The organism is Pseudomonas hydrolytica (assembly GCF_021495345.1).
GTDB classification, from domain to species: domain Bacteria; phylum Pseudomonadota; class Gammaproteobacteria; order Pseudomonadales; family Pseudomonadaceae; genus Aquipseudomonas; species Aquipseudomonas hydrolytica.
The window spans coordinates 2383868-2441302 of record NZ_CP099397.1 but is presented as its reverse complement, the minus strand read 5'-3'; the positions used below and the strand labels follow the sequence as shown (position 1 = coordinate 2441302).

The window sequence follows — 57435 nt, the reverse complement described above, 5'->3', positions numbered from 1 at the left end:
TGCCTGCCGCGCGCAGGCACCCGCCTGGTGAGGATCAGGCTGCCTTGGCCTCGCCCTGCTTGAGCGATTTGCGCAGGGTTTCCATGGCCTGGCCGAGGTCCTCCAGTTCGCGCTTGCCGAGGAGCTTTCTGGCCTGCGGGAACATGTCGTTTTCCTCTTCCTCGATATGGTGCTCGAGCAGCTCCTTGAGCACCTTGACGCGGCCGGCGAACTCCAGGGTCGAGGGCGAGGTCTGCTTGATGTCCGGCAGCACCAGCGCCTCGACGGCGCGGTGTTCTTCCTTCGCCTCGATGGCCAGCACCGCATCGTCCTTGCTGCCGGCCTGGCGGAACGCGGGATAGAAAATCTGCTCTTCCAGCGCGGTATGAATCTTCAGTTCCTGCTCGATCTTGCTGATCAGTTTCTTGCGCGTCTGCACCGCGCGCTCGGTGGTTTCCTCGAGCCGGCTCAGCAGCTCCTTGACGGTTTCATGGTCCTTCTTCAGCAGTTCGATGGCGTTCATCGTCATGCACTCCTCAGGTCTTGTAATCACGCAGGCTGGAACGTCAGGGCCCGCTAGAAGCGGGCCCTGACGAAGCGGTCACGAGTTACGACCGCCGTGGCTGTTCTGGCCACCCTTGCGCCCTGCCTCGGACGCTCTTTCGCGGTCATTGGCAAAGTTGCCGCCGCTGTTGTGGCCGCCCTTGCGGCCGGCTTCCGATGCCTTTTCACGATCGTTTGCGAAGTTACCCGGATTCTTGCTGGTAGCCATTGCTGGTACCTCCTGATAGTTGTTCGCGAGGCGTTATTGCCTTCACATAAATTGAGGCAGATCAGGCGTCGAGTCGTTCAGGGTATTTTTCATCGTTCCCGACTGCCTGCGCACTCAACCATTGACCACGCTGCCGCCGTTGACGTGGAGCATCTGCCCGGTCATGTAGGAGGCGTCGTTGCTGGCCAGGTAGACATAGGCCGGGGCCACTTCCGAGGGCTGCCCAGGGCGCCCCAGCGGGGTGTCGGCGCCGAACTCGGCGACCTTGTCGGCGCTGAAGGTGGACGGGATCAAGGGTGTCCAGATCGGCCCTGGTGCCACGCCGTTGACCCTGATGCCGCGCGGCGCCAGGTTGATCGCCAGGGAGCGGGTGAACGAGGTGATCGCGCCCTTGGTCGAGGAGTAGTCGAGCAGCATGGGGTTGCCCTTGTAGGCCGTGACCGAGCTGGTGTTGATGATGCTGGCGCCCGATTGCAGGTGCCTGAGCGCCACCTTGGTGAGCTGGAACATGGCCAGGATGTTGGTGCGAAAGGTACGCTCCCAATCCGCCTCCTCCAGCTCCAGCAGGTCTTCCTTGGGATGCTGCTCGCCGGCGTTGTTGATCAGGATGTCGAGGCGTCCCCACTTGGCGATCACCGCATCGACGACGCACTGGCAGAAGCCTGCGTCGCCCACGTCGCCGGCCAGGGCGATCGCCTCGCTGCCATGGCGGGTCACCTCGTCCACGGTCTTTTGCGCGTCTTCGTTCTCGTCGAGATAGACCAGCGCGACCTTGGCCCCTTCCAGGGCGTAATGCACGGCGACGGCGCGGCCGATGCCGCTGTCGCCGCCGGTGATGATCGCCACCTTGCCGGCGAGCTTGTCGGCGGCGCGGTAGCTATCGGACAGGTACACGGGTTCGGGATGCATGGCGTGCTCGAGACCGGGTTGTCGATCCTGATGCTGCGCGGGCAATGTCTTGTCGTTCATCTGCGCTTCTCCGCTGATGGTTGATGCGCTACACCGCCTGCAGGCGTGGGCTGGCGATCACGGGGTGAGTCTTGTGGCGATTCTCGAAGCAGAAGTTGGTGGCCTGCACGTAGCCCTCGGCCGAACCGCAGTCGAAGCGTTGGCCCTTGAACTTGTAGGCCAGCACGCAGCCCTGCTGGGCCTGCTTCATCAGCGCGTCGGTGATCTGGATCTCGCCGCTCTTGCCCGGCTCGGTCTGCTCGATCAGTTCGAAGATGTCGGGGGTGAGAATGTAGCGACCGATGATCGCCAGGTTGGACGGTGCGTCTTCGGGGTTCGGTTTTTCCACCATGCGCTCGACGCGAAAGATGTCCTCGCGCAGCGCTTCGCCGGCGATCACGCCGTAGCGCGACACCTCGTCCATGGGCACTTCCTCGATCGCCACGATGGAGCAGCGGAACTGCTCGTAGAGCTTGACCATCTGGCTCAGCACGCCGTCGCCGTCGACGTTAAGGCACAGGTCGTCGGCCAGCACCACGGCAAAGGCCTCGTCGCCGATCAGCGGGCGACCGGTGAGGATGGCATGGCCGAGGCCCTTCATCTCCACCTGGCGGGTATAGGAAAAGGTGCAGGTTTCGATCAGATGGCGAATGCCGATGAGGGATTTTTCCTTGCTGGTATTGGAAATCTCGTGCTCGAGTTCGTAGCTGATGTCGAAGTGGTCTTCCAGCGAGCGCTTGCCGCGCCCGGTGACGATGGCGATCTGGGTAAGGCCGGCCTCGAGCGCTTCCTCGACGCCGTACTGGATCAGCGGCGTGTCGACCACCGGTAGCATTTCCTTGGGCATCGACTTGGTAGCGGGAAGAAAGCGGGTACCGTAACCCGCAGCGGGGAATAAGCATTTCGTGATCATGAGGCTCGTACCAAATGAGTGGGTTGGTACTAGAACCTGACTCGCTCGCCGCTTCGCGGGTTCAAGGTATTTCGCCGCCCGCGCCTTCCCGTAGAGGCCCTCGCGAGCGCGCCCGGGAGGCCTGCCAGCGGCATCCCGTCACCTCGGTACGTTCAGGTGCGGCCACCGCCGTGGCTGTTTCGGCCACCCTTGCGTCCGGCTTCGGTCGCTTTCTGACGGTCGTTGGCGAAGCTGCCCCGCTGCTGCGCCCGCCCTTCTTGCCGGCCTCCGAGGCCTTCTGACGATCATTGGCGAGATTTCCGGGGTTATGGTTCATGTCGCGGTCTCCTCGACTGGCCAGGCAACATTGCCCTGCTCTGATTTGGAGAAAGCGCCAGCAGCGGATGTTCAGCCTATTTGCGGGGGTGTTCGGAGGGCTGCTGACGAGCGGTAATGAGCGCCTGGGCATGTCAGCTTCCCTCTCCCGGCGAGAGAGGGAGCCGGCCAATGCCCGGGCGCTTGCCTCAGACGCTGGTGCAGGGATCCGGCGCCCAGTCGCCCAGGTCCGGGTTGTTGCAGGCACTGCTGATGATGCCGGTGCCGCGGCTGCTGACCTGCTGCGCCTCGCTGCGCTTGGCGCTGGCCTTCTGGATCTTCTGCTCGGTCACCACCGCTTCCTGCGGCACCGGTTTGGCCGCCGGTGCCGGCTTGCTGGCCGGCGCGCTTTCCACCTTGGCGGCCACCGCCACCTGCTGGCGTTCCAGACCGACCTGCTGCAGGTCCTTCTCGTAGGCCTGGGTGTAGGTGTTGATGTCCTCGCCGGTGCGGCCGTCGGCAGCCGCCAGCAGGGCGTTGGTTTCCTTCAGGCCGCTGAGTATTTCGGCGAAGCGATTGCGCCCTTCGCTGTCGCTCATGGTCTTGTTGCGGTGGGCCGCGCGCAGGTTCTCGAACTCGCGCTGATAGCAGTCCTGCGCCGCCTTGGCGTGGACGATGCTGCGATCCAGGTCCATGGTGCTGCGCTCGAAGTCGCTGCCGTAGGAGGCGATGCGCTGGCGATCGTCGCTGATCTGCCGTTGCCGCTCGGTGTAGTAGCCAGCCGCCCCGCCGACCAGGGCGCCGGCCGCCGCACCGATCAGCGCGTTGCGCCCGGCATTGTCGCCACCGCTCAGGGCACCGGCCAGGCCGCCGAGCAGGCCGCCGGTGACGGCGCCGGTGGTCACCGATTTCTGCATGGCCGCATCGGAAGCGCGCAGGTGATTGACCGGCTCGTAACAGGCCGGGTAGTAGTTGGCCTGGGTGGTCTTGGCCACCTTGGAGCTGACGCCACCACCGACACTGGCGCAGCCTCCCAGCAAGAGGATGGAGAAGGCTCCGGCGAACATCAGCGAGGAGCGTATGAAGCGGATCTGCGGGTATTCCATGGTATTGGCCTCATGCTTGAGTTGTCTGATTCCATCCTGCCGGCCGGGGCGTACGGCGCCCTCACCCGCGGCCCGGCTCTCCTGCTTCAGGGTGCCAGCAGCTCCTTGAGAATGGCTGCCGGATCGGCCCTGCGTTGCTGGCGATATTCGCCTACGTGCTTCACAAACAGCGTAGCCCGTTTCACCAGGCTCTTACCCAGCACGGGCTGGCGTTCCAGCTCCTGCCGGGTGCGCTGAAACTGCGCCTGGATCACCGCATCGCTGTAGCGCGTGCCGGTGGCCAGGTTGTCGATGTAGATGCTCACCGCGCCGTCCAGCGCACTGCGGCCATTGGCGATGGCCGACTCGTAGAGTTTCACCGCGGTCTGGTCCTTGGCCTGGCGCGCCTGGTTCAGGCTGTTCTGCAGGTTGGTCAGGCGGATGTTGTAGTTGTTGACCGTTTCGGCCACCAGCGCGGCGGACTGGATCAGGTTGGCCGCCGCCTCTTGACGCTGCTGGGCGATCAGCGAAACGTTGCGCTTGAGCTCCTCGTTGATCAGCGCCAGGCGCGCCTGCAGCTCGGGGTCGTCACTGCCGGCGATGATGCTGTCGAGCAGCAGGGTCGGGTCGTCGGCCGCCTCGATCTCGTCGGTCAGGCCGGCCAGGCGCCCCTCGCGCTGCCATTGTTCGAACAGCTCCTGATAGCGCGAGCGCGGCGCCGACAGCGCGCCCAGGGCGACGCGAAAACCGGTGGTCTCGTTGCGCTGTTCGCTGCCATCGGCGGCGAACGAGGGGTACTCGCGACGCATGCCGGTGAACAGGGTCATTTCCCCTTCCAGGTAGTTGCCGCCCTTGACCACGAAACCGCCGTAGGTGCCCTGGCGGCGGCCCGCATGCACCATCTGGAAGGGGTCGTGAACCATTTCCGCGGCGTTGCCGATCACGTCGTGCAGGCCCAGTGGGTTGGGCTTTCTGCTGCCCACCGGCAGCAGCCGTGCGCCCTGCCCCGTGCCGCCGGCGACCTGGGTGAACACCGCCCAGTCGGCCAGCGGGCCGTCGCCTTCGACGCCCTCCTCGCGCCGCGGAAACAGCCTGCCCTCCAGCTCCTGGCGACTCACCGCATGCCCGCCGCGGGCGGCGAATTCCCATTCCACTTCGGTGGGCAGGCGCACGAAACCGACGCCGCCGTCTTCCGGGTTGCTGCCGCGGCCGCTGATCGGCAGCCGCTCGCGGTGATGCCGCAGCAGCCAGGCGCTGTACACCGCGGCGAAGCGCTCGGCCTCGAAGCGCGACAGATTGACCTTGGGCCGGCGCGCCATCACCCCGCCGGCCACCGGCGTGCACACCTCCTCGCCAGCGCCGGCCAGCGCCGGCGCCTGATCCATCACCTGCTGGTACTGGCGCTCGGTCACCTCGTACTTGCCGACGAAATACAGCATGGGCTTGAGCAGCTCGTCGTCCTGGCGGATCGGCAGGGTCGGCGCGATGCGGCTGCGCCAGTCCTCGGGCAGATCCTCGACGACGAACTGGCCGTTGATGAAGTCGCGGCGGTAGCCGGAAATGAAGGATTGCTGATAGCCCGGATCGCCCTCATTGAACGGGTAGCCGAGGCTGATCTCGCGGTCGTCCAGCGTGCCGCGAGCAAGGATATAGACATGCCGAAAGACCATCTCGCCGCCGCAGGGCAGCGGCAGGGCGACATCGTCCTCCAGCGGTTTCGGGTTGTAGTTTTGCGGGGTGCCCGGTGCCTGCGCCGCGGCGCTTGGCTGCGGGCTTGGGGTTGGCGGCGCTTCCTGCGGCGCGGCCTCCTCCGCCGCCTGAGCCTGGGCGGCGACCGGCTTGGCCTGTTCCCCCTCGGAGCAGCCGAGCACCAACAATGCGGGCAACAGCAGGGCCCAGTGACCTCTAGACATCGCGCAATCCTTCCGAAGCTTCGATTCGTGCAGCCCGCCAGCCGCCCGAGGCGGCCGCCAGGCTGCTGCACAACAGGGTGACCAGCAGGGCCAGTAGGTAATGTCCGGCCAGCAGGCGGCAGGCGTACTCGCCGGGGCTGTGCTGGAACAGCTGGTTCAGGCCGAACTCCGCGCCGGCATACAGCGCCCAGGCCAGCAGCGTGCTGAACAGTCCGGTATAGAGCGCCTGCAACACCACGAAGGCGACCAGCGCAGAGGACGAGAAGCCCAGCAGGCGCAACACCGACAGCGCGCGGCGCTTGCGCTCGACCGCGGCCAGTGCGCTGGCGGTCATGGCCGCGAAGGCGCCGCCCAGCGCCAGGCAGGCGATGATCCAGAACACCAGGGTCAGGTTGCGGCTGAGCGAGCGCACCTGGGCGATGGTTTCGGCCTGGGTTGCGACTTCGAGGTTGCGCCCGGCGAAGTGGCGGCGCAGCACTTCGACGCTGTCGAGGTCGGCGGCGTACAGGCGAAAGCTCGGGTAGATCCGCCCGACCGCAGTGGACTCTTGCCCGGGCCAGCCGAATGCGCTGACGGCCAGACCGTCGCGGTAGTCTTCGGCAGCCTCCAGCAGGCGCAGGTCGGCGAACAGCGCGTCGCGGGCGAAGGCGCTGAGCGGCAGCACCGCCTGTACGCGCAGGCCGGTGCGCTGAAACTCGCTGCGCCCGCTTACCTGACGGCCGAAGGCGGCCTGCAGCTGGTCCCCGGCGATCACGCCGAGCTTTTCCGCCGCGCGCTGGCTGAGCACCACGGCATCCAGCGCCAGGGGCTGATCCAGCTGCGGCAACAGGGGATCGCCCGGTGCGGTGGGGATCATTTCCACCGTCACCCGCCCGCTGTCGCTGGACAGCTCGGCCGTGGCGGCGATCTGCCGCGTGCGCGGGATGACGAAGGCCACGTCCTGGCGGGCGCGCAACTCGGCGATGGCCTCGTTGCCGAAGCGCCCGCCGCCCAGCGGGATCACCTCGCGGATGCCGGGGTCGCGCTCCAGGCGTTCGGTCAGGGTGCTGATCAGGCCGAACTTGAGACCGAACAGCACCAGCAGGGGGGCCAGCACCGCCACCAGCGCCAATATCGCGCAGGCCGACAGTCGCCCTTCGCGGCGGTAGTCGTGCCAGGCCAGTTGGCCCATCAGGCGCAGGCGCATCAGCCGGCCTCCTGCAGGGTCGCCAGCACGCCGCCCTGCTCGCCGCGCTCCACCGCCAGGCGCAACGGCTGCAGCCCGACGCGCCGGGCCAGCGCTTCGTCATGGGTGGCGATGAGGATGCAGGCGCCCTGCTCCTGCGCGCGCTCCACCAGTAGCTGCATGACCCGCTCGGCATTGAGCGGGTCGAGCGATGCGGTGGGTTCGTCGGCCAGCACCAGGGCCGGGCCGTGGGCCAGGGCGCGGGCGATGCTGACGCGCTGCCGCTGGCCCACCGACAGCGCGGCCGGCAGCTTGTCCAGCTGGTCGGCGATTTCCAGGCGCTCGGCCAGGCGCTGCACGGTGACGTCGTCGGGCATGCCGAGCAAGGCGCGCGACAGGCCGATATTGTCGCGCACGTCGAGAAAACCCAGCAGCCCGCCGGTCTGCAGCACGTAGCCCATCAGCCGGCTGCGCAACTCGGCCAGCTGATCCTGACGATCGTGCCGCCACAGCGCGGCGATATCGCGGGTCTGCCCGTCGCGGGTGAATTCCAGGGCGCCGCCGGGGTCGGGGCTGAGTACCAGGGCCAGCAGGTCGAGCAAGGTGCTCTTGCCGCTGCCGCTGGGCCCGACCAGTGCCAGGCGCTGCCCCGGGCGCAGGTCCAGGCGCGGCACCTGCAGGCGGTAACCCGGTCGGCTCTTGCCGATATCGCGCAGGCGCAGCATCAGGGCAGCGTCGCCAGCGGCACGCGGTACAGCGCGTCGCCCGGTTGTGCATCGCCAAAGCGCACCCAGTGGCCGATGTCGTTGTGGAAGGTTTCATACAGGCGGATCTTCGATTCCAGCTCGTCGATGTAGTCCTGCTGTTCGGCGACGCTGAGCGACAGCCACAGCTCCTGGGTCATGTTCAGCGACTTGCTGCGGTACGGCAGCCCTTCCAGGTACTCGCCGAGGATGCCGGACTCGGCCAGGTTGCGGCCCTGACTCAGGCCGCTGGGGTCGCGGCTCATGTAGGCGCTGGCGCTGGCGATTTCCTGGAAGAAGTCCTTGGGCGAGGACTGGGTACGCCGCGCCGCGTCGACGATCAGCTTGAGCGACTGCTGCAGGTCGTTGAGCTGCAACTTGGTCAGTAGCACGCAGACCTGGAAGGCCGGCAGCGAGGGGTTGGTCAGGTCGTGGTCGGCGGTCCAGGCAGTGACCAGCTGCGGTGCCTGGGTGGCCGAGCGGCGGCCGAGAAAGTCCATCTGCATGGCATAGCCGATGGCATTGCTCTTGGCCGCGATGCTGCGCGTGGACTGATGTTCGGACGGCGCCTGGACCTGGTTGTTGGCCACCTGATTGACCAGTTCGGCGAAGATCATCCCGATCTCCTTGACCGTCTGCCCGAACTTTTCCACCTCGCCGTCGGCCACCGGGATGTACAGGTCGCCGATCAGCGGGTTGGCGTCGGCGGTCAGGCTGCGGTACTGCTGTTCGGCGAAACCGTGGTTGTCGCGGCCGATGGGCGTACGCAGGTGCAGCGCGTAGATCTTGATCTGCTTGCGCAGCGCCGCCTCGCGCACCTCGGCCTCGTTCATCTGCGTGCGGCTCAGCGGGTCGTTCTTGCGCAGCGCCCCGGCATCGGTGACCAGCAGGATCAGCCGGCCGCTGTAGGGCGTCCAGTCCATGCCTTCCACGGCCTCCATCACGCCGGCGAAGGCATCCTCGTTGAAAGCGTGGCTGGAGACGCTGGTGGCCTTGACCTGGCGCGCCAGGTCGACGAAACGCTGCGGGTCGCTGCCCTCTTCCAGGGTCACCAGGGTGCGGGTGACGTACTCCAGCCCCGGCGTCTTGTCGACGTTGCTGCGAAAGCCCACCAGACCGAAGCTGACGTTGTCCAGATCACCGCGGCTGGCGATCTGCTTGTGCAGCTCGTCCACCACTCGCACCACGCGGTCGATGTAGGGCTGCATGGACACCGAGGTATCGACCACCAGCACGATGCCGGTGCGGAACTTGTCGTGCTGGTAGCGCTGGCTGCCGTCGCCGATCACCTTTTCGGCGTCGCCCGGGTCGATGGAGGCCACGTTGAGCAGTTGCACCGGCGCGCCGCCGGCGTCGTAGCTTTCGGCCGAATCGAAGATCGGCAGCAGGTAGAACTGCTCCTGCGGGATGGCGTTGGCGGCCGGCTCCAGCGCAATCACCTCCGGCGGCGCCGTCTCGTAGCGGGCCTGGTGCAGCGCCGTGCGGGCCGTGGCCGGGTCGGCCAGGTACTGCTCCAGGGTGCTGCGGCTGTCGAGGAACATCACCGGCGAGCGCCCGGAGCGCTCGGTGAACTTGAGCACCAGGCTCTGTTTCCAGTCGCTGGCCTGATCCGCCGCCAGCCAGCCGTCGCGCGTGCCATCGCTGGAGGCGCCCACCTGCAGCCAGGTGCGCCCGGCCTGCTCTTCACGGCGGTAGACATACAGCACCGAAAAGGCCGGCAGCTCGCGCCCCTGTGCGGCCTGACCGGGTTCGCTGGCCAGACGTGCATCGGGCTTGCTCAGCACGCGCTGGAACAGTGTCTTCTTGCCCGGCATCAGCAGCGGGCGCTCGCCGCCGTCGGTGGCCAGGGCGCCGGGCGTGCCTTCGCTTACCACCGGCGGCTTCGCATCGTCCGCCGGTGGGTCGCTCTGCGCCTGCTCGGGTGACGGCGGTTTGGGCGAACCGCTGAACAACCAGTAGCCACCGCCGGCCAGCACCAGCAGGCCGACCAGCGCCAATGCCGCTATCGCCAGCATCGGGCTGCGCGAAGGTGCGGCTTGCACCGCAGGTTTGGCGGGCGGGACGCGGGTGGGATGCTCCTCGGTTGAACGCGGTGCCTCGCTCTGCGCCGATGGCATGCTTACCGAAACCGCCTGCAGGCCGCCGAGGTCGGTCGGCATGGAGCGCTGCGCCGGCGCGTCCGGCAGGCCCAGCGGGCGGAACTGGGTGGCTTCGCTGTCGCCGCCGGTTGCTGCGGGGGGCGGGCTGGCGGCCAGTTCGTCCAGCGCCTTGATCAGCGCCGCGGCATCGGGGAAACGATCGGCCGGATCCTTGGCCAGCAGGCGGCTGAGGATGGGCTGGTAGCGCCCCTGGGCAATCGGCAGCTCGGGCAGTGGCTGGGTGAGGTGGGCCAGCGCGGTGGACAGCGAATCGGCGCCGACGTAGGGCAGCTGACCGGTGAGAATCTCGTAGAGCACCACGCCCAGGGCATAGAGGTCGGTACGCCCGTCGACCTGTTGGCCGCGCGCCTGCTCCGGGCTCATGTAACTGGGGGTGCCGACGGCGAAGCCGGCCTGGGTGAACTGGGTACGGTCTTCCAGCGACTTGGCGATGCCGAAGTCCGACAGCACCGCGGTGCCGTCGGCGCGGAACAGGATGTTGGCCGGTTTGACGTCGCGGTGCACCAGGCCCTGGGCATGGGCATAGCCGAGCGCCGAGGCGATCTGGCGCAGGTACTGGATACCCTGCTCCGCGCTCAGCCCGGCGGCGATGCGCTCCTTCAGCGTGCCGTTGGGCAGGTACTCCATGGCCATGTAGTAATGGCTGCCGACATTGCCGATGTCGTGGATGGTCACGGTATTGGGATGGGACAGCCGCGCCAGGGTCTTGCCCTCGCGCAGGAAGCGCTCGCAGAAGCTGGGATCGGCAGCCAGCGCCGCGGCCATCACCTTGAGCGCCACCTTGCGCTCCAGCGAGCGCTGGGTGGCCAGGTAGACCACGGCCATGGCGCCGTCGCCCAGCTCGCGCTCGATCTCGTACCCCGGTATTTCGATATCCATGGGTTACTGCGTCCTTCAATAGGCTTTGACGACTATGGCGGTGATGTTGTCCGGCGCCCCGCGGGTCAGGCCCAGATGCACCAGGCTGCGCACCATCTCGTAGGGCGCGACGTGGCCGAGCACGTCCTGCAGTTCGTGCTCCTCGACGGTACGGGTGAGGCCGTCGCTGCACAGCAGGAAGCAGTCGCCGGGCAGCACCTGCAGCTGCACCTCGGCCAGCTCCAGGCGCTCCTGGGCGCCGACCGCGCGGGTGACGATATTGCCCATGGGGTGCTCGCGCGCCTCGGCTTCACTGAGCACGCTGCTGTCGATCAGCTCCTGCACGTAGCTGTGATCGTGACTGATGGCCTGCAGCACGCCGTCGCGCAGGCGGTACAGGCGGCTGTCGCCGGCCCACAGACAGACGGCCTGCTCGCCGCGCGCCACCAGCAGCACCAGGGTGCTGCCCATCATGCTCACGCCACGGCGCTGCGCCTCTTCGCGCACCGTACGATTGACCTCGTCGACGCAGTCGCGCAATGCCTGCACGTAGTCATCGAGCTGCTGCGTGGGCATCACCCGGCGCAGGCTGTCGACGATCAGGCTGCTGACGAAATCCCCTGCGGCATGCCCGCCCATGCCGTCGGCCACCGCCCACAGGCCGATCTCCTGGGCGTCCAGGCAGGCGTCCTCGTTGACCTGGCGGACCATGCCGACATGGCTGTGGCTGGCGGACTGGTACTGCTCCACTGCGGCTGCGTTCATCATCGGCTCTCGCTCTGCAACTGCGCGGCCAGGCTGGGAGCCGGCGATACATCCGCTCCCAGCAACAGGCCACTGAACGCCTGCGCTGCCGGCATCCCGGCGCAGCACAGCAGGCCGGCGGCGACATGCTCCGAGCCGCGCCCCCACCACAGACTGGCGCCTTCACAGGTGAGCTGAGCCAGCACGGCCAGGCGCTCGGCCGGGCTGGCGACACCGAAATGCATCTGCCGAAAGCCTGGCGTGCGCGGCCTGCGCCGGCTGCAAGGCGGATCGCCAAGGGCGGCCACCGCGGCCTCGAAGGCCTCGCATTCGCTGCCTTCCTCCAGCGTCGACAGCAACAACGCCTCAGCCTGCTCGTACCAGGCGTCCGGGCCGCCGAGCAGCGAGCCCAGGTCGGCATCGGCGTCCAGCAGGCAGGCGATGGTCAGCGGGAAGTAACGGCCGACCCGGTCGACGCTGGGCATCATCACCCCGGTGACCGCTTCGCTGCTCACCAGGCCCGGCGCCAGGGCGAAGCGCCACAGCGGGCTGACCAGATAGGCATCGAGCCAGGCCGGGCCAAGCTCCTGCTGGCTGGTGGCGATGCCCGTGGCCAGCCAGGCATCCCAGGATTCGATGAAGGCGCTGGGCAGGCCGCGATGGATGAAGTCGCCGCGGCTCGCCAGCTTGCCGTAGAAGCCCACCGTCATAACCGCTCCGGCAAGCTGAAGCCGCTCAGCACACGGCCACGGAAGGGATTGAAGGCGCTGCTGGCGCGCAGTTCGCAGGCCACGCTGGCGTTGTCCACGCGCAGGCGCAGGGTGAAGCGGTCCGGCGAGGCGCCGGGGGTCAGGTCGGATTGCTCGAGCAGACGGAACCAGGCCCAGGGGCCGTCCAGGGTCAGGCCGGAACGCCCGGCGCTGGTCGGCGGGGTGATCGACAGGCGCACCACCCCCAGGCTGTTGGGGCTCGGCCACTGCATCGCCACCGGCCGGCTGGGACCGTGGTCGTAGGTCATCTGCTGGCCGTCCAGATCGAGGATGAACTGGCTGATCGCCGCGTCCATCGCCACCGGTTTGAGCTCGAAGCGCACCGTGGGCTGGGTGCCGCCGGAGCGGAAGAAGGCATCGCGGATCGCCGCCGCGCGCTGGAAGGTCTGCAGCACGCCGCTGCCTATCCCCAAGCGCTCGGCCGCCCCCGGCTGCCAGCGCCAGGTGGTTGCCGAGGTGTCGACGTAGGGCTGCAGGTACTTGCGGAAGTAGTTGTCCATCACCCCGCCGACGCCGAAGAAGTTGCCGAAGTCCTCCAGCGTGGCGTCACGCGTGCTGCCACTGTCCAGCGGATAGCGGCCGGCCAGCGACTGGCGGTAGACGTTGACCACCTCGGCCACCCAGGCGGCGTTGAGCTGGCTGCGGATGCCGCCCATCATGCTGTTGGTGGTGGCGCTAACCACCGAGTTGACCAGGTTCTGCACCAGCGGCGGCTGGCGTTCGCCGGCCAGCTTGACCCGCTGCGCCGAGGCCACGGCCTGATTCTTCGCCTCGCCGAGCAAGGCGTCGCCACTGGCGCCGCTCATGGCGCTGAGCTGCACGTAGAGTTCGTTGAACTGGGCCAGCAGGTCGTCGATGGGCGCACTGTTGCTACCCTCGGGCTTGCGCACCAGGCTGTTCAGCTCGTTGAAGCGGGCGGTGATCGGGTCCACCTGTGGCGCGGCCTGCGGCTGGTTCTGCCCCCCCTGGCCGACCAGCGAGCCGAGTTGCTGCTTGAGCTTGTCCACCGTGCCGTCGGCGGCCTTGAGCTTGTCGGCGAGCAGGCGGTCTTCCTGCTGCAGGTCGGTTTCCCGCGCCACCGCCTCGAGCAGCTGCTTGAGCGGCGAATTGGGCCCGGAGAGCACGCGCATCACGTCGGCCGCCTGGGCCACGCTGGTGATGGCGACGAAATCGATATCGCCGAGCAGGCTTTCCCACTGGCCGAGAAAGTCCTGGAAGTACAGGTTGCGTACCTCCAGGGCCAGGCTGGCGGCGTCCTGGTTGTCCGCCAGCGGTCGGCCCAGCACCCACTGCTCCTCGGCCAGCGCGCCGGACTGGCTGAGGCTGGCGACCATGAATACCTGGCGATAGCCGCGGTAGGTGTAGAAGCCGCTCAGTGGATCGTTCAGCGGCTTGCCGCTCTTGCGGGTGAACACCAGGGCGGCGTCGCGCCCGGCCGCTTCGCTGATGCGAAAGTCCGGCAGACCGTCAGGCAGCTTCTGTCGCTTGACCCGGTTGTACACGCGCTGCGCCACCGACATCTGCTGCAGCTGACGACGCAGGTCCTCGATCAGGTTCTCGTCCAGCCGCGCCGGTGGCGGCTTGCGCGCGAACAGCGCATCGAGGTGCTCGCCGAGGGCCAGGCGCTGATCCGGCGCCAGATCGCGCGGCAGGCTCTGGTCCCAGTCCAGGTTGATCCAGGCCTTGATGAAGTCCGCATCGTACTGGTCGGCGCTGGCCAGCATCAGATAGGCCTTGAGCCCCTCGTAGAGGAAGTCGGAATTGCCGCCGCTGCGCAGCTGTTCCTCGATGCGGGTCAGCAGCCGCGGCGCCATCACTGCGATCAGTAGCTTGCGATAGACGCTGCCGGCTTCGGCGCCGAGCATGTCGCCCTGGTACAGGCCGAAGCCGGCGGCCCAGGACGGCGGGTTGTCCGCCACGTGGCGAATGGCGTTGAGCAGCGGCAGCACCGCCAGCACCTCGCGCTGCGCCGGGCTCAGGGCCTCCAGCTGACCCTTGAGCGGCGCCACCCGCGCGTCGACCTCGGCGATATAGGCTTGGTTGGCGTTGTAGCTGACCAGCCAGACGCTGGCGACCGCGACGAACAGCAGCACCGAAGCGGCCAGGGCGCCGCGGGTGATCCACTTGCGCCGGCGTTCCACCTTGGGGTTGGCGCCGACCAGGCCGCGCTCGCCGAAGGCCACCTCGCGAAACAGCCGCTCGATGAAGTAGCTGCGCCCGGTGCCGGTCTGCCGCGCCAGGTGCTGGCGATCGAGGTTCATGCTCTGCGCCATGGCACCGATCAGGCGGTCGATAGGGCTGCCTTCCTGAGTGCCACTGGTGAAATAGACGCCGCGCAGCAGCACCCGCTCCTCGTAGGGATTGGGTTTGAACACGCCGTCGAGAAAGCTGGCGAGGTTGTCGCGCAGCGCGGCGAATTGCTGCGGGAAGCCGTAGATCAGGTCACGCCGGTTGGGGTCGCGCTCCTGCTGCAGACGCTCCACCAGGCGTTGGGTCAGGCGCTCCTCGAGCGCGGCGAACTCCTGCTTGAAGCCAGCCAGCGGCCCTTCTCCGCTCTTGCCGTCGTCCAGGGGGAAGGTGGTACCCCAGACCTGGCCGCGCTCCTCCTTGCTGAGGTCGTCGAAGAACTCCATGAAGCCGGGCACCAGGTCGAACTTGGTCAGCATCACGTAGATCGGGAAACGCACGCCGAGCTGGGCGTAGAGCTCCTGCACCCGAGCACGGATGGAACGGGCATGGGCGGCGCGCTCGCTCTCGCTGCCCAGCAGCAGATCGGACAGGCTGATGGCGATGAACGCGCCGTCGATGGGGCGGCGCTTGCGCTGGTTCTTGAGCAGGTCGAGAAAGCCCAGCCAGGCGGCCTTATCCACCTCGGCGTGGCTGTCCTGGGTGGTGTAGCGGCCGGCGGTATCCAGCAGCACGGCCTCGTCGGTGAACCACCAGTCGCAGTTGCGCGTGCCGCCGACGCCACGGATGGCGCCGCCGCCCATATGCTCGGCCAGGGGGAAGTTGAGCCCGGAGTTGACCAGCGCGGTGGTCTTGCCCGAACCGGGCGGACCGATGATCACGTACCAGGGCAGCTCGTAGAGGTTGCGCCGCTCCTGGCCGCCGAGCTTGGCCTTCTTCAGCAGTTGCAGGGCTTCGTCCATGCGCTGCTTGAGGGTCGCCAGCTCCTCGGCGGTGGCCACGCTGGCGGCATCCGGCGCCACCGCCACCAGCCCCTGCATGACCTTGGCGGCGTTGCGCCGCGCCTGGATCAGGCGCAGGACGCGAAAGCCGATCCAGGTCAGGAACAGCAGCGCGATCAGAATCCAGCGCACCGTCGCCGAGGCCAGCGGCTCGAAGCCGCCGATGGCGATCAGCGGGCCGACGAACCAGATCACCAGGCTCAGCGCGGTCAGACCGAGAATAGGCACCAGCCAGCGCACACAGAAATTGAAGAAGGCCTTCACAGGTTGCCCTCCGCGAATACGGTGATCTCCACCCGGCGGTTGCGTGCGCGGCCGGCGGCGCTCTCGTTGGAGGCCACCGGTTCGGTGTCGCTGCGCCCTTCGGCGGTGAAGCGTTCCGGCTGGCCGCTGCGCGCGGCCAGGACGTCCATGACCTGCTGCGCGCGGTCCTGCGACAGCTTCCAGTTGGAGGGATAACGCAAGGTGGCGATGGGCCGGTCGTCACTGTGACCGGTGACCAGCACGTTGCCCTTGACCTGGCGGATGGCCTCGGCAATGCGCAGCAGCAGCGGCTGCAGGTTGTCGGAGATGCTGGCGCTGCCGGAAGCGAACAGCTCATCGCCACGGATGGTCACTACCGAACGGTCCACCGCATCCTCCACGGCGACGCGCTGGGCGCGGATGTCGTCTTCGAGAAAACGTGCCAGACGCGGGCGTTCGATCAGCTTGGGCTGTACCGGCGGCCGGTCGATGGTCTGCACCGGGATCTCGCCCAACGCGTGGATATTGCGGAACACCGGTTCGGCGTCGCTGGCCAGCTTCAGGCGCAGGCCGAACAGCAGAAGCAGCAGCAGCGCCAGGCATACGGCGATGCCGACCCAGGGCGGGACGAACTGCGACAGGCGATCGCGCACCGCGCTGACGCCCCGCCAGCGCGGCGACAGACCGCGTTCGTACTCGCCACGGACGCTGCGGATGGTCGCCGCGGTACGTTCGCGCAGGGCTTCGAGCTGGCTGCGGCCGTCGTTCATCACCCGGTAGCGCCCCTCGAAACCCAGGCACATGCACAGGTACAGCAGCTCGAGAATGTTCAGCTTCTGCCGGGCGTTCTGCAGGCAGTGCTCGAGCAGCTGGAACACCTTCTCACCGCCCCAGGCCTCGTTGTGCAGGGTAATCAGCAGGCTCTGCTTGCCCCAGTCGCTGCCACTGCCCCAGGGCGTGCTGAGCACCGCCTCGTCCAGCGCGGTGCACAGCACATAGCGGCTGAGCATGACCTCGTCCTGCGGCACGCCGGCGCCCTTGGCCTGTTCCTCGAACTGGCGCAGATAGGCCAGCAATTGCGCGCGCAGGCTGGCCGGCATCGGATGGGAAATGGTGTTGCGCAAACGCGTCAGCAGCGCCAGCAGCGGCGCCGCTGCGCGCTCCAGCGGGTTGAGGCCCTGGGCCAGGCTGCTGGGCAGGGGCGCGCCAGGCATGGCCGGCGCCGGCCCGGCTGCAGGCGCGGGGCGGGGCTGGCCGGCCGGCGGCTCAGGCGCCCGTCCGCCAGGGCGCGGCATGATCATGGTGCGGTCGTTGCCAGGGCCTGAGCCACCACCACCGTTGCCCGGCGGGCCGCCGAACGGATCGTCGATCGGATGCATGGAGAACTACCCTCGGATGGCCCAGAAGGCCAGGTTCAAGCCGGGGAACTGGCCAGCGATATGGAAGGCGAAGCCCCCCGAATTGGCCAACTGCTTCCAATGGTCGCTGCCGCGATCCAGCTCGAAGTAGCTGGAGCCGGCGTGATAGGGAATCTGCCGTGGTGCCACCGGCATCGGCAGCAGCGCGATGCCCGGCAGCTGCAGGTTGACCAGGTCGCGAATGTGCTCCACCGAGCCGACCTTGGCCTGCTGCGGGAACAGGCTGCGCAGGTTCTCTGCCGGCACGTCGGCGCGCACCACCAGGACGAAGCTGGCGCCCTGCAGCAGGTTCTTGTCGGCCAGCATGGCCACGTGCACCCCGTAGGATTTCTCGACGATGGGAATCGGCGTGGCGCGGCTGTCGATGACCATCGACAATGCCTGGCGCAGCTCGCGGATCACCGGGGCGAAGCTGGCCGCCAGGTCGTCGTGCTCGTAGGCCGGGTACTCGGCCGGGCGCCTGCCGCTGCTGGAAAAGGTGGCGAATTCGCCGGCCAGCGCCACCGCCTCGCGGTAGAAGGCCTCCGGGTGCAGCGGGCTGAGCCGGGCCAGGTGGCTGATCAGCGGCTCGGCGCGGTTGACCAGCTGCAGCAGCAGAAAGTCGGCGATTTCCGAGGCGCCGCCGGCACCGGAGGCCACCACCCTGCCCGCCAATACCTCGCCGCGCTGATGCAGCAGGCCCTGCAGTTCGCTGCGAAAGGCCGCCAGCGGCTGCGAGGCGGCGACGTCCAGCAACGGCGGGATGTAACTCTCGTCGAGCAGCAAGGCGTTGTCGGCACGCTTTTCCACCACCCGCACCACGCCGATGCAGGCGTACTCGCCGAGGCCATCGCGTTCGGTGAGCAGGCGCAGGGCCTTGCCGCCGATGGCCAGCGGCGCGCGGCTCTCGAACGGCGCGTTGTCGTCGCGCACCTCGCGCACCTGGCTGATGTAGCGGGCGCCGCCGAGGGCTTCGCCCTCCTCCACGGTGTCGCGGGTGCCGGCGCGCTTGAGCGGCAGGCCGAGGTAGATCAGCTTGTCGCGCATTTCCGGGTCGACGATCAGCGGCGTCGGCGCCACGTCCTCGCCGGGGATGTCGAAGGGCGTACCGTCGGGCAACACGCCACGGGCGCTGAGAATGGCCAGCTTGCCCTGGGTCAGCAGCGCCGCATCCAGCTGCAGTTCGGAGAAGCCCCAGCCGCCAGCGAACATCGGCCGGCAGCGGCTGTCGACCAGCGTTTCCAGGTAGCGATCATGCTGCTGCAGGTGTTGCGGGCGCAGGAACATTCCCTCGGACCACACCACTCGGTTATTCCAGGACATGAGCGAATCTCCCGAGCGGCTTACTTGGCCGGTGTCGCAGGCACGGCGCTGATCGCGCGGGCGCTGAGGCTGACGTTGAGGATGCTGGTCTGGTGCGGCGGGATGTTGACCAGTTGCCGCCACACCGAATCATCCAGGTCGCGGTAGGCGACCACGAAGCCGAGCAGGCGGCTCTGCTCGTCCAGGGTACGGTCGAGAATCAGCTGTTCGCCGGGCTGGATCAGCAGTTCGTCCTGCTCCACCAGGTCGCTGCCGAGCGTGGCACTGGCTGCCTCGACCAGGGAGAAATAGTCGGCGCGACTGAATATCGCGCCGCTCTTGAGCTCATACAGGCGTACCCGCACCGGCGCCGGCTGGCCGCTGCCGGACGGGTTGAGGTCGGTAGTGGCCTGCAGTTGCAGACGCACGACGGTAGGTGCCGGCGGTGGCGGTTCCGAAGCGCAGGCAGTCAACAGCAGAGCCAGCACTCCCCAGAATATCCTTGGCATCTTTGGCGTCCTCATGAATCTTGTGATTATTTCAATTCAGAATTAACAACTGTTCCGCCTGGTTGTATTGGCTATTAACTTCTCCGCAACTTTGCGCTGTGCTCTTCGTAGGCTCGACTGAATTCGCGACCGAACAGGTCCTGGAAATCATCTTCCGCCTCGCGGGAAATGCTGGCGTAGGTTTCCGTGAACAACTCCCAGTACTTGGATTGGCGCGCACCGGGCAACAAGCCGCCAAGTCCGGAGGGTTTGTTCAGGCGCGCCTCCAGCGTTGCCGGCTCGAAGCGCTTCAACAGATGTTTTATTGCTGCCTGCACTCCCGCCATTACTGCAAGTTGGTGGGCACGCAGGTCATCGAAACTCTCGGCGATGGCCTGGTCGGCCGGCATGAAGGCCTGATTGCCCGAGCGCAGCAGCAACAGCAGCGCCTCTTCCACGTTCGGCGCGAATTTCAGCGGGTTGTTTTCCACCGGCTGGATCATGGTCTGCGCCATGCGGAACTCGCCCTTGAGGCTGGCCCGGGCACGCAACACGTCCACCAGGCCTTCGACCATCTGCCGGTAGCTGCGGCCGATGGCCTCCATCTGCGCCAGGGCCTCGCCACGGTCGATGCGCAGTTGCTCGACGCCGGCGCCACGCAGAAATGCTTCCAGGGCGTCACTGTTCACAGCGGCTGCAGGTGTCGGGACGGCGCTGCTCGGCGCGGCCGGCTTGGCACTGGCGGCAATCGCTGCAGGCTGGGGCTCGGGCACCTTGGCTTGCACGGGCTCAGGCGCTGCCACCGGCGGGGCTGGTGGAATCGGCTGCGGCGGCGCGGGCGGCGACGCCGGGGCGATGCCCAAGTCGGCGAACGGGTCCCAGTCCGCGGGAATGGCCGGGGCCGACGACACGGCTGGGGCATCCGCAGCCGGTGCCTGCGGCGGTTGTTGCGGCTGCGGTGGGCGAAAGTCGTGACGCTCGGCCGGCACATGGTCCGGCAAGGTGGGCGGCGGTACTGCCGGCGCGGCGAGAAAATCGAACAGATCCGGTTTGGTATCCAGTGGCGAACCGCCGGGCTGCATCTGCACCGAGAAGGTGGAAGGCGCTGCCGGTTCGGGGAAAACCGCAGCGCTGCCGCCCTGGCGACTCATGAGCGCATCGAAGCCGGTGAAGGGATCGCTATTGGCCATCACCGGCGTTTCTGTCGAAAAATTGGCGCTGCTCAGATGCACCAGAATGTCGTATTCACCGAGGCGAATCAGCTCGCCATCGTGCAGCGGTTCGCTGTTGCCGCGATGCATCCGGATGCCCGCGTTGACCAGTTGCACGCCATTGGTGCTGGTGTCGGTCAGATAGTAGGTGCCACCGCGAAACTGGATCACGCAGTGTTGTCCGGAAACCAGGCGCTCGGGGTCCGGCAGAACCCAGTCATTGTCCTGATTACGCCCGATTTTGAGCTCTCCCTGGTCGAGTTCCACCTCCGCGCGCTGCCCGGGTGTCAGCTTGTGATAACTGGTGATGGTCAGACGCAGTGGCATTCAAGCTCCTTGCAAATCATCGCGACTGAACTTCGCGTTTACCCAACGAGAGACCTGAGTATAGGTCTGGCAAAGTCGAAGAGTGTTGTTCACAAGTAACACTTTGAATGTGCTTTTTTGCGATTACATATATAGCAAAAGAAGCTAAATAAAATTTTTCAGGTCGCCTATCTTCTTTCGCCCGACACTTCGTCGTGACAAATGGCCAATTTCTTGACAACAACAAAACACTGCCAAGACTTGCTCTAACCAACCGCTGGCGAAGTCGGTTTCACCTCGCCGTATCGAACGTAATTCGCAGGATGCGGATGTAGTCCAGCGTTCGGTCTGAAGGCATTACCTGCTGCGGCAGGTCTGATATGGAGATCACCCATTGTGGTGGACGTACAACAGCTTTTGACTGCCATCTCACCCGACTCGCCGAGCGGGGATGACCTCGAATACGACGCCGCTTTTCTCGAACTGGAGCGCACCGCACAAGGCCAACCCGAACGTCAGATGGGCGACTCGGTATTGCCTGCCGAGCCGCCGGACTGGCGCCAGGTCCGTGAGCAGAGCGCAGCACTGTTCGCACGCAGCAAGGACCTGCGCATCGCCAATTACTACCTGCAGAGCAGCATCGTGCTGGACGGCGTCGCCGGCCTGGCCCAGGCGCTGCAATTGATCCAGGCGTTGCTGCAGCAGTTCTGGGACAGCCTTCACCCCGTGCTGGACGCCGACGACGACAACGACCCCACCTTCCGCATCAACGCCCTGGCCGGCATCAGCGCCGAACCGGTGGTGCGTCTGCTGTGGGACATGCCGCTGATCCGTTCACGCGCCTTCGGCACCGTCACCCTGCGTGCAGCGCTCAATGCCAGCGGGCTGCAGCGCTTCACCAGCGAGAGCATGAGCCTCGAGCAGGTCGGCGGCGCCTTTCGCGACAGCGACGCGGAACAGGTCGAGGCCTGTCGCGCCGCGATCACGGCCGCCCAGGCGGCGCTGCAGGGCATCGAGCGCGAAGTCAACGAGCGCGTGGGCTCCGATCGCGGAGCCGAACTCGGCGCGATCAAGCAGCTGTTGCGCCACGCCGTGCACATCGTCAACGAGCATGCGCCCGCCGCAGGCGGCGAGCAGGCCAGCTCCGAGCAGCCTGCGCCCGCCGAGCCAGGCGAAGTCGCAGCCGTCAGTGCCTCGGCGCCGCGCCCGAGCGGCGAGATCAACCATCGCGACGATGTGCTCAAGGCGCTCGACCGCATCCTCGCCTATTACGCCAGGCACGAGCCCTCCAGCCCGGTTCCGGTGCTGCTCAACCGTGCCAAGACCCTGGTCAACGCCGACTTCGCCACCATCGTGCGCAACCTGATCCCGGACGGCTTTTCCCAGTTCGAACGCTTCCGGGGACCGGAGGGCGAATAGCTCTGCTGAGCACTTTTCCCATTCACAGCACTACAGCCGCAACCGCAGCGCAGGAGGAACAAGATGGCCAACCCCAGCAGCCAGAAATTCATCGCTCGCAACCGTGCTCCACGGGTGCAGATCGAGTACGACGTGGAGCTCTACGGCGCGGAGAAGAAGGTCCAGCTGCCCTTCGTCATGGGGGTGATGGCCGATCTCGCGGGCAAGCCCGCCGAGCCGCTGCCGGCGGTAGCTGACCGCAAGTTCCTGGAGATCGACGTGGACAACTTCGACTCCCGGCTCAAGGCGATGAAACCGCGCGTCGCCTTCAACGTGCCCAACACCCTCAGCGGTGAAGGCAACCTCAGCCTCGACATCACCTTCGAGAGCATGGACGACTTCAGCCCCGCCGCCGTGGCGCGCAAGGTCGATGCCCTCAATCAACTGCTCGAAGCCCGCACCCAGCTGGCCAACCTCCTGACCTACATGGACGGCAAGACCGGTGCCGAGGAAATGATCATGAAGGCGATCAAGGATCCGGCCCTGCTGCAGGCGCTGGCCAGTGCACCGAAACCGACCGATTCCGAGCCGCAGAGCTGATAGAGGACGCAGACCATGGCCGAGACGATGACCGAACAGCAGGCCCAGGCCGGGACTGCTACCGCAGAAGGCGGCGACTTCGCCGCCCTCCTCCTGCAGGAATTCAAACCCAAGACCGAGCGCGCCCGCGAGGCGGTGGAAACCGCAGTGCGCACCCTGGCCGAACATGCGCTGGCAAAGACCGACCTGATCTCCAACGATGCGATCAAGTCCATCGAGTCGATCATCGCGGCCATCGACGCCAAGCTCACCGAGCAGATCAACCTGATCATGCACCATCAGGACTTCCAGCAACTGGAGAGCGCCTGGCGCGGGCTGAGCTACCTGGTCAACAACACCGAGACCGACGAGCAGCTGAAGATCCGCGTGATGAGCATCTCCAAGGGCGAGCTGCACAAGACCCTGAAGAAGTTCAAGGGCACCGCCTGGGACCAGAGCCCGATCTTCAAGAAGATGTACGAAGAGGAATACGGCCAGTTCGGCGGCGAACCCTACGGCTGTCTGGTCGGCGATTACTACTTCGACCAGTCGCCGCCGGACGTGGAACTGCTCACCGAACTGTCCAAGGTCTGCGCGGCCATGCACGCGCCGTTCATTTCGGCGGCATCGCCCACGGTCATGGGCATGGGCTCCTGGCAGGAGCTGTCCAACCCGCGTGACCTGACCAAGATCTTCACCACCCCCGAATACGCCGCCTGGCGCTCGCTGCGCGAGTCCGAGGATGCCCGCTACATCGGCCTGACCATGCCGCGCTTCCTCGCCCGCCTGCCTTACGGGGCCAAGACCGATCCGGTCGATGCCTTTGCCTTCGAGGAGGACACCAGCGGCGCCGACAGCAGCAAGTACACCTGGGCCAACTCGGCCTACGCCATGGCGGTGAACATCAACCGCTCGTTCAAGCTCTACGGCTGGTGCTCGCGCATCCGCGGCGTGGAGTCCGGCGGCGAGGTGACCAACCTGCCCGCCCACACCTTCCCCACCGACGACGGTGGCGTGGACATGAAGTGCCCCACCGAGATCGCCATTTCCGACCGCCGCGAGGCCGAGCTGGCGAAGAATGGCTTCATGCCCCTGCTGCACAAGAAGAACACCGACCTGGCCGCGTTCATCGGTGCGCAGTCGTTGCAGAAGCCGGCCGAGTACGACGATCCCGACGCGACCGCCAACGCCAACCTCGCCGCGCGCCTGCCCTACCTGTTCGCCACCTGCCGCTTCGCGCATTACCTGAAATGCATCGTTCGCGACAAGATCGGCTCGTTCAAGGAGAAGGACGACATGCAGCGCTGGCTGCAGGACTGGATCCTCAACTACGTCGATGGCGATCCCGCCCACTCCACCGAGACCACCAAGGCGCAACACCCGCTGGCGGCGGCCGAGGTCGTGGTCGAGGAAATCGAAGGCAACCCCGGGTACTACAGCTCGAAGTTCTTCCTGCGGCCGCATTACCAGCTGGAAGGGCTCACCGTGTCGTTGCGCCTGGTGTCGAAACTGCCCTCGGCCAAGGGCGCTTGATTCATCCAACACGGGTGCCCGCCGCCTGGGAGGGCATCGTTCTGCATAGTGTGGCGCTAGCCACCAAGGAGGCATGATGGCTGTTGATATGTTCATCAAGATCGGCGATCTCGAAGGCGAATCCGCCGACAAGACCCACGGAAAGGAAATCGACGTACTGGCATGGAGCTGGGGCATGTCGCAGAGCGGCAACATGCACCAGGGCGGTGGTGGCGGTGCCGGCAAGGTCAGCATTCAGGACATCTCGATCACCAAGTGGATCGACAAGTCCTCACCCAACCTGATGATGGCGTGTTCCAACGGCAAGCACTTCCCGGAAGCCAAGCTGACGGTGCGCAAGGCCGGTGGCGAATCACCGGTGGAGTACCTGATCATCACCCTCAAGGAAGTCCTGGTGTCCTCCGTCAGCACCGGCGGCAGCGGCGGCGAGGATCGCCTGACCGAGAACGTCTCGCTCAACTTCGCCCAGGTGCTGGTCGACTACCAGCCGCAGAAAGCCGATGGTGCCAAGGATGGAGGCCCGGTCAAGTACGGCTGGAACATCCGCGAGAACGTCAAGGTATGAACGCAGCCCACCCCGAGCAGGAACTCGGGGTGGGTAATTTCAAACCCGGTCATGCGCGAAAGGAGTTTCGACAATGGCCCGCCCTGCTTTCATCAACTTGTGGAGCAGCTATCCCACGGAGAGTCATCCCTGCGACGGGGGATGGGAAAATCAATGTGCGATCCGCCTGAGCATCACCCTCAACGCGGAGCGGAGCATCCGCGTGGATCGCCAGACCTATTCCGAGCCGCGTTGCAGTCACGGCCATGCGCGCGGGGCGGAGTCCCTCGCCAACTGGCTGTGGCGTCATCATCTCGGCCGGCCGACCGTCTTCACCGACGGGGCGCTGGCCAAGCGTCAGGTCAACGAGAAGACCGGCATCATCTTCTTCAAGGACTGCTTCACCCGCAGCGGCGAAACCACGGCCACGGGCGATCACATCGACCTGTGGAACCGCGGCCGTACCAAGACCTACGACGACCCGGCCAACCACGCCGCCCAGGTCTGGTTCTGGGAGCTGACATGAAAGCGACGCCACTTTCGGCAAGCCTTGCCGGCCTGATGTGCCTGAGCCTGGCTGCCTGCGCCCAGTCGGCTGCCGACAGCGCCACCCAGGCCCTGTTCAGCGAGCAGAGGCTGCAGCTGCAGGACCACGCCGGGCAGTGCCGACTGATCGGCGAAGACGGCGAACTAGACCTGCTGCTCAAGTGGCCCTGCCAGTTCCACCGCGACCCGCAGGGCAGGTTGCGCACGCAGCAGGTGGGCAGCACCCAGGTGCTGCTGGTGGAAAGCAGCGAGCCGGATGAGCCGCCCAGCCGCGACTGTGACACCACCTTGCAGGCGATCAGGACGACCGAACAGGGGCTGGAGGCTTCCACGGTGGTCAGCCGGGTTGCCGCCTGCCCGCCCTTTCAGTGGGACGAGAAAGTCTTCATCGGCCTGTTCGAGGCCGCGGCTCAGGGTTCCTGACAAGACCTACCCGCACCCGCGCGGTGCATGAATGAAGGATGCAGTGATGAACGCCGATGAACTGCTACGTGCCGGCAAGCTCGATGAGGCGCTCAACGCGCTGCAGGATCAGGTGCGGGCGCAGCCGTCCAATGCGTCGTTGCGCGTGTTCCTGTTCCAGCTGCTGGCGGTGCTCGGGCAATGGAGCCGCGCGCAGAACCAGTTGAAGGTGGCAGGCGAGCTGGACGCCTCCACCCTGGCCATGGTGCAGACCTACCGCTCGGCGCTGGAATGCGAGGCGCTACGTGCCGAAGTATTCGCCGGACGTCTGACACCGGTGCTGCTGGGCGAACCCGCGCCCTGGCTGGCGCCCCTGATCCAGGCGCTGCAAGTGGATGCGCGGGGCCATGCCGAGGCAGCACAGGCGCTGCGCGATCAGGCCTTCGAAGCCGCACCGGCGGTACCTGGGGAACTCAATGGCGAAGCCTTCGCCTGGTGCGCCGATGCCGACCCGCGACTCGGCCCGGTGCTGGAGCTGATCGTCAATGGCCGCTACGTCTGGCTGCCGATGGAGAACATCGCCAGCCTGACGTGCGAGGCGCCCAGCGATCTGCGCGACCTGGTGTGGATGCCCGCCGAGCTGACCCTGCGCAACGGCGGCAGCACCGTGGCGCTGATTCCCAGCCGTTATCCCGACACGGTCCAACTCGGCGATGACGCGGCGCGCCTGGCACGCAAGCTGGACTGGCTCGACAACGGCCTGCCCATCGGCCAGCGGCTGTTCGCCACCGACCTGGGCGATACCGCGTTGTTCGAGCTGCGCAGCCTCACCCTCGGCGCAGGAGCAGCCTGACGATGGCCGAGCTGACCCTGCAGGAGCGCTTGCAACCTTCGCTGCTCGATCGTCTCACCGACGACGATCCCCACAACCCGAAGGAAAGCGCCGAACGCCGGGTGATGAACCAGAACCAGCTCAAGGCTTCGGTGCTGCGCGACCTGGCCTGGCTGCTCAATACCACGGCCCTGCTCGACAGCGAGAGCGCCGCGCAGATGCCGGCCGGCAGCTCGGTGATCAATTTCGGTCTGCCACCGCTGTCCGGCCACACCGCTTCGAGCATCGACGTGCAGCTGGTCGAGAGCGTGCTGACGGAAATCATCGAGACCTATGAGCCGCGTCTGCTCAAGGGCTCGCTGCGGGTGCGTGCGCAACTGCAGAGCGACGAGATGAACCACAACGCCCTGAGCTTCGAGATCGAGGCTGACCTGTGGGCCGAGCCGGTGCCGCTGCGCCTGCTGCTGTCCACCGATCTCGACCTGGAAACCGGGCACATCAAGGTCGCCCCGGTCGATGGCAGGAGGCGCTCATGAACCCGCGCCTGCTCGACTATTACAACCAGGAGCTGCAGCACATCCGCGAAAGCGCGGCGGAGTTCGCCGCCGAGTTCCCCAAGATCGCCAGTCGCCTGACGCTGTCCGGCATCGATTGCGCCGACCCCTATGTCGAAAGACTGCTGGAGGGTTTCGCCTACCTCACCGCCCGTGTCCATCTGAAACTGGACGCCGAATACCCCACCTTCACCCATAACCTGCTGGAAATCGCCTACCCCCACTACCTGGCGCCGACACCGTCGATGACCGTGGTGCAGCTGTGCGCCGACCCGGACGAAGGCTCGCTGGCCAGTGGCTTCCGGATCGAGCGCGGCGCAGCGCTGCGAGGCCAGCTGGGGCACGAGGAACAGACCGCCTGCGAATACCGCACCAGCCATGACGTGACGCTGTGGCCGCTGGAAGTCAGCCGCGCCGAGTACTTCGGCAACCCGGCCACCGCCCTGGGCCGCCTGGCCGCGGCAGAACCCAGGGCCAAGGCCGGTCTGCGCATTCGTCTCAAATGTGGCGCCGGCATGCCCTTCAAGGCCCTGGCGCTGGACAGCCTGTCACTGTTTCTCGCCGGGGCGGACGAGCAGCCGTTTCGCCTGTATGAGCAACTGCTGGGCAATGCCTGCGCCCTGTTCATCAAGAGCGTCGACGGCGAATGGGCCGAGCGCCTGCCGCTGAGCTGCATCCAGGCGCGCGGCTTCGACGACAAGGATGCGGTGCTGCCCGTTGTGCCGCGCGCCTTCCAGGGCTACCGCCTGCTGCAGGAGTACTTCGCCCTGCCCAACCGCTTCCTGTTCGTCGAGTTCAGCGGTCTGCTGCGCGGGGTGGCTCGTTGCGCGACCCAGGAGCTGGAACTGGTGGTACTGTTCAACCGCCTCGATACCAGCCTGGAAGGCTCGGTATCGGCCGCGCAGTTCGTGCCCTTCTGCACCCCGGCGATCAACCTGTTTCCCCGTCGCGCCGACCGCATCCACTTGAGCGACCGCGTGCATGAATATCAGGTCATCGCCGACCGCACCCGCCCGCTGGACTTCGAGGTGCACTCGCTGACCCAGGTCAGCGGCCACGGCAGCGGACCCGAGCAACCCTTCCAGCCGTTCTATGCCATCCGCGACCCGGCCCGCTATGGCCGCGAGCAGGCCTATTACGTGGTGCGCCGCGAGGCACGCCGATTGTCCAGCCAGGCCCGGCGGCGCGGGCCGCGTTCCACCTACGTGGGCAGCGAAACCTTCGTTTCGCTGGTGGACGTCAACCAGGCGCCGTATAGACATGACCTGCGCCAGCTGGGCATTGGCGCCCTGTGCACCAATCGCGACCTGCCGCTGCTGATGCCGGTGGGCACCGGCAAGAGCGATTTCACCCTGGAGGACAGCGCCCCGGTGCAGGCCGTGCGCTGCCTGGCCGGACCCAGCCGCCCGCGTGCCAGCCGCGCCCACGATGCCAGCGCCTGGCGCCTGATCAGCCAGCTGTCGCTCAACTACCTGTCGCTCAGCGAACGCGGCCAGGGCGCCGCGGCCCTGCGCGAGTTGCTGCGCCTGTACGGCGATCCGTCCGATTCGGCGTTGCAGCTGCAGATCGAGGGTCTGCGCGAAGTGCGCAGCGCCCCCTGCACGCGGCGTCTGCCGATGCCGGGGCCGATCGTCTTCGGTCGCGGCCTGGAGATCAACCTGGAGTTCGACGAGAACGCCTTCCGCGGTACCGGCGTGTACCTGCTTGGCGCGGTGTTCGAGCGCTTTCTCGCGCGCTATGTGTCGATCAACAGCTTTACCGAAACGGTGCTGCGCACCACCGAACGTGGAGAGATCATGCGATGGCAGGCACAGCCGGGTCGCCGCCCGAACCTCTAGGCAGCGCCGCTGCGATGGTCGATGCACCCTGGAGCTACGATTTCTTCCAGGCACTGCGGCGTATCGAGTGCGAGGCGGCCGACCGGCCGCGCCTCGGCCATTCGGTGCGCCTGGCCGACGATCCGCTGCGCCTCGGCCAGCAACCCGAGTGCGGTTTTGCCCCCTCGACCCTGGCCAGCGTGCAACCGGGCCAGGTGCCGCGCATCGAACAGTTCTTCTTCGGTCTGACCGGCCCCAACGGCCCGCTGCCCCTGCATCTGACCGAATACGCCCGCGAGCGCCAGCGCAACGCCGGCGACCCTACCTTCAAGCGCTTCCTCGACGTCTTTCATCATCGCCTGCTCACCCTGTTCTACCGCGCCTGGGCCGAATCCCGCCCGACCGTCAGCCATGACCGGCCGGATGACGACTACTGGTCGATGCGCCTGGCGGCGCTGTCCGGTCGCGGCATGACCAGCCTGCTCGGCCAGGGCCCGCTGGCCGACTCGGCGAGCCTGCACTACAGCGGCCACCTGGCCGCGCAGACCCGCTACCCGGACGGCCTGCGCGCCATTCTCGAACACTATTTCGAGGTGCCGGTGAGCATCGAGGAATACGTCGGCCAATGGCTGCAGCTGCCGCATTACAGCCAGGTCGGCGCGGCCGCCTGCACGCTGGGCAGCGACCTGTGCCTGGGCACCCACGTGTGGGATCGCCAACACAAGTTCCGTATCCGCCTCGGCCCGCTGAGCCTCGAGCAATACCAGCGCCTGCTGCCGGGGCAGGAGAACTTCGCCGAGCTGGCGGCCTGGGTCGCCGAACATCAGGGCGACGAACTGGATTGGGAGGTGAACCTGGTGCTGCATTGCCAGGAGACGCCGCGCATCGATCTCGACGGCCGCACCCAGCTCGGTTTCAACACCTGGCTCGGCACACCGCTACAGGACCCCGACGACCTGCTGCTGGTGCGCGACTACGCCAGCCGGCAACCCACCGAATCAAGGAGCTGCGAACATGAGTGAGATCAGCCGCGCCGCATTGTTCGGCAAGTTGAACAGCCTGGCCTACAAGGCCATCGAAGCCGCCACGGTATTCTGCAAGCTGCGCGGCAATCCCTATGTCGAGCTGGTGCACTGGCTGCATCAGATTCTCCAGCTGCAGGATTCCGACCTGCACCAGCTGGTGCGCCAGTTCAACATCGACCCGGCGCGACTGGCCAAGGACATCACCGAGGCGCTGGATCGCCTGCCGCGCGGTTCCACCTCGATCACCGACCTGTCGTCCCACGTCGAGGAGGCGGTCGAACGTGGCTGGGTCTACGGCAGCCTGATGTTCGGCGAAAGCCAGGTGCGCACCGCCTACCTGATCGTCGGCATCCTCAAGACGCCGAGCCTGCGCCATGCGCTGTCGGCCATTTCCCGCGAGTTCGACAAGATCAAGGTGGAAAGCCTGATCGAGCGCTTCGACGAATACGTCGGCAACTCGCCGGAGAACGGCCTCGGCGCCAGCGACGGCTTCAACGCCGCCGGGGCGCCGGGCGAAGCCAGCGGCGCCATGGCCCCCAGTGCCATGGGCAAGCAGGAGGCGCTCAAGCGCTTCACCGTCGACCTGACCGAACAGGCGCGCAGCGGCAAGCTCGACCCCATCGTCGGGCGCGACGAGGAGATTCGTCAGTTGGTGGACATCCTCATGCGCCGCCGGCAGAACAACCCGATCCTCACTGGCGAGGCCGGCGTCGGCAAGACCGCGGTGGTCGAGGGCTTCGCCCTGCGCATCGTCGCCGGCGACGTGCCGCCGAGCCTCAAGGACGTCGAACTGCGCGCGCTCGACGTCGGCCTGCTGCAGGCCGGCGCGAGCATGAAAGGCGAATTCGAGCAGCGCCTGCGCCAGGTGATCGAGGACGTGCAGAGCTCGCCCAAGCCGATCATCCTGTTCATCGACGAGGCGCATACCCTGGTGGGCGCCGGTGGCGCGGCCGGCACCGGCGACGCCGCCAACCTGCTCAAGCCGGCGCTGGCACGCGGCACCCTGCGCACCGTGGCCGCCACCACCTGGGCCGAGTACAAGAAGCACATCGAGAAGGACCCGGCGCTGACCCGGCGCTTTCAGGTGGTGCAGGTGGACGAGCCGTCCGAGCACAAGGCGATCCTGATGATGCGCGGCGTGGCCTCGATCATGGAGCAGCACCACAAGGTGCAGATCCTCGACGAGGCGCTGGAGGCCGCGGTCAAGCTGTCGCACCGCTACATCCCGGCGCGCCAGTTGCCGGATAAGTCGGTGAGCCTGCTCGACACCGCCTGCGCCCGCGTCGCCATCAGCCTGCATGCGGTGCCGGCCGAGGTGGACGACAGCCGCCGGCGTATCGAGGCACTGGAGACCGAGCTGGCCATCATCGCCCGCGAGCAGGCCATCGGCATTGCCATCGGCAGTCGCCAGGACGACACGCAGGCCGCTCTGGATGAGGAGCGCACCCGCCTGGGCGAGCTGGAAGCGCGCTGGGCCGAGGAAAAGACCCTGGTCGACGAGCTGCTGGCCACCCGCGCCAGCCTGCGCGCCGCCGCCGAGCCGGTGGACGGCACCAGCCGCGAAGGTGGCGCCGACACCCCTGCCCTGAGCCAGGAGGAGCTGGACACCCTGCGCGCCCGTCTCAGCGAACTGCAGAACAGTCTGAACGCTCTGCAAGGGGAAAATCCGCTGATCCTGCCCACGGTCGATTATCAGGCCGTGGCCTCGGTGGTGGCCGACTGGACCGGCATTCCGGTCGGGCGCATGGCGCGCAACGAGATCGATACCGTGCTGCGTCTCGACGAGCACCTGAAAAAACGCATCATCGGTCAGGACCACGCCCTGGCGATGATCGCCAAGCGCATCCAGACCTCACGCGCCGGGCTGGACAACCCGAGCAAACCGATCGGCGTGTTCCTCCTCGCCGGCACCTCCGGCGTGGGCAAGACCGAGACCGCGCTGGCCCTGGCCGAGGCCATGTACGGCGGCGAGCAGAACGTCATCACCATCAACATGAGCGAATTCCAGGAGGCGCACACCGTCTCCACCCTCAAGGGCGCCCCGCCCGGCTACGTCGGCTACGGCGAAGGCGGCGTGCTGACCGAGGCCGTCAGGCGCAAGCCCTACAGCGTGGTGCTGCTGGATGAGGTGGAGAAGGCGCATCCGGACGTGCACGAGATCTTCTTCCAGGTCTTCGACAAGGGCGTGATGGAAGATGGCGAGGGCCGCCTGATCGACTTCAAGAACACCCTGATTCTGCTCACCACCAACGCCGGCACCGACATGATCGCCAGTCTGTGCAGCGACCCGGAGCTGATGCCCGATCCGGACTCCATCGCCAAGGCCTTGCGCGAACCGCTGCTCAAGGTATTCCCGCCGGCGCTGCTCGGCCGCCTGGTGACCATCCCCTACTACCCGCTCTCCGACACCATGCTCAAGGCCATCACCCGGCTGCAGCTCGACCGCATCAAGAAGCGCGTGGAAGCCGGGCACAAGGTGCCATTCGAGTACGACGACAGCGTGATCGACCTGATCGTCTCGCGCTGCACCGAGATCGAGAGCGGCGGCAGGATGATCGACGCCATTCTGACCAACAGCCTGTTGCCGGACATGAGTCGTGAGTTCCTTACCCGCATGCTCGAGGGCAAACCGCTCGCCGGCGTGCGCATCAGCCAACGCGACAACGCCCTGCACTACGACTTCGGCGCCTAACCCCAACCGCGATAGCCAGAGGAAGCCGTCATGGCCATCACGCAAAGCACAAGAGCGGTTCAGGTCAACGGACCACTGGGGCCCAACGTCCTGCTGTTGCAGGGCATGGATGGCAGCGAGGAACTGGGCCGCCCGTTCCAGTACCACCTGGAGCTGACCTCGGAAGATGGCTCGGTGAAGTTCGACCAGCTGCTGGGCAAGCCCATGGGGCTGTCGCTGGAGCTGCCCGATGGCGGCGATCGTTACTTCCACGGCATCGTCTGCGCCTGCCGACAGACCGTGGGCATCGGCCAGTTCGCCGGCTATCAGGTCACCCTGCGGCCATGGCTGTGGCTGCTGAGCCGGACCTCCGACTGCCGTATCTTTCAGAACAAGACGGTGCCGGACATCATCAAGCAGGTGTTCCGCGACCTGGGTTTTTCCGATTTCGAAGACAGCCTCAGCCGCAGCTACCGGGAGTGGGAGTACTGCGTGCAGTACCGGGAAACCAGCTTCGACTTCGTCAGCCGGCTGATGGAGCAGGAAGGCATCTACTACTACTTCCGCCACGAGAAGGCGCGCCACGTGTTGGTGCTGGCCGACGCCTACGGCGCCCATTCGACGGTGGACGGCTACGCCAGCGTGCCGTTCTACCCGCCTGAACTGCAGATGCGTGAGCGCGACCACTTCTACGATTGGCAGTTGGCGCGCGAGGTGCAGCCCGGATCGCTGGCACTGACCGATTACGACTTTCAGCGCCCCAGCGCCAGCCTCGACGTGCGTTCCAGCGTCTCGCGCAGCCATGGCAACGCCGAATACCCGCTGTTCGACTATCCCGGCGAGTACGTGCAGAGCAAGGACGGCGAGCACTATGCGCGCACCCGCATCGAGGCCATCCATACGCAGTTCGAGCGAGTACAGCTGCGCGGCCGTGCCCGTGGCCTGGGCTCGGGCCATCTGTTCAAGCTCAGCGGTTACGAGCGCGCCGACCAGAACCGCGAGTACCTGGTGGTCGGTGCGCGCTACCGCATCCGCCAGGAGGCCTATGAGACCGGCTTCGGCGACAACCTCGAGCAGTTCACCAGCGAGCTGGACTGCATGGACGCCAGCCAGGCCTTTCGCCCCCTGCCGCTGACCCCCATGCCCATCGTGCGCGGGCCGCAGACCGCCATGGTGGTCGGCCCCAGCGGCGAGGAGATCTGGACCGACCAGTACGGCCGGGTCAAGGTGCACTTCTACTGGGACCGCCACGACCAGTCCGACGAGAACAGCTCCTGCTGGATGCGCGTGTCGCAGGCCTGGGCCGGCAAGAACTGGGGCGCGATCCAGATTCCGCGCATCGGCCAGGAGGTGATCGTCAGCTTCCTCGAAGGCGATCCGGATCGGCCGATCATCACCGGTCGCGTCTACAACGCCGAGCAGACGGTGCCCTACGACCTGCCCGCCAATGCCACCCAGAGCGGCGTGAAGAGCCGTTCGAGCAAGGAAGGCACACCGGCCAACTTCAACGAAATCCGCATGGAGGACAAGAAAGGCGAGGAGCAGCTGTTCATCCATGCGGAAAAGAACCAGGACATCGAGGTCGAGAACGACGAGACCCACTGGGTCGGCCACGACCGCACCAAGACCATCGACAACGACGAAACGGTGCACGTCAAACACGACCGTACCGAGACGGTGGACAACAACGAAACCATCACCATCGGCGTGGACCGCACCGAGAAGGTCGGCAACAACGAGACCATCACCATCGGCGTCGATCGCACCGAAAAGGTCGGCAGCAACGAGAAGATCAGCATCGGCAACAACCGCACCGAGGATGTCGGCAGCGACGAGAGCATCACCATCGGCGCCAACCGTACCGAGAAGGTCGGCAGCAACGAGAAGATCAGCATCGGCAACAACCGCACCGAGGATGTCGGCAGCGACGAGAGCATCACCATCGGCAGCAACCGTACCGAGAAGGTTGGCAAGAACGAAGACATCAGCATCGGCAGCAACCAGAGCACCAGCATCGGCAAGAACGAGTCGCGCAGCGTCGGTCAGAGTCGCGACAGCAGCATCGGCAAGGACGACAGCCTGAGCGTGGGCAAGAACTTCTCCCTGAACGCGGGCGACTCCATCACCCTGACCACCGGCTCGGCCAGTATCACCATGAAGAAGGATGGCACCATCACCATTCGCGGCAAGAACATCACCATCGACGGCTCCGGGGCGATCAACGTCAAGGCGAGCAAGAACGTGGTGGTCAAGGGGCAGAAGATTCTGCAGAACTAGGAGCCCAGTTATGACGGTTCAATACTTCCTGCCCAGCCAGGCGCGCCTCGACGGCGTGATGATCGGCACCCTGCTCGCCCTGCCCGACGACGGCTCGCCGCGGGTGAGCTTTCCCGGTTGCGCCGACGCACAGGGCCTTGTCGCCCGCAGCATGGCGGCACTGACCGGTGCGGACATCGGCGCCCAGGTCGCGCTGATGTTCGAGAACGGCGACCCGATGCGCCCGCTGGTGATCGGCCGGCTGCTCGGCGCGGCGCCAGCAGCGCAGGTGAAGCTCGATGATGAGCGCCTGGAGCTGCGCGCCGAGCAGGAAATCGTGCTGCGCTGCGGCAAGGCCAGCATCACCCTGACCCGCGCCGGCAAGGTGATCATCCAGGGCGCCTACCTCTCCAGCCGCTCCAGCGGGGTCAACCGCATCAAGGGCGGCTCGGTGCAGATCAACTAGAAGGCGCAAGGCATATGGAACTGCTCAACGCGACCCGACTGATGGCGGCCTTTACCCAGGGCCTGGCGCCCGACGGCCGCGAATCGCTGGTGGTGATCGCCAAGGGTACCTTCGACCTGCCACTGGACGGCCGCGAGGCGCGCCTGCTCGATACCCAGCAGCCGCTGCTGATGGCCGACACCTTTCATGGCGAGCCGGGCCTCAGCGCACCGCTGCAGGAAATGGACTTCGCCCCGAGCAAACCCTTCTGCGACGTGCTGGTGCAGGGCAAGGCCCACGCACCGGGCGGCAGGCCGGCAACGCAGATCACCGCCGGCATTCGCGTCGGCCGCGTCGGCAAGGCCTTCTCGGTACTCGGCCCCAGGCAGTGGCAGCCGGGGCTGCTCGGCGTCGCCCCCGGGCTGCCGCAGCCTTTTCTCGAACAGACGATCTCCTACGCCCAGGCCTTTGGCGGCGCCCATCCCGTCAAGGGCAGCCCCGAGCAGCAGCACGCCTACCAGGACAACCCGGCGGGTATCGGCTGGTATCCACGCGGCACGGACAGCGCCGACATGCTCGGCATGCCGATGCCCAGCACCGAGGAGCTGGGCAAACCCATCGACAGCCCGCATGGCGACTTTCGCCCCATGGCGCTCGGCCCGCTTGGCCGGCACTGGCCGCAGCGCGCTGCCTTCGCCGGCACCTACGACGAGGCCTGGCTGGCGGACTGTTTTCCCTTCCTACCGGCCGACTTCGACAATCGCTACTTCCAGGCCGCGCCGGCCGACCAGCAGACCGAGCACCTCAAGGGCGGTGAGGAGGTGCTGCTGCTCAACCTCACGGCGCAGGAACGCGCGGGCTTTCGCATTCCGCAGATGTCCGTGCCGGTAACCTTCTTTCTCAACAAGGGCGGCCATGAGACGGTGCATGCGGTGATCGATACCCTGCTGATCGACACCGAGGCGCGCCAGGTGCAGCTGACCTGGCGCATCAGCCGCCCGCTCAAACGCAACATGTTTGAAATCGCCCAGGTGCTGGTGGGCAGCATGTCGCGCGCCTGGTGGCGTGCCCGCGAGCTGGGCAAGGATTACCACGCCGGTCTCGGCAGCCTGGTCAAGTCCAGACACCAGGCGACGGAGGCCGACTGATGAACGCCCTGTGCATTCTCGGCTCCGGCATGGTCAGCGCGGTCGGCCTCAGCGCCCCGGCCAGTTGCGCGGCCATTCGCTGCGCCATCGACAACTTCCAGGAAACCCGCTTCATCGACCGTGGCGGCGAATGGCTGATCGCCGCCAGCGTGCCGCTGGAACAACCCTGGCGCGGCCGCACCAAGCTGATCCAGATGGCCGCCCGCGCCATCGCCGAAGCCCTGCAGAGCACGCCTGGGGTCGACCCGGCGCAAACCCCGCTGCTGCTCGGCGTGGCCGAACAGGAGCGCCCCGGACGCCTCGACGGTTTGGACATCGAACTGCTGCACGATATCGAACGGGAGCTGGGCCTGGCCTTTCATCCCAGCTCCAACGTCATCGCCCGCGGCCGCGTGAGCGGCGCCGTGGCACTACTCAATGCACGCAAGCTGATCTACCAGGGCGGCCATCGCCACGTGCTGATCGCCGGTGTCGACTCCTTTCTCAGCGCACCGACCCTGGCCGCCTTCGAGGAGCGCGAGCGCCTGCTGACCAGCCAGAATTCCAACGGCTTCATTCCCGGTGAAGGCGCCGCTGCCGTGGTGATCGGCGCTCCGGTCGCCAGCGAGGAACCGCAACTGGCCTGCCTCGGCCTTGGCTTCGGCATGGAGCCGGCCACCGTGGAAAGCGAAGACATCCCCCTGCGCGCCGAAGGCCTGACCCAGGCCATCCGCGCCGCTCTGGCCGAAGTGGGCTGCGGCCTGGAGCAGATGGACTATCGCGTCACCGACCTGTCCGGCGAGCAGTACTACTTCAAGGAGGCTTCGCTGGCGCTCAGTCGCACCTTGCGCGTGCGCAAGGAGTTCTTCCATATCTGGCACCCGGCCGACTGCATCGGCGAAGTCGGCGCCGCCATCGGTCCGGCCATGCTCGCCGTGACCCTGGCCGCCAGCCGCAAGGCCTACGGCGATGGCCCGAACATCCTCTGTCACCTTGGCAACGACGCCGGCCAACGCGCCGCCGCCCTGCTCAGCTACCAACCGGTGAGGGCCGCCTGATGGCCAACGAGGTCTACGCCAACAACATGGAAGTGTCGTGCAAGTCGGCCGACGGCAAGTCCATCGCCTGCTTCCCCGACGTCTGCTTCACTCCACCGCAGACGCCCGCCACCCCGCCCGGCGTGCCCATCCCCTACCCCAATACCGGCATGGCCAAGGACACCACCAACGGCACCCGCACGGTGAAGATCACTGGCAAGGAAGTGATGCTCAAGAACAAGAGCTACTTCAAGACCAGCTATGGCGACGAAGCCGGCTGCGCGCCGAAGAAGGGTGTGATTACCAGCAAGATCAAGGGCAAGGTGTATTTCACCTCATGGTCGATGGATGTGAAGTTCGAGGGGGAGAATGTCGTTCGGAACTTGGATATGACGACGCATAACCATGCGTCATTTCCTGGTAATACGCCTCCCTGGATCTATTCCGATAAGCAAACCATGGCCCTTCACAAAGATTGCGAGGAGGACGTTGAGAAAGAGAAGACGGCCTGCGCAGGCAAAGAGAGCAAGGCAGAGAAATGCGCCGATAAAGAGTGCAAAAAGGCCAGGAAATGCCTATTGGTTTCCTACAACCAAGGAAAGAGGAAAAGCGGGATCGGTTGTTGCCCCGGAGAGCAGCCGCACCATTTGATCGAGGCGCATTGTTTCTACGAGGTGGGTAAGCGTGGTGAGGGCGAAAGCATGTTTTTCACCGCACCTCAGGGCAAGCAGGCCTACAAGGACACAGAATCGCCCTGCGTATGTGCCGAAGGGCCCCGGCATTCCGGTGAACATGGCCAGTACCATGCCTTCCAGCAGGCAATAGAGGCCAAGCACCACGAGCAATCCGGCGGTTGGACTTACGCAGATGCGCGCAACGCCGGAGTCAAAGCAAACAAGGCGGTAAACGAACAGTGCAACGATAAATGCACGGCGGCACAACTGGACAGTTATCACAAGGAACGCTGTGGGGTAGCCGAAAACACTCCGCTGAGAACTGATCCACAGGCAGGTACTCGCTCGGTGGGCACACTGGATGCCAAGCAAAGTACGGCGCTGCAAGCGGAAATCTCGGCGATAAGCGGAATGTCGGCGGCCGGCGGCTCACTGTAAGGAGTACAAAGTGGCATTCGAGAAAAAGCATTTCAGCTATTTGCACGGACTGGTGCAGAACTGCACTACGGCTCGTGCAGTAGCTCAGATCGACCAGCTGACGGAGAAGGGAGCAGCGAACGCTACTCTGATTAAGTGGGTCTTCTCGGCTGCGCAGCCTTCGGCATTCAACGTGCCTTGGTATTGCACTCGCATGGCTATCCAAAAGGTTCCGCGTGGGGGAGGCGTAGAACTGATCTATATGGGGCCGGATGGTCACATGGGCTACGGCACCACTACCGGCGATAGCGAGTCTCCGATATGGCCCGCCGGTGATGGACCCGATGTCTATGGTGTACTGCGCGACCTACGGACCATTGGCGAAGGCGTCTATGCAGTGGGCATGGGGCGGCAGGTCTACCGGCGCAACCTAGCGGGCGCTTGGGAGCGAAAGGACGCAGGGACACTGCAAGACCGCAGATTGATGCATGTCGTCGGTTTCAACGCGATCCATGGAATCGACGAGGCAGAACTATATGCCGTTGGCTTCGCTGGGGAGGTGTGGCGCTGTCATGCGGGACGCTGGGAACAGCTAGACAGCCCAACCAACGTGATCCTCAACGCGGTTCATATGCTTCCCGACCGCCAGGTAGTAGTGGCGGGCAAGAACGGCTTCCTGATGATCGGCTCACAAAGCGCCTGGGAGGTAGTCGAGACTGGCCTAGATGCCCAAATATGGGATATTCAATACTTCAACGAAGAGATCTTCTTCGCCACCAGCAATGCGTTATATCGACTCGACGCGAATCATATGCCACAGCAGGTGGACATGCGCCTCGGAGAGCCAGTCACCTGCGGTCAACTAGATGCCGACGACGGCATTCTCCTGTCGACGGGACGCAAGCACCAGTGCTGGAGCGCTGACGGGAGCACCTGGCATGAGCTCGCCTGAGTCCGCTTTATGCTAATCACAGACGTCCTAACCCAACACACCGAAGAAGCCTCCTTCCTCGGCCTGCTGCGCAGCATCGCCGTCCGCCAGCCACACTACGACCTCAACCATCTGAGCACCCTCGACAACCGTATCGAAGCCCATCTGGACGGCCTGCGTATCGCGGGCCCGGTCGCTATCGAGACTCTGCTCGAGCAGCTCAATCCCAACGCCCAGGGCGAGATATTCGCAGCCACGGTGCTGGCTTTCGAAACCGCCGATACTTCCGCCATGACCCGGTTGGCCGAACATCTGCGCGCCCACCCCGACGGTGCACGTTACATGTCCGCGGCGCTGGGTTGGTTGGAATGGTCGCGAGTCGAACCCTGGGTTCAGAAGCTGCTGGGCTCGCCGGAAGCGCTGTTTCGCTGCATCGGCCTGGCCGCCTGCGGCATGCATCGGCGTGATCCGGGGGCGGCGTTGATTGCGGGGCTGGCGCATGCCGATGCGGACGTCATCGCCCAATCGGCGCGTACGGCGGGCGAACTGCGTCGGCGTGATCTGCTGCCGACCATCCGCGCCCATCGCCTGCATCCCGACCAAGGCGCACGTTTCTGGGCCAACTGGGCCACGGCGCAGATGGGCGATGAGGAGGCCCTGCCGCTGCTGCGCCAGTTCGCCGAACAGGCGGTCGCGTTCCAGCACCGCGCCCTGCCCGTGCTGCTGGCCTGGCAGTCAAGAGATACCAGCATCGCCTGGATTCGTCAGGCGATGCAGCAGCCACAGCAACGTCGCTTGGTCATCCAGGCCGTCGGCCTTTTGGGCGATCCGGTGAGCATTCCCTGGCTGATTCAGCAGATGCGCGACATACCCAACGCGCGGGTTGCCGGCGAGGCCTTCAGCCTTATCAGCGGTGCCGACCTGGCCCTGCTCGATCTGGAGCTGCGCGATACGCCGGATTACGACGCCGGTCCCAATGACGATCCGGCCGATGCCAACGTCGCGCTGGACGAGGATGAAAACCTGCCCTGGCCTGACCCGGATCTGATCGAGGCCTGGTGGCAACGGGAGAAAGACGTCTACCAGAACGGCAAGGGCTATTTCCTCGGTCAGCCGATCAGCGAACAGGGCTACCGCCAGGCGCTGGTTAAGGCCCAGCAACGCCAGCGCCAGGTGGCCGCCTTGGGTCTGGCACGCTTTCACCCAACCGAAGTGCTGTTTCCCGTCGCGGCTCCGGCCTGGCGACAGCGCGTTCTGCTGAACGCTTGAGCTACTCCGCCACCCGGACGCTGCCGACGGTACTGCTCGCCGAACGGTGATCCATCAGCTTGCCAGTGCCGCGGCCGAGTCCTTTTCTGGTGCCCCCTGATAGCCATGCGGGTTCATGCGCTGCCAACGCCAGGCATCCTCGAGCATGACCTTGAGATCGCGCGTGGCCTTCCAGCCCAGCTCCTGCCGGGCCTTGCTCGGATCAGCCCAGCACTGGGCGATGTCGCCGGAGCGACGCGGCGCGAAGCGCACGGGCAGCTTGCGCCCCACCACGCCCTCGAATGCGCGGAGCATTTCCAGCACCGAGTAGCCCTGGCCGGTGCCCAGGTTCCATATCGACACCCCGCTGGTAGCGGAGAGCCGTTGCAGCGCGCGCAAATGGCCCTCGGCCAGATCCATCACATGGATGTAGTCGCGAATCCCGCTGCCATCGCGCGTGGGGTAGTCGATACCGTAGACGCTCAGGTGCGGCCGGCGGCCGACCGCCACCTGCAGCATGTAGGGCAGCAGATTGTTGGGAATGCCGTCGGGATCCTCGCCGATCAGGCCGGACTCATGGGCGCCGATGGGATTGAAATAGCGCAACAGGGCGATGGACCAGCGCTGGTCGGAATGAGCCAGGGCCTTGAGCACGTTCTCCGCCATCAGCTTCGATTGGCCGTAGGGATTGGTCGGGATGCCCGTGGTGCACTGCTCCGAGATCGGCACCTTGACCGATTCGCCATAGACCGTGGCCGAGGAACTGAAGACCAGCTCGAAGATACCAGCGTCCGCCATGGCCTGGCACAGCGTGATGCTGCCGGCGACGTTGGTTTCGTAGTAGCGCAGCGGGTCCTGCACGCTCTCACCCACTGCCTTGAGGCCGGCGAAGTGCATCACCGCAGTGATCGGCCACTGGCGGAACAACGCATCGAGCAGGCCACGGTCACGGATGTCGCCCTCGACGAAATGCGCGGCGCGACCGGCGATCAGTGCCACCCGCTCGAGAGATTTGCTGGAGCTGTTGCACAGGTTGTCCAGCACCAGCACGTCGTGGCCGTCCTGCAACAGCGCGAGCACCGCATGAGAGCCGATGTAGCCGGCACCTCCCGTGACCAGAATCATGTTCACCTCCTTAAGCGACGGGTCGCCTGAAGGCCGCCGTGATGCACATGTCGGCGGATACTTCATGGCGGTTTGGGAACGCAGTCCTAAATACCGACGAGGCGGTGAGTCCCGGAGTTCAAGGAGAAAGATGAACGCACGCGGCAGCGCAACGCTCAGCCGATTTGTTGAACTGCCCCGCGGAGCAGGCCGTCCATTGTTCGAATCACTTCTTGCACGGGCAGCGGTGTACATGCATCGGCAGACCTGCTTGGACAACAGCCAAGGGAATCGGAAACATGAGTTGGGCAGGCCCCTTTCAACAGCCAATCGGTAAATCCCCCAAACCCCAGGAGGCGTCGCAAGCGGCCGTGGTGTTCGACCCGCTGATCCCGACCCTGCTGTGTCTGTCGCACCTGCGCTGGAGTTTCGTCTACCAGCGGCCACAGCACCTGATGTCGCGTTTCGCCCGTTCGTACAACGTGCTGTTCTTCGAAGAGCCGGTGCCCTGCGACGAGGCCGAGCCCTGGCTGGAGGTGCGCCCGGATGAGCAAGGTGTGCAGGTGCTGGTGCCGCGCCTGCCCGTCGGGCGCGAGGCTGAAGCCGACGCGAGCAGCGAGGCGCTGCGCGCCCTGCTTGACGACTACCTGGCCAGGCTCGGTGTGGAAGACCTGCTGCTCTGGTACTACACGCCGATGAGCCTGGCATTCTCCCGGCACCTGAATGCCAGCACCGTCGTCTATGACTGCATGGATGAACTGTCGGGCTTCAGAGGCGCGCCACCGCAACTGCTGCAGCGCGAGCGCGAGTTGCTGGAGCGGGCCGACCTGGTATTCACCGGCGGCTACAGCCTGTGGGAAGCCAAGCGCACCTTGCATGACAACGTTCACCCCTTTCCAAGCAGCGTGGATATCGAACATTTCGCCACGGCGCGGGGCTTTCAGAACAATCCGCCGGACCAGGCGGGCATCGGCCGGCCGCGCCTCGGCTTCTACGGCGTGATCGACGAGCGCTTCGACATCGCCTTGCTCGAGCAGGCAGCCTCGCTACGCCCGGACTGGCAGTTCGTGATGATCGGCCCGGTGGTGAAGATCGATGCAGCCGCCCTGCCGCGCCGCCCGAACATTCATTTCCTCGGCGGCAAGACCTATGACGAGCTGCCGGGCTACCTCGCCGGCTGGAACGTCGCGCTGATGCCCTTCGCGCTGAACGAGTCGACTCGCTTCATCAGCCCCACCAAGACCCCCGAGTACCTCGCTGGCGGCTGCCCGGTGGTGTCCACGCCAGTGGCGGACGTGATACGCGGCTACGGCGAAAGCGGCGTGGTGCTGATCGCTGACACCGCCGAGGCGTTCGTCGCCGCCTGCGAGAAAGCGCTCGAACTGGCCGCCGATCGCGAAGAGTTTCTGAAGAACGCCGACCGCACCCTCGGCGACATGTCCTGGGATCAGACCCAGACCCGTATGCAGGAGATGATCGAATGTCTGGCTTGAGCTACCTGAACGATACCCCGCGCCGCGGCTTCGACTACCTGATCGTCGGGGCGGGTTTCGCCGGCAGCGTGCTCGCCGAGCGCCTGGCCGCCGGGCTGGGCAAACGCGTCCTGGTGATCGACCGCCGTCCGCACATTGCCGGCAACGCCTACGATCACCACGATGAAGCCGGTGTGCTGGTGCATCGCTATGGCCCGCACATCTTTCACACCAATTCCCAGCGCATAGTCGATTATCTGTCCCGCTTCACCCAATGGCGCCCCTACGAGCACCGGGTGCTGGCCGTGGTCGATGAGCAGCAGGTGCCGATTCCGATCAACCGCACCACCCTCAACGCCCTGTATGGCCTGGACCTGCAGAGCGACGAAGAGGCCGAGCGCTACCTGGCCAGCCGGGCCGAGCCCGTCGATGACATCCGCACCAGCGAGGACGTGGTGGTCAACCAGATCGGCCGCGAACTGTACGAAAAGTTCTTCCGCGGCTACACCCGCAAGCAGTGGGGGCTGGATCCGTCGCAGCTGGACAAGTCGGTGACCTCGCGAATCCCGACCCGCACCAACACCGACGACCGCTACTTCACCGACAGCTTCCAGCAGATTCCCCTGCACGGTTACACACGGATGTTCGAACGCATGCTCGACCACCCGAACATCAAGGTGATGCTCAATACCGATTACCGCGAAATCCGCCATGACATCCAGCACGACCAGCTGATCTACTGCGGCCCCATCGATGAGTACTTCGATTTCTGCTACGGCAAGCTGCCCTATCGCTCGCTGCGCTTCGAACACCGCAGCCTGGACCAGGAGCGCTTCCAGGCGGTGGGCACGGTCAACTACCCGGACGAAGGCGTGCCTTACACGCGCATCAGCGAGTACAAGCACATCACCGGTCAGGCGCATCCGAAGACCAGCATCACCTACGAATATCCCTCCGCCGAAGGCGATCCCTACTACCCTATCCCACGACCGGAAAACGCCGCGCTGTACAAGCGCTACCAGCAGCTGGCGGACGCCACGCCAGGGGTCACCTTTCTCGGGCGTCTCGGCACCTACAAGTACTACAACATGGATCAGGTCGTGGGCCAGGCGCTGGCCCTGTATCAGCGCATCGAGCAGGCTCAGCGGGAAAGCCAAGAGGCACCCGCCGAGGCTGAAGAGAGACTGACCCATCTGGCACGATAAGGAGTGACGATGCATGTGCCTTCGCTGTTCGACAGCTTCTTCATGGGCGGTTTCGAGTGTTCGACCCACCGTCGACAGGACGGTCGGCGGCTCGACCTGATCGAGAACACCGCCCACCAGCGCTGGGCAGCCGAAGACTACACGGCGCTGCGTCAGCAGGGCCTGCGCAGCGCACGGGATGGTTTGCGCTGGCATCTGATCGAGGCGACTCCCGGTCATTACGACTGGTCCAGCTTCCTGCCGCAGTTGCAGGCCGCCGAACAGGCTGGCGTGCAGGTCATCTGGGATCTGTGCCATTACGGCTGGCCTGACCACATCGACATCTGGCGCCCGCAGTTCGTCGAGCGCTTCGCCCGCTTCGCCGCCGCTGCGGCCCGCCTGGTGCGCGAGCACAGCGACCGCGTGCCGTTCTACTCGCCGCTCAACGAGATGTCTTTCTGGGCCTGGGCCGGCGGCGAAGTCGGCTATTTCTCGCCCCTGGCGACAGGCCGCGGCGACGAGCTCAAGCATCAGCTGATACGCGCCAGCATCGCGGCCATCGAGGCGATCCGCGAGGTCGATCCGCGAGCGCGTTTCGTGCAGGTCGACCCCGTCATCCATGTCGTCGCCAGGAGCAACCGCGCCAGCGAGCAGGAGGATGCCGAGCGCTATCGCCTGTCGCAGTTCCAGGCCTGGGACATGCTCACGGGCATGCAATGGCCGGGGCTCGGCGGCAAACCGGAGTATCTGGATATCGTCGGCGTCAACTACTACCCCGACAACCAGTGGTTTCTCGGCGGCGATACGCTGTGGCGAGGCGAGCCGCACTACCGCCCCTTCAGTGGCATTCTCGCCGAGGTCCACCAGCGCTACCGCAGGCCCATCCTGGTGGCCGAAACCGGCGCCGAGGGCGACCAGCGTGTCGACTGGCTGCGCTACGTCGGCGAGCAGGTGCATCTGGCCCTGCAACGCGGCCTGCCGCTGGAAGGCATCTGCCTGTACCCGGTCGTCGACTATCCCGGCTGGATCGACGACCGCCATTGCCCGACAGGTCTGTTCGGCTTTGCCGACGAGCTGGGCCGGCGCCCCGTGCACGCCCCTCTGGCCATGGAGCTGCAGCGCCAGCGAACGCTGTTCGAGGCGCTGGCCGGACAACTGGCCCGGCAGGCATGAGCAGCAGCGCCCACGACGCCCAGCAGGCCCTGCCGGGCAAGCCGCTCGCCTTCCTGGCGCGCTACGTGCTCAAGCGGCCCTGGCATTTCGGCGGCATGTTCCTGCTGATAGCCGGCGCCGGCAGCTGCGCCGTGGCCGTGCAGTACGGGATGAAACTGCTGGTCGATGCGATGGCCACCAACGACCGCCAGCAGGCCGACGTGTGGTTCCCGCTGGGCATCTTCATCGGCCTGATCGTGGTGGAAAACGTGTTCTGGCGTCTCGGCGGATGGCTGGGCTGCCGTACCGTGGTGGCCAGTTGCGTGGACATCCGGGTCGACCTGTTTCGCCACCTGACCGGCCACCCCATGCGCTACTTCGCGCAGCACTATGCCGGTGCCCTGGGCAATCGCATCTCGGCCACCGGCCAGGCCGCCGGTGCCATCTACGGCGGCCTGGCCTGGAAGATCATGCCGCCCTGCGTGGATTTCCTCGGCGCGGTGGTGGTGCTGTTCACCGTGCATGGACAGATGGCCTGGGCACTGATCGGCTTCGTGCTGGTGGTCGGCGTGCTGATCATCTCCTTCGGTATCCGCGGCCGCAGCAAGCACCAGCGTTTCGCCGCCCAGGCCGCGCGGGTCGGTGGCGAGCTGGTGGACGTGGTCTCCAACGTCTGGACGATCAAGGCGTTCTCCGCGCGGGACCGCGAAAGCCAGCGCCTGGCCGAGGAAATCGGCCTGGAGGCCCGTGCCCAGCGGCGCAGCTGGATGTACCTGGAAAAAGCCCGGGTGATCCATGACATCTGCCTGTCGCTGATGGCCGGCGGCATGCTGATCTGGGCGATCCAGCTGTGGCTGGCCGGCAGCGTCACCGCCGGCGACGTGGTCATGGTCAGCGCCCTGACCTTCCGTATCCTGCATGGCTCGCGCGACCTGGCGCTGGCTCTGGTGGACACCACGCAGCAGATCGGCTCGATCGACGACACCCTGAAGATCATCGTACAGCCGCACGGCCTGGACGATCCCGAACCGCAGCTGGCCCTGTGGCGCGGCGACATCGAATTTCGCGACGTGTGCTTCGCCTACCCGGACGGGCGCAAGGTATTCGAGCACTTCAACCTGCATATTCCGGTCGGGCAGAAGGTCGGCATCGTCGGCGCCTCAGGGGCCGGCAAATCCACGCTGATCAGCCTGATTCAGCGCCTCGACGACGTGCAGCATGGCTGCATCCTGATCGACCGTCAGGACATCAGCGAAGTCAGCCAGGACAGCCTGCGCGCGCGCATGGCCGTGGTGCCGCAGGAAACCGCACTGTTCAATCGCAGCATTCGCGAGAACATCCGCTACGGCAGACCCGAGGCCAGCGACGAAGAGGTCATTGCCGCCGCGCGCCACGCCTTCTGCGACGAGTTCGTGCGCGAACTGCCGCAGGGCTACGACACCCTGGTCGGTGAACGCGGCGTGATGCTTTCCGGCGGCCAGCGCCAGCGCCTGGGCATCGCCCGCGCCTTCCTCAAGGACGCGCCGATCCTGGTGCTCGACGAGGCGACCTCGGCGCTCGATACCCGCTCAGAAGCCGAGATCCAGACGGCCTTGGCCGACCTGATGCAGGGCCGCACGGTGCTGGCCGTCGCGCATCGCCTGTCCACGCTGGCCAGCTTCGACCGCGTGCTGGTGCTGGAGGACGGCCAGATCGTCGAGGATGGCTCGCCGGAAGAGCTGTGCCTGCAGGGCGGCATCTTCGCCACCCTGTGGAACACCCAGGCAGCCGGATTCAAAAGCGCCGAGGACTGAACGGTGACCGTCTCGTTGGCGGCGATCCGGCGCTTCGCCGCCGCGCAGAACCTGAACTTACTGGCGGGCTGAAGGTAGGAAATAGTGTCAGGCCGGTTTGCGGGGCGGCTTCTCCGCCACCCACCGCGCCTTGTCCATGAAAGGAGAAAACCATGTCCCAGGCACATCTCGCACTGCTGCTATGCAGCGCATTCGCCCTCTCCAGCCACGCCCATGCCCAGGCGCCGGCCGGCACCGAGGAAAGTGGTCGGGGCTCGGTGTCCAGCCCGTCCGGCAATCCCGCCCCGCAGGAGGAGCTGGAGACCTACCGTGATGCCGATGGCAAGGTACGGACGCAGGATGGCAGGCCGGTGAACACCCGCGATGGCAACATGACCAACGATGGCAAGCGCGACGACTCCCCCGAACGCTCCGGCCCCGGTGGCACGCTGGACGATGCCACGGACCCCGCCGCGATCAAATGAGCGCGGCCCGCCCTACTCGCCCTGCAGCAGCCGGTCGAGGGTGATCGGCAACTGCCGGATGCGCTTGCCGGTGGCGTGATACACGGCATTGGCCACCGCAGCGGCAACACCAACGATGCCGATTTCGCCGACGCCCTTGGAGCCCAGGGCGTTGACCAGCGCGTCTTCCTCCTCCACGAAGATCACCTCGATGTCGCCGATATCGGCATGCACCGGCAGGTGATAGTCCGCAAGGTTGTGGTTCATGCAGCGACCGAGGCGGTGGTCGATCAGCGCCTCTTCCTGCAGGGCCATGCCGATGCCCCAGACCACGCCACCGAGTATCTGGCTGCGCGCGGTTTTCGGGTTGACCACCCGCCCTGCGGCGATGGCGCTGACCACCCGGCTGACGCGGACAGTGCCCAGCGCCTCGTCCACCCGTACTTCGACGAACACCGCCGAATGGGTGGCGCTGGCGACCTGCTCGCGCTGCTTGCCCGGTTTGGCATCCACCTCGGCTGCCAGGCTGCCGTGGCGCGCCAGCAGTTCCTGCAGATCGATGGCGCGCTGGCTGTCGTCACCCTGCTGCACCCGGCCGTCGATGCAGCGCAACTGGCTGGCATCGCTGAAGGGGGCATCGGGCAGTTGCCGGGCAGCTTCGCACAGGCGCCGGGCCAGGGCCAGACAGGCCTCGCGCACGGCGCTGCCGACCGACGACACGGTGAACGAGCCGCCCTGCAACGGCGCCGTCGGCAAGGTGGAATCGCCGAGTTTGAAGTGCACCCGCGCCGGGTCGATGCCGAGGGTGTCCGCGGCGATCTGGGTCATGGCGGTGGCGGTGCCCGGGCCGATGTCGCAGGTGGCGCTGGCGACGATCAGACGGCCATCGGCGCTGAGGCTCGCGCGCGCGCTGGCAGGCTTCTGCATGGCCTCCCAGACGCCCGTCGCCATGCCCCAGCCGATCAACTGCTCACCCTCGCGCATGCTGCGCGGCTGCGCGCTGCGCCGGCTCCAGCCGAAGGCTTCAGCGCCCTGCCGGTAGCAGGCGCGCAGTTCCTTGCTCGAGTAAGGCTTGCCCTGGTTCTGATCGGTCTCGCTGTAATTGAGCAGGCGCAGCTGCACCGGGTCCGTCCCGGTGGCCCAGGCCAGCTCGTCCATCGCCGACTCCAGGGCGAACAGACCGGTGGCGGCGCCAGGGGCGCGCATGTCCAGCGGCGTATAGACGTCCAGCGGCGTCAGGCGGTAATCCAGGCGCAGGTGGTCGCAGTGGTAGAGCATGCCGGACCAGGGCACCACCTGTTCGGTGAAGTCCTCGAAGCGCGAGGTCTGCCCGATGGCCTCATGGATCAGCCCCTGCAGCTTGCCCTCAGCGGAGGCGCCCAGGCGCAGACGCTGCACCGTGCGCGGCCGGTAGCCGAAGGTGAACATCTGCTGGCGGGTCAGCGCCACCCGTACCGAACGGCGCAGCGTCAGCGCCGCCATGGCCGCCAGCGGCAGCTGATACTGCGGGCGCAGGCCGGAGCCGAAGGCGCCGCCGACGAAGGCCGAGAGAACCCGCACGCGCGAAGGCTCGAGGTTGAGGACGTTGCACAGGTACTGCTGGCTGTTCTGCGGGCCCTGGGTCTTGTCATGCACCAGCAGGTCGCCGCCTGGCTGGTAGATCACCGTCGAGGCGTGCGGCTCCATGGGGTTGTGGTATTCGTTGGCCAGCTCGTATTCCAGCGCCAGTTGCACCTCGGCGCCGGCGATGGCTGCGTCTGCGTCGCCACGCGGTTCAGGCAGTTCGGCCGGGGCGTCATGGGCGCGCTGCAGCGCCGCGCGCAAATCGGTTTCGTGCTCGTCGGGCTGATAGTCCACGCGCACCAGCGAGGCGGCGTGGCGCGCCAGTTCCGGGCTGTCGGCCAGCACCAGGGCCAGCGGCTGGCCGCTGTAGCGCACCCGCGCATCGAACAGCGGGCGAAACGGCGAACCGTCCGCCGCGTCCTCATCCTCGTAGCTCTCGTCGTCGCCGGCCATGACCGGGCGGTTCTCGTGGGTCAGCACCCAGACCACGCCCGGCAGCGCCAGAGCCGCCGAAGCGTCGATCGCACGAACGCGGCCCCGGGCAATCGCGCTGCACACCACGCTGCCGTGCAACAGGCCGTCGGCGGGATACTCGGCCGCATAGCGCGCCTGGCCGGTGACTTTGGCCACGCCGTCGACGCGGTCGAGCGGCTGGCCGATGCGGGACGAATTCATGCGCGTACTCCTTCGGCGGCCTGGCGCAGTGCACGAACCACTGCGCGGCGCAGCAGCTCCACCTTGAAAGCGTTGTGTTGCAGCGGCTGGGCGCCTTCCAGCAGGCGTTCGGCGGCGGCCCGGAAGCTCGCCTCGACCGGCGCCTGGCCCACCAGCAGCGCTTCGACCTCGGCGCGTCGCCAGGGCTTGTGCGCCACGCCGCCCAGCGCCAGGCGCGCGGCCTGGATACGGCCAGCGGCATCGAGCTGCAACGCGGCCGCCACCGACACCAGGGCGAAGGCGAACGAGGCCCGGTCACGCACCTTGAGATAGGCGCTGTGCGCAGCGAAGCTCTCGGCAGGCAGTTCGATGGCCAGGATCAGCTCGCCGGCCTCCAGTACGGTGTCGCGCTGTGGGGTATCGCCGGGCAGCCGGTGAAAGTCGGCGAATGCCAGGCTCCGCTCGCCCTGGCGGCCGGCGACTATCACCCGCGCTTCCAGGGCCGCCAGGGCCACGCAGAAGTCGGACGGATGCACCGCGACGCAGTGCTCGCTGGCACCGAACAGCGCGTGGTTGCGATTGAGACCATCGCGCGCCGGGCAGCCGCTGCCGGGCTCGCGTTTGTTGCAGGGCGTCTGGCTGTCGTAGAAGTAGTGGCAGCGGGTGCGCTGCAGCAGGTTGCCGCCGGCGCTGGCCATGTTGCGCAGCTGCGGCGAAGCGCCCGACAACAGGGCCTGGCTCAGCAGCGGATAGCGCCTTTCCACCTCGGGGTGCCAGGCCAGGTCGGCGTTGCTGACCAGCGCGCCGATGCGCAGCCCGCCGTCCGCCGTGGTCTGCACCTCGCGCAGGGGCAGCGCGTTGATATCGATCAGCCGCGCCGGGCGCAGCAGGTTCTCCTTCATCAGGTCGACCAGGTTGGTGCCGCCGGCGATGAACAGGCTGTCCGGGCCGGCCAGGCGCAGCGCCTCCTCGATCTGCCGGGGCTTGCTGTAGGCGAAGGGCGTCATGAGCGCACCTCCGACTCACAGACGGGCAAGGCCTCTTCGATGGCCGCCAGGATATTGCTGTAGGCCCCGCAGCGGCACAGGTTGCCGCTCATGCGTTCCCGCAGGTCGGCGGCGCCCTCCAGCCTGCCCTCGCCGGCCAGGCCCACCGCCGAGCAGATCTGCCCCGGCGTGCAGTAGCCGCACTGGAAGGCATCGTGCCGGATGAAGGCGCGCTGCATCGGGTGCAGTTCACCGCCTGCAGCCAGGCCTTCGATGGTGGTCAGTTCATGGCCGTCGAGCATCACCGCCAGCAGCAGGCAGGCATTGACCCGACGACCGTCGAGCAGCACGGTGCAGGCCCCGCATTGACCGTGGTCGCAGCCCTTCTTGGTGCCGATCAAATCGAGCCGCTCGCGCAGCAGATCGAGCGTGGTGATCCAGGGCTGGACCTCGACCTGGCAGGGGCTGCCGTTCAGCGTCAGGGATATCGCCTGGCGCGCGAAACCTTCGGTACAGGGGGTGCTCATGGGGCTACCTCGGTCGGCTGTCTGGGGGCATCCATGATTTTCTGAGACCGCTATCGGCGAATCGTTCAGCTCGCGTGCTCGGCGTAACGCGCCAGAAAGCCTGAACTTCCTGCCGGCGCCAGGGTAGGAAATAGAGTCGACACCTGTGCGACGCAAGCAGGAGGGTTTGCATGAGCGATGTGCGCATCGGCATTTCCGGGTGGCGCTATGCGCCCTGGCGCGGCGACTTCTATCCCAAGGGCCTGGTCCAGCGTCGCGAGCTGGAATTCGCCTCGCGCGAGGTCAACAGCATCGAGATCAACGGCTCGTTCTATGGCCTGCAGAGCCCGCAGCGCTATGCCGGCTGGTACGCCGAGACGCCGGAGGATTTCGTCTTCAGCGTCAAGGCGCCGCGCTTCATCACCCATGTGCGCCGGCTCGACGACATCGAACAGCCGCTGGCCAACTTCTTCGCCTCCGGCCCGCTGTCGCTGAAGGAGAAACTCGGGCCGATACTCTGGCAGTTCCCGCCCAGCTTTCGCTTCGACGAAAAGCAGTTCGGCGACTTCCTCGCGCAGCTGCCCGGCGATACCGATCAGGGGCGACAGCTCGCCCGCCATGCCGACGCCCGTCTGCATGTCACCGGTTATCTGGATGCCCTGCCGGACCGAGCGCTGCGCCACGCGGTAGAGATTCGCAACGACAGCTTCCGCTGCCAGGCCTTCGTCGACCTGCTGCGCCGATACAACGTGGCGCTGGTGGTCGCCGATACCGCCGGCAAGTGGCCCTACCTCGAGGACGTCACCGCCGATTTTCTCTACCTGCGCCTGCACGGCGACGCCCAGCTCTACGTCAGCGGCTATTCGGACGAGGCGCTGCGGCGCTGGCAGGCACGCATCGAGGCCTGGACGGCCGGAGACCAGCCAGACGACGCGCAGCTGATCGACAGCCGCCATCGCCCGCCGCGCAAGCCGCGCGACCTGTACTGCTACTTCGACAACGACGTGAAGGTCCGCGCGCCCTACGATGCACGGCAATTGCGGCAAAACCTGGAACAGAACCGCGCTGGCAAGACGTGAGCAAGGCCTTGGCGCGCGCTACGGGTAGCGGCTGACCTCGATCAGGTTGCCGTCCGGGTCGCGGAAGTACACCGACTCGATCGGCCCGATGGCGCCGGTGCGCGCCACCGGCCCCTCCTCCACCTCCACGCCCTGCTCGGCCAGATGCGCAAGCACCCGGGACATCGGCCAGTCGGTGATCAGGCACAGGTCGATGGCGCCCGGCGTCGGTCTGGCGGCCTTGGGCTCGAACTCGCGGCCGGCCTGGTGCAGGTTGAACTTCTGCCGGCCGAACACCAAGGCGCTGCGCCCGGCACCGAAACGCTCGTGGCGCATGCCCAGCACCCGTTCGTAGAAGGCCACGGTGGCCTCGATATCGGCCACGGTCAGCACCAGATGGTCCAGTCGCTCGATCATCTTCAATGTCTGTCCAGCAGGTGAAAGCGCGGCAATCCCAGATGCCAGTGGCATAGATTTCCTTCTGGAAGATCAGCGGGATCTCGTTGCACAGCACGTCGCGAATCACCCCGCCGACCACGCCGGTCATCACGCCCATGATCACCGCGGTGCTGATCGGCGTGTCGTGCTGCAGCGCCAGTTCGGTGCCGTAGACGGTGAACACGGCCAGACCGAAGGCGTCGGCGATCAGCAGCCCCTTCTCGTGAATCGGCCGGGTCATGCGCACCCAGACCACCGTGCCCAGCGCTGCCAGCGAGGCCACCAGGATGTAGGTGTCGTCACGAATCCAGCTGACCGGGTGGTTGTCCAGGATCAGGTCGCGCAGGGTACCGCCACCGAGGGCGGTGACGATGGCCATGACCAGCACGCCGAACAGGTCCATGGATTTGCGCCCGGCCATCAGCGCGCCAGTGATGGCGAACACCGCCACGCCGAACAGGTCGGCAACATAGAACAGCTTTTCCATGCGTCTCTCAGCGGCTGACCGGCGTACGCAGGGTGACGAACTCTTCGGCGGCGCTCGGGTGCACGCCGATGGTTTCGTCGAACACCTGCTTGGTGGCACCGGCCTTGAGCGCGATGGCCAGGCCCTGGATGATCTCGCCCGCCTCCGGGCCGACCATGTGGCAGCCCAGCACGCGATCGCTGTCGGCATCGACCACCAGCTTCATCAGGGTGCGCTCCTGGCATTCGGTGAGGGTCTGCTTCATCGGGCGGAAGCGACTCTCGAAGATCTTCACCTTGTGCCCGTCTTCGATGGCCTGTTCTTCGCTCAGGCCCACGGTGCCGATATTCGGCAGGCTGAACACGGCAGTGGGGATCATCCGGTAGTCCAGCGGCCGGTACTCCTCCGGCTTGAACAGGCGGCGCGCCACGGCCATGCCTTCGGCGAGGGCCACCGGGGTCAGTTGCACGCGGCCGATCACATCGCCGAGGGCGAGAATCGATGGCGTGGAGGTCTGGAACAGCTCGTCCACCTCGATGTAGCCGCGCTTGTCCAGCTTGACCTCGACGTTCTCCAGGCCGAGGTTGTCCAGCATCGGCCGCCGTCCGGTGGCGTAGAACACGCAGTCGGCTTCCAGCACGCGGCCGTCCTTGAGCGTGGCAGCCAGGCTGCCATCGGCGCGTTTTTCGATGCGGGCGATGTCGGCGTTGAACTGCAGGTCCAGGCCCTTCTTGCTCAGCTCGTCGCGCAGGTGCTCGCGCACCGCGCCATCGAAACCACGCAGGAACAGCTCGCCGCGATACAAGAGCGAGGTCTGTGCGCCCAGGCCGTGGAAGATCGAGGCGAACTCCACCGCGATATAGCCGCCGCCCACCACCAGCACGCGCTTGGGCAGTTGCTCGAGGAAGAACGCCTCGTTGGAACTGATGGCATGCTCGCGACCGGGGATGTCGGGAATCTGCGGCCAGCCACCGGTGGCGATCAGGATGCGTTCGGCGCTGTGACGCTGGCCGTTCACTTCCACCGTGTGGGCATCGACAATCCGAGCATGCCCTTCGAACAGAGTCACGCCGCTGTTGGTCAACAGATTGCGGTAGATGCCGTTGAGGCGCTGGATTTCGCGGTTCTTGTTGGCGATCAGCGTCGGCCAGTCGAAGCTGGCCTCGCCCAGCGACCAGCCAAAGCCGGCGGCCTGCTCGAAGTCTTCGGAGAAATGCGCGCCGTACACCAGCAGCTTTTTCGGCACGCAGCCAACGTTGACGCAGGTACCGCCCAGGTAGCGGCTTTCGGCAACCGCCACGCGCGCGCCATAACCGGCGGCGAAACGCGCCGCACGCACACCGCCGGAACCGGCGCCGATAACGAACAGGTCGAAGTCGTAACTCATCTGCGGCCTCCTTGAACAGGCCGCCAGCATACCCGAAAGCCAGCGGCTAAGCTGACACCAGGAGGATAGCCTCATGCGCCCGACCCTGACTCACCTGGCGCTGCACGTACCCGATCTGGATGCCTGCATCGCCTTCTACCAGCGCTACTGCGGCATGCAGGTGATCCACCAGCGCCCCGGCAAGGGCACGCGCATCGTCTGGATGTCCGAGCCCGGCAAGGAGCACCAGTTCATCTTCGTCATCATGCCCGGCGGCCAGGACCGGCACCTAGCGAGCGACGACTACAGCCACTTCGGCTTCGCCCTGGCCAGTCGCGAGGAAGTCGATCATGTCGCGGCCATGGCCGCGCAAGACGGTTGCCTGATCTGGCCACCGCGCGACGAACCCTACCCGGTCGGCTACTACTGCGGCCTGCGCGATCCTGCCGGCAACTACTTGGAATTCAGCTTCGGCCAGCCGCTGGGGCCGGGTTCGGAACAGATGCCGATTCCCTGAAATGCAAGACGCCACCGGCAGGTGGCGTCTTGCAGCGCTAGCTGCGCACCGCTCAGACAGCCGTGCGCAGCGGGTGGCGAAGGCTCAATAGGCCTTGCCGGTCTTGTACAGGTTCTCGAAGCAGAAATTGGTGGCGTCGATGTAGCCCTCGGCGCTGCCGCAGTCGAAACGCTGCCCCTTGAACTTGTACGCCATCACGCAGCCCTGCTGGGCCTGGCGCATCAGCGCGTCGGTGATCTGGATCTCGCCGCCCTTGCCCGGCGGGGTATCGCGGATCAGGTCGAAGATGTCCGGGGTGAGGATGTAGCGGCCGATGATCGCCAGGTTCGAGGGAGCATCCTCCGGCTTGGGCTTCTCCACCATATGGCTGACGCGGTAGATGTCGTCGCGGATCATCTCGCCGGCGATCACGCCGTACTTGGAGGTTTCCTCGCGCGGCACTTCCTGGATCGCCACGATGGAGCAGCGGAACTGGTTGTACAGCTTGACCATCTGCGCCAGCACGCTATCGCCTTGCAGGTTCAGGCACAGGTCGTCCGCCAGCACCACGGCGAAAGGCTCGTCGCCGATCAGCGGCTGGCCGCAGAGAATGGCATGGCCCAGGCCCTTCATCTCCACCTGACGGGTGTAGGCGAAGGAGCACTCGTCGATCAGACGACGGATGCCGACCAGGTACTTCTCCTTGTCGGTGCCCTTGATCTGGTGTTCGAGCTCGTAGCTCACGTCGAAATGGTCTTCCAGGGCACGCTTGCCGCGGCCGGTGACGATGGCGATCTCGTTCAGCCCCGCTTCCAGGGCTTCCTCGACGCCGTACTGGATCAGCGGCTTGTTCACCACCGGCAACATTTCCTTGGGCATGGCCTTGGTAGCCGGCAGGAAGCGGGTGCCGTAACCGGCAGCGGGAAACAGGCATTTCTTGATCATGGGGTTCCCTGATGGGGGTAGTGGAAAAAACGCGCTCAGTCTATCAAGCCGCGCTGGCCTTACAACTGCCCACAGCGGGCCGGCCGATGCCACGATAGAGAAAACCCAGCTCGACCAGCTGATCGGCGTCATAGATATTGCGCCCGTCGAACACCACGGGCATGCGCATCGCCCCACGGATGCGCGCGAAGTCGGGCTGGCGGAACTGCTTCCACTCGGTGACCAGCACCAACGCATCGGCGCCCTGGCAGACCGCATACGGCGATTCGCTGAGTACCAGCTGCCCGCTCTCGATCGCCTGGCCATAGCGCGCGGCGACTCCGGCATTGGCCGCCGGATCGCAGGCCTGCACCTTGGCGCCGGCATTGAGCAGGGCCTCGAGCAACACCAGGCTGGGCGCTTCGCGCAGATCGTCGGTGCCGGGCTTGAAGGCCAGCCCCCAGAGCGCGACCACGCGGCCATGCAGGTGGCCGTTGAAATGCTCGCGCAGGGCCTGGAACAGCAGCGTCTTCTGCAGCGCATTGCGCGCCTCGACCGCGCGCAGGATGCCCGGCTCGATGCCCTCGTGCTCGGCGGTGCGAATCAGGGCCTTTACGTCCTTGGGAAAGCACGAGCCACCATAGCCACAGCCGGCGTAGATGAAGTGCGTGCCGATGCGTCGGTCGCTGCCGATGCCACGGCGGACTTCCTCGATATCCACACCCAGCCGCGCACAGATACCCGCCATCTCGTTGATGAAGGAGATCTTGGTGGCGAGGAAGGCGTTGGCCGCGTACTTGCTGAACTCGGCAGCACGCACGCCCATGCACAGCAGGCGGTCGTGGTTGCGTAGAAAAGGCGCGTAAAGCCTCCGCAGCAGCTCGCGCCCACGCTCGTCGTCGCAACCGACGATCACCCGATCGGGGCGCATGAAGTCCTCCACGGCCGAACCTTCCTTGAGAAACTCCGGGTTGCTCGCCACGGTGACCCGCCCGCGTACGTCTCGTCGCGCCAGGCCGGCATTGATGCGCTGCGCCACGCGCTCGGCGGTGCCGACCGGGACGGTGGATTTGTCCACCACCAGGCAGCTGCGCTCCAGCCGCTCGCCCAGCTCGTCGGCGACCGCCAGCACATGGGACAGATCGGCCGAACCATCCTCGCCGCTGGGCGTACCCACGGCGATGAAGATGATCTCGGCGCGGCGAATGCCGCTCTTGAGCTGGGCGCTGAAGCTGAGCTGCCCGCTGGCCAGCTGCGCCCGCAGCATGCTTTCCAGCCCCGGCTCGTAGATCGGCACCTCGCCCTGGGCAAGACGC

Annotated in this window: 49 protein-coding genes and 2 pseudogenes (1 of these 51 running past the window's edge); 25 read left to right on the top strand and 26 right to left on the bottom strand. The window is 66.2% G+C overall.

Annotation, left to right across the window (positions count from 1 at the left end; all coding sequences use genetic code 11):
* Positions 1-34 precede the first annotated feature (34 nt).
* The 17 genes and pseudogenes from L1F06_RS11270 to tagH all read right to left on the bottom strand — a co-directional run bounded on the left by L1F06_RS11270 (position 35) and on the right by tagH (position 20499).
* On the bottom strand, positions 35-502 hold the full coding sequence (locus L1F06_RS11270; RefSeq protein WP_012018649.1) for a PA2171 family ribosome-binding persister protein: 468 nt from the start codon (positions 500-502) through the stop codon (positions 35-37).
* 78 nt (positions 503-580) lie between these two features.
* Entirely contained in the window at positions 581-751 is a 171-nt protein-coding gene (locus L1F06_RS11265) for a con-10 family general stress protein (protein ID WP_003246981.1), read from the bottom strand.
* 114 nt (positions 752-865) lie between these two features.
* On the bottom strand, positions 866-1720 hold the full coding sequence (locus tag L1F06_RS11260) for an SDR family oxidoreductase (protein WP_012018650.1): 855 nt from the start codon (positions 1718-1720) through the stop codon (positions 866-868).
* Between the two features lie 28 nt (positions 1721-1748).
* Positions 1749-2612, bottom strand: coding sequence for a UTP--glucose-1-phosphate uridylyltransferase GalU (galU, locus tag L1F06_RS11255; protein ID WP_012018651.1), 864 nt, complete (start codon positions 2610-2612; stop codon positions 1749-1751).
* Positions 2613-2764: 152 nt separating this feature from the next.
* Positions 2765-2928, bottom strand: a pseudogene (locus tag L1F06_RS11250) (con-10 family general stress protein).
* Positions 2929-3115: 187 nt separating this feature from the next.
* Positions 3116-4012 (bottom strand): type VI secretion system-associated lipoprotein TagQ, encoded by an 897-nt coding sequence (tagQ, locus tag L1F06_RS11245; protein WP_129482658.1) that lies wholly within the window; start codon positions 4010-4012, stop codon positions 3116-3118.
* 86 nt (positions 4013-4098) lie between these two features.
* The gene (locus L1F06_RS11240) at positions 4099-5904 is read right to left on the bottom strand and encodes a formylglycine-generating enzyme family protein (RefSeq protein ID WP_129482657.1); all 1806 of its coding nucleotides are present in this window, start codon (positions 5902-5904) and stop codon (positions 4099-4101) included.
* Positions 5897-7090, bottom strand: coding sequence for an ABC transporter permease (locus L1F06_RS11235; RefSeq protein WP_129482656.1), 1194 nt, complete (start codon positions 7088-7090; stop codon positions 5897-5899). Before L1F06_RS11235 ends, L1F06_RS11240 begins: the two co-directional genes overlap by 8 nt.
* Complete coding sequence (locus tag L1F06_RS11230) at positions 7090-7794, bottom strand: ABC transporter ATP-binding protein (RefSeq protein ID WP_129482655.1); 705 nt, start codon at positions 7792-7794, stop codon at positions 7090-7092. Before L1F06_RS11230 ends, L1F06_RS11235 begins: the two co-directional genes overlap by 1 nt.
* A complete protein-coding gene (locus tag L1F06_RS11225) occupies positions 7794-10850 on the bottom strand; it encodes a serine/threonine-protein kinase (RefSeq protein ID WP_129482654.1) in 3057 nt (1018 codons plus the stop codon). Before L1F06_RS11225 ends, L1F06_RS11230 begins: the two co-directional genes overlap by 1 nt.
* Positions 10851-10865: 15 nt before the next feature.
* The gene (locus L1F06_RS11220) at positions 10866-11594 is read right to left on the bottom strand and encodes a PP2C family protein-serine/threonine phosphatase (RefSeq protein WP_041772884.1); all 729 of its coding nucleotides are present in this window, start codon (positions 11592-11594) and stop codon (positions 10866-10868) included.
* Positions 11594-12283, bottom strand: a complete 690-nt coding sequence (gene tagF, locus L1F06_RS11215) for a type VI secretion system-associated protein TagF (RefSeq protein WP_003246992.1) — start codon at positions 12281-12283, stop codon at positions 11594-11596. Before tagF ends, L1F06_RS11220 begins: the two co-directional genes overlap by 1 nt.
* Positions 12280-15795: a type VI secretion system membrane subunit TssM gene (gene tssM / locus L1F06_RS11210; protein ID WP_129482653.1), complete on the bottom strand. Its 3516-nt coding sequence runs from the start codon at positions 15793-15795 to the stop codon at positions 12280-12282. The genes tagF and tssM overlap by 4 nt, the downstream gene beginning before the upstream one ends.
* Positions 15792-17153 (bottom strand): DotU family type VI secretion system protein, encoded by a 1362-nt coding sequence (locus L1F06_RS11205; protein WP_012018660.1) that lies wholly within the window; start codon positions 17151-17153, stop codon positions 15792-15794. The genes tssM and L1F06_RS11205 overlap by 4 nt, the downstream gene beginning before the upstream one ends.
* A gap of 6 nt (positions 17154-17159) precedes the next feature.
* Positions 17160-18494 (bottom strand): type VI secretion system baseplate subunit TssK, encoded by a 1335-nt coding sequence (gene tssK / locus L1F06_RS11200; RefSeq protein ID WP_129482652.1) that lies wholly within the window; start codon positions 18492-18494, stop codon positions 17160-17162.
* A gap of 20 nt (positions 18495-18514) precedes the next feature.
* Entirely contained in the window at positions 18515-18982 is a 468-nt protein-coding gene (tssJ, locus tag L1F06_RS11195; RefSeq protein ID WP_129482651.1) for a type VI secretion system lipoprotein TssJ, read from the bottom strand.
* Positions 18983-19056: 74 nt separating this feature from the next.
* On the bottom strand, positions 19057-20499 hold the full coding sequence (gene tagH / locus L1F06_RS11190; RefSeq protein WP_129482650.1) for a type VI secretion system-associated FHA domain protein TagH: 1443 nt from the start codon (positions 20497-20499) through the stop codon (positions 19057-19059).
* Between the two features lie 375 nt (positions 20500-20874).
* Here tagH and tssA point away from each other — a divergent pair, with 375 nt between their 5' ends.
* The 18 genes from tssA to L1F06_RS11100 all read left to right on the top strand — a co-directional run bounded on the left by tssA (position 20875) and on the right by L1F06_RS11100 (position 40535).
* A complete protein-coding gene (gene tssA, locus L1F06_RS11185; RefSeq protein WP_129482649.1) occupies positions 20875-21897 on the top strand; it encodes a type VI secretion system protein TssA in 1023 nt (340 codons plus the stop codon).
* Positions 21898-21960: 63 nt separating this feature from the next.
* Positions 21961-22476: a type VI secretion system contractile sheath small subunit gene (tssB, locus tag L1F06_RS11180; RefSeq protein ID WP_129482648.1), complete on the top strand. Its 516-nt coding sequence runs from the start codon at positions 21961-21963 to the stop codon at positions 22474-22476.
* Between the two features lie 15 nt (positions 22477-22491).
* A complete protein-coding gene (tssC, locus tag L1F06_RS11175) occupies positions 22492-23988 on the top strand; it encodes a type VI secretion system contractile sheath large subunit (protein WP_012018664.1) in 1497 nt (498 codons plus the stop codon).
* 76 nt (positions 23989-24064) lie between these two features.
* Positions 24065-24553, top strand: a complete 489-nt coding sequence (locus tag L1F06_RS11170) for an Hcp family type VI secretion system effector (RefSeq protein WP_003245004.1) — start codon at positions 24065-24067, stop codon at positions 24551-24553.
* A 73-nt stretch (positions 24554-24626) separates the two neighbouring features.
* On the top strand, positions 24627-25058 hold the full coding sequence (locus L1F06_RS11165; protein ID WP_003245003.1) for a type VI secretion system amidase effector protein Tae4: 432 nt from the start codon (positions 24627-24629) through the stop codon (positions 25056-25058).
* Positions 25055-25501, top strand: coding sequence for a hypothetical protein (locus tag L1F06_RS11160; protein WP_096826502.1), 447 nt, complete (start codon positions 25055-25057; stop codon positions 25499-25501). The genes L1F06_RS11165 and L1F06_RS11160 overlap by 4 nt, the downstream gene beginning before the upstream one ends.
* Before the next feature lie 46 nt (positions 25502-25547).
* The gene (locus L1F06_RS11155; protein ID WP_129482647.1) at positions 25548-26333 is read left to right on the top strand and encodes a type VI secretion system accessory protein TagJ; all 786 of its coding nucleotides are present in this window, start codon (positions 25548-25550) and stop codon (positions 26331-26333) included.
* A gap of 2 nt (positions 26334-26335) precedes the next feature.
* Positions 26336-26848, top strand: coding sequence for a type VI secretion system baseplate subunit TssE (gene tssE / locus L1F06_RS11150; RefSeq protein WP_003244997.1), 513 nt, complete (start codon positions 26336-26338; stop codon positions 26846-26848).
* Positions 26845-28704 (top strand): type VI secretion system baseplate subunit TssF, encoded by a 1860-nt coding sequence (gene tssF / locus L1F06_RS11145; protein WP_129482646.1) that lies wholly within the window; start codon positions 26845-26847, stop codon positions 28702-28704. Before tssE ends, tssF begins: the two co-directional genes overlap by 4 nt.
* Positions 28668-29705, top strand: coding sequence for a type VI secretion system baseplate subunit TssG (tssG, locus tag L1F06_RS11140; RefSeq protein ID WP_177491131.1), 1038 nt, complete (start codon positions 28668-28670; stop codon positions 29703-29705). Before tssF ends, tssG begins: the two co-directional genes overlap by 37 nt.
* Positions 29698-32400, top strand: coding sequence for a type VI secretion system ATPase TssH (tssH, locus tag L1F06_RS11135; protein ID WP_129482645.1), 2703 nt, complete (start codon positions 29698-29700; stop codon positions 32398-32400). The genes tssG and tssH overlap by 8 nt, the downstream gene beginning before the upstream one ends.
* A gap of 30 nt (positions 32401-32430) precedes the next feature.
* Positions 32431-34656 (top strand): type VI secretion system Vgr family protein, encoded by a 2226-nt coding sequence (locus L1F06_RS11130; RefSeq protein ID WP_003244989.1) that lies wholly within the window; start codon positions 32431-32433, stop codon positions 34654-34656.
* Positions 34657-34666: 10 nt separating this feature from the next.
* Positions 34667-35101 (top strand): DUF6484 domain-containing protein, encoded by a 435-nt coding sequence (locus L1F06_RS11125; protein WP_129482644.1) that lies wholly within the window; start codon positions 34667-34669, stop codon positions 35099-35101.
* 14 nt (positions 35102-35115) lie between these two features.
* Positions 35116-36228 (top strand): DUF2169 family type VI secretion system accessory protein, encoded by a 1113-nt coding sequence (locus L1F06_RS11120; RefSeq protein ID WP_129482643.1) that lies wholly within the window; start codon positions 35116-35118, stop codon positions 36226-36228.
* On the top strand, positions 36225-37265 hold the full coding sequence (locus tag L1F06_RS11115; protein WP_085986045.1) for a 3-oxoacyl-ACP synthase: 1041 nt from the start codon (positions 36225-36227) through the stop codon (positions 37263-37265). The genes L1F06_RS11120 and L1F06_RS11115 overlap by 4 nt, the downstream gene beginning before the upstream one ends.
* Entirely contained in the window at positions 37265-38356 is a 1092-nt protein-coding gene (locus tag L1F06_RS11110; protein WP_129482642.1) for a PAAR-like domain-containing protein, read from the top strand. The genes L1F06_RS11115 and L1F06_RS11110 overlap by 1 nt, the downstream gene beginning before the upstream one ends.
* A gap of 10 nt (positions 38357-38366) precedes the next feature.
* Complete coding sequence (locus L1F06_RS11105) at positions 38367-39287, top strand: beta propeller repeat protein (RefSeq protein ID WP_129482641.1); 921 nt, start codon at positions 38367-38369, stop codon at positions 39285-39287.
* A 9-nt stretch (positions 39288-39296) separates the two neighbouring features.
* Positions 39297-40535: a TIGR02270 family protein gene (locus L1F06_RS11100; protein WP_129482640.1), complete on the top strand. Its 1239-nt coding sequence runs from the start codon at positions 39297-39299 to the stop codon at positions 40533-40535.
* A 54-nt stretch (positions 40536-40589) separates the two neighbouring features.
* On the opposite strand, the gene galE is transcribed toward L1F06_RS11100, so the two are convergent.
* Positions 40590-41639 (bottom strand): UDP-glucose 4-epimerase GalE, encoded by a 1050-nt coding sequence (gene galE, locus L1F06_RS11095; RefSeq protein WP_012018676.1) that lies wholly within the window; start codon positions 41637-41639, stop codon positions 40590-40592.
* A 278-nt stretch (positions 41640-41917) separates the two neighbouring features.
* Here galE and L1F06_RS11090 point away from each other — a divergent pair, with 278 nt between their 5' ends.
* From L1F06_RS11090 to L1F06_RS11070, 5 genes are all read left to right on the top strand, one after another.
* Positions 41918-43111, top strand: a complete 1194-nt coding sequence (locus tag L1F06_RS11090) for a glycosyltransferase family 1 protein (RefSeq protein ID WP_129482639.1) — start codon at positions 41918-41920, stop codon at positions 43109-43111.
* A complete protein-coding gene (glf, locus tag L1F06_RS11085; RefSeq protein WP_012018678.1) occupies positions 43099-44295 on the top strand; it encodes a UDP-galactopyranose mutase in 1197 nt (398 codons plus the stop codon). The genes L1F06_RS11090 and glf overlap by 13 nt, the downstream gene beginning before the upstream one ends.
* A gap of 9 nt (positions 44296-44304) precedes the next feature.
* Positions 44305-45447, top strand: coding sequence for a glycoside hydrolase family 1 protein (locus L1F06_RS11080; RefSeq protein WP_012018679.1), 1143 nt, complete (start codon positions 44305-44307; stop codon positions 45445-45447).
* Positions 45444-47219, top strand: coding sequence for an ABC transporter ATP-binding protein (locus tag L1F06_RS11075; RefSeq protein ID WP_003244971.1), 1776 nt, complete (start codon positions 45444-45446; stop codon positions 47217-47219). The genes L1F06_RS11080 and L1F06_RS11075 overlap by 4 nt, the downstream gene beginning before the upstream one ends.
* A 152-nt stretch (positions 47220-47371) precedes the next feature.
* Positions 47372-47683 (top strand): hypothetical protein, encoded by a 312-nt coding sequence (locus tag L1F06_RS11070; protein WP_129482638.1) that lies wholly within the window; start codon positions 47372-47374, stop codon positions 47681-47683.
* Positions 47684-47695: 12 nt separating this feature from the next.
* On the opposite strand, the gene L1F06_RS11065 is transcribed toward L1F06_RS11070, so the two are convergent.
* From L1F06_RS11065 to L1F06_RS11055, 3 genes are read right to left on the bottom strand one after another with little or no spacing between them, the layout of a single operon-like run.
* On the bottom strand, positions 47696-49900 hold the full coding sequence (locus L1F06_RS11065; protein ID WP_129482637.1) for a xanthine dehydrogenase family protein molybdopterin-binding subunit: 2205 nt from the start codon (positions 49898-49900) through the stop codon (positions 47696-47698).
* Positions 49897-50886, bottom strand: a complete 990-nt coding sequence (locus L1F06_RS11060; protein ID WP_129482636.1) for an FAD binding domain-containing protein — start codon at positions 50884-50886, stop codon at positions 49897-49899. The genes L1F06_RS11065 and L1F06_RS11060 overlap by 4 nt, the downstream gene beginning before the upstream one ends.
* Positions 50883-51392, bottom strand: coding sequence for a (2Fe-2S)-binding protein (locus L1F06_RS11055; protein WP_129482635.1), 510 nt, complete (start codon positions 51390-51392; stop codon positions 50883-50885). The genes L1F06_RS11060 and L1F06_RS11055 overlap by 4 nt, the downstream gene beginning before the upstream one ends.
* Before the next feature lie 170 nt (positions 51393-51562).
* Here L1F06_RS11055 and L1F06_RS11050 point away from each other — a divergent pair, with 170 nt between their 5' ends.
* Complete coding sequence (locus L1F06_RS11050) at positions 51563-52450, top strand: DUF72 domain-containing protein (protein ID WP_129482634.1); 888 nt, start codon at positions 51563-51565, stop codon at positions 52448-52450.
* A gap of 18 nt (positions 52451-52468) precedes the next feature.
* On the opposite strand, the gene L1F06_RS11045 is transcribed toward L1F06_RS11050, so the two are convergent.
* From L1F06_RS11045 to gorA, 3 genes and pseudogenes are all read right to left on the bottom strand, one after another.
* On the bottom strand, positions 52469-52846 hold the full coding sequence (locus tag L1F06_RS11045; protein ID WP_003244961.1) for a VOC family protein: 378 nt from the start codon (positions 52844-52846) through the stop codon (positions 52469-52471).
* A 106-nt stretch (positions 52847-52952) separates the two neighbouring features.
* Positions 52953-53288, bottom strand: a pseudogene (locus L1F06_RS11040) (trimeric intracellular cation channel family protein); the annotation flags it as partial.
* A gap of 73 nt (positions 53289-53361) precedes the next feature.
* Positions 53362-54720, bottom strand: a complete 1359-nt coding sequence (gorA, locus tag L1F06_RS11035; protein ID WP_129482633.1) for a glutathione-disulfide reductase — start codon at positions 54718-54720, stop codon at positions 53362-53364.
* A 73-nt stretch (positions 54721-54793) separates the two neighbouring features.
* Here gorA and L1F06_RS11030 point away from each other — a divergent pair, with 73 nt between their 5' ends.
* A complete protein-coding gene (locus L1F06_RS11030; RefSeq protein ID WP_129482632.1) occupies positions 54794-55216 on the top strand; it encodes a VOC family protein in 423 nt (140 codons plus the stop codon).
* An 84-nt stretch (positions 55217-55300) separates the two neighbouring features.
* Here the strand turns inward: L1F06_RS11030 and galU (L1F06_RS11025) are convergent, their stop codons facing one another.
* Positions 55301-56140, bottom strand: coding sequence for a UTP--glucose-1-phosphate uridylyltransferase GalU (gene galU, locus L1F06_RS11025; protein ID WP_003244954.1), 840 nt, complete (start codon positions 56138-56140; stop codon positions 55301-55303).
* A 43-nt stretch (positions 56141-56183) separates the two neighbouring features.
* Positions 56184-57435: the 3' portion of a UDP-glucose dehydrogenase family protein gene (locus tag L1F06_RS11020; RefSeq protein ID WP_129482631.1), read on the bottom strand. It continues 110 nt past the right edge of the window; 1252 of the gene's 1362 nt are visible here — the last part of the coding sequence; its start codon lies off the right edge, out of view — the gene reads right to left on this strand; its stop codon occupies positions 56184-56186.

Excerpts from the sequence above, each read along its gene's own strand:
- L1F06_RS11270 (WP_012018649.1), bottom strand. The coding sequence starts at position 502 with ATGAACGCCATCGAACTGCTGAAGAAGGACCATGAAACCGTCAAGGAG.
- L1F06_RS11265 (WP_003246981.1), bottom strand. The coding sequence starts at position 751 with ATGGCTACCAGCAAGAATCCGGGTAACTTCGCAAACGATCGTGAAAAG.
- L1F06_RS11260 (WP_012018650.1), bottom strand. The coding sequence starts at position 1,720 with ATGAACGACAAGACATTGCCCGCGCAGCATCAGGATCGACAACCCGGT.
- galU (WP_012018651.1), bottom strand. The coding sequence starts at position 2,612 with ATGATCACGAAATGCTTATTCCCCGCTGCGGGTTACGGTACCCGCTTT.
- tagQ (WP_129482658.1), bottom strand. The coding sequence starts at position 4,012 with ATGGAATACCCGCAGATCCGCTTCATACGCTCCTCGCTGATGTTCGCC.
- L1F06_RS11240 (WP_129482657.1), bottom strand. The coding sequence starts at position 5,904 with ATGTCTAGAGGTCACTGGGCCCTGCTGTTGCCCGCATTGTTGGTGCTC.
- L1F06_RS11235 (WP_129482656.1), bottom strand. The coding sequence starts at position 7,090 with ATGCGCCTGCGCCTGATGGGCCAACTGGCCTGGCACGACTACCGCCGC.
- L1F06_RS11230 (WP_129482655.1), bottom strand. The coding sequence starts at position 7,794 with ATGCTGCGCCTGCGCGATATCGGCAAGAGCCGACCGGGTTACCGCCTG.
- L1F06_RS11225 (WP_129482654.1), bottom strand. The coding sequence starts at position 10,850 with ATGGATATCGAAATACCGGGGTACGAGATCGAGCGCGAGCTGGGCGAC.
- L1F06_RS11220 (WP_041772884.1), bottom strand. The coding sequence starts at position 11,594 with ATGAACGCAGCCGCAGTGGAGCAGTACCAGTCCGCCAGCCACAGCCAT.
- tagF (WP_003246992.1), bottom strand. The coding sequence starts at position 12,283 with ATGACGGTGGGCTTCTACGGCAAGCTGGCGAGCCGCGGCGACTTCATC.
- L1F06_RS11205 (WP_012018660.1), bottom strand. The coding sequence starts at position 17,153 with ATGCATCCGATCGACGATCCGTTCGGCGGCCCGCCGGGCAACGGTGGT.
- tssK (WP_129482652.1), bottom strand. The coding sequence starts at position 18,494 with ATGTCCTGGAATAACCGAGTGGTGTGGTCCGAGGGAATGTTCCTGCGC.
- tssJ (WP_129482651.1), bottom strand. The coding sequence starts at position 18,982 with ATGCCAAGGATATTCTGGGGAGTGCTGGCTCTGCTGTTGACTGCCTGC.
- tagH (WP_129482650.1), bottom strand. The coding sequence starts at position 20,499 with ATGCCACTGCGTCTGACCATCACCAGTTATCACAAGCTGACACCCGGG.
- tssB (WP_129482648.1), top strand. The coding sequence starts at position 21,961 with ATGGCCAACCCCAGCAGCCAGAAATTCATCGCTCGCAACCGTGCTCCA.
- tssC (WP_012018664.1), top strand. The coding sequence starts at position 22,492 with ATGGCCGAGACGATGACCGAACAGCAGGCCCAGGCCGGGACTGCTACC.
- L1F06_RS11170 (WP_003245004.1), top strand. The coding sequence starts at position 24,065 with ATGGCTGTTGATATGTTCATCAAGATCGGCGATCTCGAAGGCGAATCC.
- L1F06_RS11165 (WP_003245003.1), top strand. The coding sequence starts at position 24,627 with ATGGCCCGCCCTGCTTTCATCAACTTGTGGAGCAGCTATCCCACGGAG.
- L1F06_RS11160 (WP_096826502.1), top strand. The coding sequence starts at position 25,055 with ATGAAAGCGACGCCACTTTCGGCAAGCCTTGCCGGCCTGATGTGCCTG.
- L1F06_RS11155 (WP_129482647.1), top strand. The coding sequence starts at position 25,548 with ATGAACGCCGATGAACTGCTACGTGCCGGCAAGCTCGATGAGGCGCTC.
- tssE (WP_003244997.1), top strand. The coding sequence starts at position 26,336 with ATGGCCGAGCTGACCCTGCAGGAGCGCTTGCAACCTTCGCTGCTCGAT.
- tssF (WP_129482646.1), top strand. The coding sequence starts at position 26,845 with ATGAACCCGCGCCTGCTCGACTATTACAACCAGGAGCTGCAGCACATC.
- tssG (WP_177491131.1), top strand. The coding sequence starts at position 28,668 with ATGGCAGGCACAGCCGGGTCGCCGCCCGAACCTCTAGGCAGCGCCGCT.
- tssH (WP_129482645.1), top strand. The coding sequence starts at position 29,698 with ATGAGTGAGATCAGCCGCGCCGCATTGTTCGGCAAGTTGAACAGCCTG.
- L1F06_RS11130 (WP_003244989.1), top strand. The coding sequence starts at position 32,431 with ATGGCCATCACGCAAAGCACAAGAGCGGTTCAGGTCAACGGACCACTG.
- L1F06_RS11125 (WP_129482644.1), top strand. The coding sequence starts at position 34,667 with ATGACGGTTCAATACTTCCTGCCCAGCCAGGCGCGCCTCGACGGCGTG.
- L1F06_RS11120 (WP_129482643.1), top strand. The coding sequence starts at position 35,116 with ATGGAACTGCTCAACGCGACCCGACTGATGGCGGCCTTTACCCAGGGC.
- L1F06_RS11110 (WP_129482642.1), top strand. The coding sequence starts at position 37,265 with ATGGCCAACGAGGTCTACGCCAACAACATGGAAGTGTCGTGCAAGTCG.
- L1F06_RS11100 (WP_129482640.1), top strand. The coding sequence starts at position 39,297 with ATGCTAATCACAGACGTCCTAACCCAACACACCGAAGAAGCCTCCTTC.
- galE (WP_012018676.1), bottom strand. The coding sequence starts at position 41,639 with ATGATTCTGGTCACGGGAGGTGCCGGCTACATCGGCTCTCATGCGGTG.
- L1F06_RS11090 (WP_129482639.1), top strand. The coding sequence starts at position 41,918 with ATGAGTTGGGCAGGCCCCTTTCAACAGCCAATCGGTAAATCCCCCAAA.
- glf (WP_012018678.1), top strand. The coding sequence starts at position 43,099 with ATGTCTGGCTTGAGCTACCTGAACGATACCCCGCGCCGCGGCTTCGAC.
- L1F06_RS11080 (WP_012018679.1), top strand. The coding sequence starts at position 44,305 with ATGCATGTGCCTTCGCTGTTCGACAGCTTCTTCATGGGCGGTTTCGAG.
- L1F06_RS11075 (WP_003244971.1), top strand. The coding sequence starts at position 45,444 with ATGAGCAGCAGCGCCCACGACGCCCAGCAGGCCCTGCCGGGCAAGCCG.
- L1F06_RS11070 (WP_129482638.1), top strand. The coding sequence starts at position 47,372 with ATGTCCCAGGCACATCTCGCACTGCTGCTATGCAGCGCATTCGCCCTC.
- L1F06_RS11065 (WP_129482637.1), bottom strand. The coding sequence starts at position 49,900 with ATGAATTCGTCCCGCATCGGCCAGCCGCTCGACCGCGTCGACGGCGTG.
- L1F06_RS11060 (WP_129482636.1), bottom strand. The coding sequence starts at position 50,886 with ATGACGCCCTTCGCCTACAGCAAGCCCCGGCAGATCGAGGAGGCGCTG.
- L1F06_RS11055 (WP_129482635.1), bottom strand. The coding sequence starts at position 51,392 with ATGAGCACCCCCTGTACCGAAGGTTTCGCGCGCCAGGCGATATCCCTG.
- L1F06_RS11050 (WP_129482634.1), top strand. The coding sequence starts at position 51,563 with ATGAGCGATGTGCGCATCGGCATTTCCGGGTGGCGCTATGCGCCCTGG.
- L1F06_RS11045 (WP_003244961.1), bottom strand. The coding sequence starts at position 52,846 with ATGATCGAGCGACTGGACCATCTGGTGCTGACCGTGGCCGATATCGAG.
- gorA (WP_129482633.1), bottom strand. The coding sequence starts at position 54,720 with ATGAGTTACGACTTCGACCTGTTCGTTATCGGCGCCGGTTCCGGCGGT.
- L1F06_RS11030 (WP_129482632.1), top strand. The coding sequence starts at position 54,794 with ATGCGCCCGACCCTGACTCACCTGGCGCTGCACGTACCCGATCTGGAT.
- galU (WP_003244954.1), bottom strand. The coding sequence starts at position 56,140 with ATGATCAAGAAATGCCTGTTTCCCGCTGCCGGTTACGGCACCCGCTTC.